This is a genomic window from Lactobacillus apis (assembly GCF_002837055.1).
GTDB classification, from domain to species: domain Bacteria; phylum Bacillota; class Bacilli; order Lactobacillales; family Lactobacillaceae; genus Lactobacillus; species Lactobacillus apis.
The window spans coordinates 749,070-795,185 of record NZ_PDKP01000001.1 but is presented as its reverse complement, the minus strand read 5'-3'; the positions used below and the strand labels follow the sequence as shown (position 1 = coordinate 795,185).

The following is a 46,116-nucleotide window of genomic DNA, read 5'->3' as shown; positions in this document are numbered from 1 at the left end:
GGAGCTTACTGGAGTGTTGTCCGAGTGGCTTAAGGAGCATGATTGGAAATCATGTATATGGGTTAATCCTGTATCGAGAGTTCAAATCTCTCACACTCCGTATTTTAAATTGAAAAAGCTGTTAAACTAACGTTTAGCGGCTTTTTTTGTATTAAAAGTTCGAAAAAAGTTCGAATTAGTTTTTTACACTCCAAAATAGAGCGCACTATAGTGCTCTAAAGCAGATGATAAATTGCTTGTTGGTTTGTACAGAACCTGTAATTAATAGACGAATGAGTTAGTAGCTGGAATAGAGCTGAAATTAAAAACCGTAACTTATAAGTTACGGTTTTTAATTTAGTTTATATGCTGTATAGGGATAATAAGTAATTACAGCACAGGATTGACTAATTTGCACATCAGTTAAAGATATTATCGTTCATAAATTTCCAGGCTTCTGTATTCAACCAGCCTTGTTTGTTATTCTTAAGTTCACAAACAAACACTAAATCTTCAGAAGCAATAACTTTTCGTATTCTATCTAAAATTTCTGCTGGTTTGTAATCACTCTTAATTATCCAAACTGAATTTTCGATTTTTTTGCAGCTAATAGATAAAGATTCAATTATCTGACTAACTTCTTTATACTTAATTTCAAAGTTTCCTGGTTCACTATTGACATTCAATTCTAACGCAACCACGTATGGTAACGACATACTATCACTTCCTTTACTTTATTTATAAAATAACAACATATATACTCAGTGTCAAGGTATTATTAAATTTTTTTCTTTGAAAATTTAGCGCCAAGATACTGGACAACTGCTTTGAATCTATGATATATTACATAGGGTTGTCGATTGACCGGAGGATTAGCTCAGCTGGGAGAGCATCTGCCTTACAAGCAGGAGGTCACAGGTTCGAGCCCTGTATCCTCCATAAAAGAAACAGACTTATAAGAGAGAACGTCGTTAAGGCGTTCTTTTTTTGTTTTCAAAATTTACATTTTAACTTTTGGAATTTATTTTCAAAAATGGTCTCAAATTTGTTCCAATTTGGTACTTTACTCCAAAAGTACTACTATCATTGAAATAGAAAGCGATTACAAGATATAATGACGGTGTCGATTGAGTAATTGATCTTAGCGGCCGAAAGGAAAATTATGATATTAGACAAAATTCTTAAAAGTAGTAAATTGACTAGACAAGAACGGGAAGTTCTAGATTTCATTAGTAATAATCCACAAAGAGTACTTGGAATGACAGTTCATGAGGTTGCAAAAGCAAGCTTTTCGAGTTCATCAACAGTAATTAGGCTTTGCCAAAAAGCAGGCGTTAGCGGTTTTACTGAGTTTAAATATAAATTAGCAACTGAATTGCCCACGATTATTGAATTAGATGATGATCTAAAGAGCAATGGCTTTAATGGCAATGAGGCTTCAAGAGAAGTTTTAGATAGAATTGAAACTGTTCATCGAAACTCTCTGAAATATACCAAAAACATTTTTAATACAGAGTTACTTAATAGAGTAGCTAGTTTACTTAAAACTGCTGATAGAATTGAAATTTATGGTGATGGACTTAATTATCCGCTAGCTCAATTATTTTGTTTAAATTTTCAAGAAGTCGGTGTTGAAGCAGGAGCATATGATTCTTTGAATTTGATGCATGCGAAAGTATACCGAAATAGAAAAGTCAGACCCTTAGCCTTTATTTTGACTCATACTGGGAATAATGAGCATATGTATGGCATTGCTAAAAAACTGAAGACTGAAGACTATAAAATTGTTGTTGTTTGCGATTCCGTTAAGCGCTCAATTTGTCGATTATGCGATGAAACAATGGTTATTAAGACTACTAAAAACACGTTGGAACTTAGTAATATTGTGTATATTTCATCGATTCAATACCTATTTGACGTGTTGATGTCATTGAAAATGCTCAATAATTACTCTGAAGTAAGTGAGACTTCAGATGAGGTTGAGAAGATTAAGGAAAGACAAAATTGATTAATAAAGACTTTTTATGGGGTGGTGCAGTAGCCGCTAACCAATATGAAGGAGCTTGGGACGCAGGAGGTAAAGGAATTAGCGTAACTGATGTTATGACTAAAGGTGATGTAAATACACCTAGGAAAATAACAGCAGGGGTTTTACCAAATGAAGAGTATCCCAATCATTTTGGCATTGATTTTTATCATCATTACAAAGAAGAAATAAAACTTTTTGCAGAAATGGGATTTAAATGTTTCAGACTAAGTATTGCTTGGTCAAGAATCTTCCCACATGGTGACGAGGAAAAGCCAAAGGAAGAATGATTAGCATTTTACGACAATGTTTTTGATGAATGCTTGAAATACGGCATTCAACCTGTTGTTACGCTATCGCATTTTGAAATGCCATATTATTTGGCTGACCATTATGGTGGATGGCGTGATCGTAGGGTAATTGATTTCTTTTTACGATACGCAAAGGTTTGCTTTGAACGCTATCACGAAAAAGTAAAATACTGGATGACTTTCAATGAAATTAATAATCTGATTGATACAGATAATCCATTCAATGCATGGACTGGTGCTGGTGTTTTATATAAGGAAGCTGAGAACTCAGAGCAGACAATGTATCAAATTAGTCATTATCAATTTGTAGCAAGTTCTCTTGCCGTTCAAGAAGCTAAGAAAATTGATTCAAAACTTCAGATAGGCTGTATGCTTCATTTAGGGCCCCTATATCCTGCAAGTTGTAAACCACTTGATCAAATTGCAAGTCTTAAAGCAATGGACAGGCGCTTCTTCTTTAGTGATGTTCAGATCAGGGGTACTTATCCTTCATATACAAAAAAACTGTGGGAACGCAAAAATATTAAATTGGACATCACACAAGAAGATTTGGCTAATTTAAAAAAAGGAACTGTCGATTTTCTAGGCTTTAGTTACTATAAGTCGACTATTGCAGAATATAATGCTCAGGCTGACTTTTTGGAAAAGCCTAATCCTTATGTTTCTAAAAGTGACTGGGGTTGGGCCATTGATCCGGTCGGACTGCGATATATTTTAAATGTTGCTTATGAGAGATATCAGAAACCATTGTTTATCGTCGAAAATGGTTTTGGTGCTTATGACAAGTTAGAAAATGGCTCTGTTAATGATGATTATCGAATAAATTATCTTCAAAGCCATGTTGTTCAAATGTTGAAAGCTATCGAACTTGATGGCGTTGATGTAATTGGCTATACCCCATGGGCAGCAATCGATATTATCAGTGCTTCAACTGGTGAGATAGAAAAGCGCTACGGCTTTATTTATGTCAATTTAGATGAAGTAAAGCAAGGTACTGCAGGTGTCTACCGTAAACAATCATTTGAATGGTACAAAAATATTATAAAAACTAATGGTGAGTGTCTAAAAGATCAAGTGAGGGTAGAGAAATGAAAAAGTTCATTAACGATAAATTAGTACCAATGGTTATGAAATTTACCAATACTAAGATTATTAGCGCACTAAAAGACGGAATGATGTTTGTATTACCATTTCTAATTGTTGGCTCGCTGTTCATGCTCTTAGCAAACATACCAATACCAGCAGTCGCAAATGCGATTACTAAGAGTGGTTGGGCTGATGTTTTTAACCAAATATACCAATCTTCATTTTCATTGATGGCAATTTTTGCCGTAGTAGGTATGGCATATACTTATATTAAAAATGAAAAAGTTGATTCACCTTTTTCAGGTAGTTTAGCTGCACTCGGTGCGTTCATTATGCTATTGCCATCTGAAATTAAGCCTAAAGGTGGAGAACTTATTACAAATATTATTTCAAAAAATTGGACTGCGGGTCAAGGGATGATCTGTGCGATCATCGTCGGTTTACTAAGTGGTTTTATTTATAGTTACTGTGTTAAAAAAGATTGGCGAATCAAACTACCTGCTGGAGTTCCACCAGCTGTAGCAAATTCTTTTATGGCACTAATTCCAACTGCAGCAGTTTTAGTTGTTGCTGAAGCAATTTGTGCAATCTTCAAATTTGTAGCTCAAACTAGTTTTGCGGAAATAATTTACTCAGCAATTCAAACGCCACTTCAAGGAATCACTGATTCTCTTGGTGGAGTGGTAATTATGACAATCGTAATGTCATTACTATGGTGGTGTGGTGTTCACGGTGGAGCAATTTGTGGCGCTATTCTGACACCAATTTTGCAGTCTAACATGTCTGATAACCAATCAATTTTGGATGCAGGGAAAAAACTAACAGTCGCTAATGGTGGACACATTTTTACCCAACAGTTTTGGGATAATTATCTGTGTATGACAGGTGCGGGAATTGTAATGGGCCTTGTCATCTACATGACATTTTTCTCAAAGTCATCTGCTCTAAAAGAACTTGGAAAACTGTCGCTAGTTCCAAACATTTTTAATATTAATGAGCCAGTTATTTTCGGCGTTCCGATTGTAATGAACTTATACTTATTAGTTCCATTTGTGGTTTTTCCAACTTGTGTTGGAATCATTAGTTACTTACTGATGCAATGGGGAATTTTGCCACTGTTTTCTGGCGTGATGGTTCCGTGGACAACGCCACCAATTATTTCAGGATTTTTAATTGGAGGATGGCGAACAGCTTTATGGCAATTTGTTATTATCATTCTCTCAATGATTGTGTACTGGCCATTCATTAAAAAATATGATCAATTTTTGGTAAAGCAGCAAAACGCAACGAAATAAATAAAGAGGATTAGTATCTTGAAGTACTAATCCTTTTTTGGTAAAAATAACAAACGTTGCTGGTCAAAGTAGCTAGTATTGCCTGTAATCAATGCGTTTATTGAGTAAAAGCTATTCTTGTTGCTCTAATAGGCTTTAGCAGGAGTTTTCAAACAAATTTACTTTTTTTGATTTTTTTACTTGCAAATCATTTTTTATCTAGTATACTATTGAATGTACTTTGATTCAGAACCTGACCCGTTGGTCAAGTGGTTAAGACATCGCCCTTTCACGGCGGTAACATGGGTTCAAATCCCGTACGGGTCACTTTGGAGGATTAGCTCAGCTGGGAGAGCATCTGCCTTACAAGCAGGAGGTCACAGGTTCGAGCCCTGTATCCTCCATCGTTCGATGACTACCGAATACACGGTAGTCTTTTTTTTACAAAAAAAGAACGAATATAATTATATTTATCGGTTCAAGTCCTGAGAGGATCCAATATTTGGAGATGCCTTGTAACCGAATAGCTGACGTCTATAGGGGGACTAATATGGAAAAACGTTTATTTACTTCAGAATCTGTTTCTGAAGGGCATCCAGATAAAGTGGCTGATCAAATATCAGACGCAATTCTGGATGCAATTATTGCCAAGGATCCACAAGCTCACGTAGCTTGTGAGACGGTGGTAAATACGGGAATTGTTTATGTCTTTGGTGAAATATCAACTAGTGCATATGTTGATATTCAGAGCATTGTTAGAAAAACAGTTCTACGAATTGGTTATGACCGTCCGGAACTTGGGTTTGATGGCAATAACTGTGCTGTTTTAGTAGGGATTGATGAGCAATCACCTGATATTGCACAGGGAGTTGATCACTCGCTTGAGAAGCGTGAAAACAAGTCTGATGATGACGACCTTGATCAAATTGGGGCTGGAGACCAAGGCTTGATGTTTGGCTTTGCAGTTAATGAAACACCAGAACTCATGCCGTTGCCAATTTCTTTAGCTCATCGCTTAATGCGCCAAGTTGCAAAATTGCGTAAAGACGGCGAATTAACGTGGCTCAGACCTGATGCTAAAGCACAAGTAACAGTTGAATATGATGAAAATCAAAAGCCTAAACGTGTTGATACAGTAGTAATTTCAACTCAAACAGATGATCAAGTATCCAATGAAGAAATTCGCCAGGCGATGATTGAGCTAGTAATTAAAAAAGTAATTCCAGCGGAATTTCTTGATGAAGACACTAAATTTTTAATTAATCCATCTGGCCGTTTTGTAATAGGTGGACCAAAAGGTGATTCAGGTTTAACTGGACGCAAGATTATTGTTGATACTTATGGTGGTTATGCTCGTCATGGAGGCGGTGCCTTTTCAGGAAAGGATCCGACAAAGGTTGACCGTAGTGCCAGCTACGCTGCTCGTTATGTTGCTAAAAATATTGTTGCAGCGGGTTTAGCAGAGCGTTGTGAAGTCCAACTTGCATATGCGATTGGGGTCGCACATCCTGTTTCAGTAATGATTGATACCGCAAATACCGGTAAGGTAAGTGATGAATTGTTGACAAGTGCTGTACGACAAATCTTTGACCTTCGTCCTGCAGGTATCATTCAAATGCTTGATTTAAGACGACCAATCTATGAGCAAACGGCTGCCTATGGTCATTTTGGCCGAACTGACGTTGATTTACCGTGGGAGAGAGCCGATAAAGTTCAAGAATTACTTGACTTTGTTAATAAAAATAAATAGATTTTAGAAAATTTGAAGGAGTTGTAATTGTGAAAAAGACCAATGTACCTGTAGTTACACTTGCGATTTTTATGACAACGTTTATGACAGCGATTGAAGGCACAATCGTTTCCACAGCGATGCCAACCATTGTCTCCGATCTAAATGGGTTAGAAATCATGAATTGGGTTGTTTCAATCTTTCTGTTCATGACGGCTGTTTCAACTCCTTTGTATGGAAAATTAGCTGACAGCATTGGTCGAAAGCCAATTTTTTTATTCGGGATAGCCTTATTTGTAATCGGTTCGGCACTCTGTGGCCAAGCTCATAACATGATTGAGTTGATTCTTTTCCGTGTGATTCAGGGACTTGGCTCTGGAGCTGTTCAACCGGTAGCGATGACCATTATTGCCGATATGTATACTCTAGAAAAAAGAACTAAAATGCTGGGGCTTAACTCTGGTTTTTGGGGTGTAGCTTCTGTTATTGCACCACTTTTAGGTGGATTCATTGTTCAGAATCTTTCATGGCACTGGGTTTTCTACATCAATGTTCCAATAGGTTTGATAGCCTTTTTACTGNTTATTGCCGATATGTATACTCTAGAAAAAAGAACTAAAATGCTGGGGCTTAACTCTGGTTTTTGGGGTGTAGCTTCTGTTATTGCACCACTTTTAGGTGGATTCATTGTTCAGAATCTTTCATGGCACTGGGTTTTCTACATCAATGTTCCAATAGGTTTGATAGCCTTTTTACTGGTTGTGTTCTTCTTAAGTGAACCCAAAGCTAAGCAAAAAGCTAAACTTGATGTTAAAGGCACATTTTGGCTGGTCGTTCTGCTATTGACAGTAATGTTTACTTTGCAAGAACTGAGCTCGCTCAGCGGCTTAATATTAGCTGCTTTGGCAGTTTTAATTATTGTTAGTGCAATTATGTTCTACCGTGAAGAAAAACGCGCAGAGGACCCAATAATGCCATTGACGATGCTTAAAGGTAGAGAGTTCCTTGCAGTCAATATGATTACCTTGTTTGTATCAGGAGTTGTTATTGGCTTTGAATTCTATATTCCGACTTGGATGCAGGGAATTAAGGGCACTACAGCAACTATTGCAGGATTTGCAGTAACGCCAAGTTCAGTTATGTGGGTAATTGGTTCATTTCTAATTGGTGGAATGCTAAGTAAATGGGGTGTCCGTAAAACATTCTTTGGAATGTTAACTCTATTGTTGATAGCTGACGCTATGCTTTTGATTGTTCCAATGCAGACACCATTTTGGCTGTTTTGCATCATTGCAGCGATGAACGGCTTTGGCTTTGGTTCCATTATGACCGCTGCACAAGTTCGCTCACAAGTTTTAGTCGATCAAGACCATGTTGGTGTTGCAACATCGTTTAATACCTTAATGCGCTACTTAGGACAAACTATGATGGTTTCGATTTACGGTATTACTTTCAATACGATTGTGGCAAGTGAACTTGCCAAGCATCCAAATCTAACTCAGGCAATGATGAACAAGATTGTTTCTTCTATCAAAGCTAAAGAGTTGGCAGCTAACTTGGTTCCACAATTGCGTCAAGTACTGTTTAGCGCATTAAAGGGCGTTTATGTGGTTTCCTTGATAGCAATTATTCTTTCAATTGTGTTCAACTGTATTTATAAAAAGCAACAAGAAATAGTTGATTAAAATAAATATCGATTAAAAACCTGCTGATAACTAATCAGCAGGTTTTTTATTTATAAACTTTTCTGTATAGTAAAAAAATTGGTTTCTAAAAGCATAATAAGTGATGATATCAAAAAATTATAGATAGGAAGTATAGAATAAAAGACAAATTACTAATTAACGTTCTTTAGATGGTAGAGAGAAAAAGGCTAGAAATAACCTGCTTTTTCGGCGTGGTCAATTATATAATTTAACTCCATTTCAAAAAGAGTCTGGGAAAATAATTCTCTCAGACTCTTTTGCTTCCAAATTATTCAATTACCCTTTAGTCAACTTTGCCATTTGCTTTGAAAACCAAGGCCATGAAAAATTAAGGATTGTGAGAATGATAATTGAAACCATGAGAACTTTACAGCCGAAAGTAAAATTAAGCTGCGGGTTGTTAAATTTTGTTGCTAGATTTCCATTTGCTACCTGAGTCGAAAGTAGGTAAGTCATTGGTATATATTGCACTATAGTAGTTTGGGCCATTCCACTTCCACCAGAGGTTGATTGCAAAATGAATGGCAAAATTGCTCCACCTAAAAGTATAAATAGTGCTAAGAAAAGGCAGCTTAATTGATTACGCGTGATTTGAGCTAAAAGAAGTAACAGAATCACAATGAAAATACACGTCAAGACGGTTAAAATAAACGCAGGTTTTAGCCAAATAGAAAGAGGTTGATAAGTACTTTTGAAACTACCTGGTAAAGTTATTCCTTGAATTGGATAGAAAAGTGGGCCACTACCAAAGAGCAGACTGCTAAGTCCCCAGATTAAAAGGCTGATAAAAAGAGTTAGTGAAAAAGCAATCAGTAATCCTAAAATGATATCTAGTAATACGCTGTGCTTGCTTGGTAACAATATGGCACGATTTAGATGATCGACATACTTTGATGCGAAAATATTACTTAAAATAAAACAAAGCATGGCGACAATCATTGCAGGCAGAAAACTTTCTGAAAGTTTAAACAGGAATAACCAACCTTGTTTAGGATGTTGTTCATTTTGTTCTGGTAAATTTGCATTTTTTAGAGCATTTAAACGGGCATTTTTCTGTTTGATTTCTTGTCTAAGATCAGCTCCGCCAATTTTGACTTGTGCTGCTTGCTTGTCATTTTGGCGAATCATCAATTCATAAGCATGATCCCAATTTTTATTATCTAAGGCTTTTAATATTTGCCGCTCATTTCTATTTTGATTTTTAACTGTGGGCAAATTAGCTTGAGCCTGTTTCTGCTGACTTAAATCTTGGTTTATTTGGTAACGAATTGTAGTTTGATCGCCTTTAAGGGAATTATAGCCTAGAATAAGTCCTGCACATATTAGCACTATACTTAAAATCAGCCAGGTCAAAGTATTTTTAAATACTTTTTAAATTGTAATTCAAAATAGGCCATAAGCTTTATCCCCGAACTAATTGGTGGTGCTTTAAAGTCAGAGTATCATCAACAATTCCTGCTACTTCATCTTGATAATGAGAAGCCATAATAATAAGTTTGTTTTGTTTTGCTAAATTGGTCAATTCCTGATAAAGAATTTGACGGCTGTCAGAGTCAAGGCCATTGTTAATTTCATCCATTAGTAAGTATTTAGCATCGCTTAACTCATAAAGGGCAACTACCAGTTTTTGTTTCATACCTAATGAATATTTTCTAATTGGAGTTTTGATATAATTACTCATTTCCCAACGGTTTATTATTTCTTGCAAATCCTGGTGTGAATGCCATTCGTTTTTAACAAATTGCATATAATCAAGGCCTGAAAGATTTTTGTCAAACCAGTCAGAAGTTTCCAGGTAAAAAACTTGGCTTTTGACGTTAGCAAAAGGCTTTCCGTCAAACAGGACTTGGCCTGAACTTGGAGCAAGTAAGCTAACTATAGTTCTGAGGACGCTTGTTTTGCCAGTACCGTTAAGTGCATGAAGCATATATATTTTGCCATTTTGAAAGTTAAAATTGGCATTTTTTAGTATAGGTTCACGTAATGTAAGGGTTAAATCCTTAATTTCAATCATTTTGTTTTCCTCCCTTTTTGGGCTTTTTGTGCGATGAGGTAGTTTAAAAGTAAAAGAATAATAATTCCTACGGTTAAAACAAGGATGCCATTGACAAAATTAACCTGTGGGTAAGTGACTAATTTTGTTTCATCTGCAAAGACATATGCATTACTAATACCAAACATACCATCTATCGGTTGTAAAGAGAAAAAGTAACTCATAGGAATAAACTGAGCAAAATTCCGTGCTGCTACTACGTATTGAGGTAGTACCATCCCACCAATTAATATAAAAATTGAAACAAATAATGCCAACAAGCGGTTTTTAAATATTTGTACGAATAGTAAAACCACATTTGCAATGAACATAAAACTAAATAATTCTAAAATCAAAGTAGGGCAAAACAGCTGGTTCATAGGAATGAAAATGTTCTGTTTAGCTACTGCGTCTACACCCATCATCGGATATTTAAAGTTGCCAGTACCAAAAAATATGCTCGGAATAATAAAAATCAACAGGAATGCTGATAAAAAATAGCCAAATCCAATTAATGAACCAGTACCAACTTCAATCAATAAATGGTTTCCTTGTGGTAAGAGATTTTCTAGACGCATTCGATCATAAAAACCAGAGGAGTATAATTTTATTAGAATAAAAATCACGGCTAAAACCGCTAAAGGTGGTAAGACTTCCTGCATCATTTCTAATATAAAAAAGCCACCTTTAACAGAATAATGTTCATTTTCTTCTGGTAAGTTATTTCGAGCCAGATACTGTAATTTTTTAATATTACTTTCAAGTGGCAGCAAATCATCTTTATTGGCATTATTACGTTTTGCATCAGCAAGATTATATTTCTCTTGCTTTATTATGATTTGATAAGCTTTTTGCCACTTATTTGTTTGAATTGATTTAATTAATGTCTTAAATTCTTTGATAGATGACTTGTTTTCTGCCAAATCCAGTTCGATTTTGTGTCTATTCGTTTTTGTTAAATTAGATTTCTTTAACTGTTTTTGATAATATTTGATATTTTTCTTTTCCACCGCAATATTTTCTCGAGCTTCCGTTATGCGCGGATTAATATATCGAGAATTGTAGTTTTTCGTCCAAAAATAAAAACATCCGAGTAAAATGGCTAAAAGACTAATCCAGGTAAATTTACTTTTTAGTACCTGCTTAATTTTTAATTTCATATATGGCATTTTCGTCACCTCTTAGTTTAGGTTTAATAAAAACTGCTAGATTCAATTTATTAATCTAGCAGTTCTTATGACTTTAATATTAAAAAATATGTCACAGCTTTTATCACAATTGCTTTTATGTGTCAATATTTTGTTACTTGATAATATATTATTTTTCCTTTTTTTGCAATAAAAAGTTCATATAATATTTATTATTGGAAATAAATTTAATCAATTAAGCTTAAATTATTTAAGTTCGCAACGTCTACCTAGAAAATTATTAGCTAACTTTTAAGCAAAAATGCAACGCGATGAACATATCAAAAATATAAATTTTAAATCTTATCAAGAGTAAGATGGGAAGGCGATTGCCACAATCTTGAGCTGTTGCAAAAAATCGATTTGTTAAAGAGGTATTCAGAATATAAAGACATTATTAGTTGCTTAGCTCAGGATTGATTTTGAATACAAAAAAAGCCCAAACTACTAAAAGTTTGAACTTTTTTATTTTAAACTAAATTTTTTCCTGTGCTCGCGTTTCCAAATAATAGTGATATAAGAAGGAGTAACCAATTAATAAAAAGGCAATTCCTTCTAAGAAACCACCAACTACGTCTGATGGATAATGAACATGATTGAAAATCCTAGTATAACCAATTAGAAGTGGGAAGCACAGCCAAACGATGCATAGGACGGTTTTAGCGGCTTTATTTTTAATTAGTAAAATAGTTAAGACAATTAGAATGCCAAATAATGTTGCACTACCAACGGAGTGACCTGATGGAAAACTATATCCATGTGCATCAACAAGATGATGCACTGAAGGACGCTGTCTAGCAATTGCATGCTTAATGATCCAATTATAACCGTTAGCCGCAATCATAGTTCCAGCAGTAAAAAATGCATAAGCATATTTTTTGAAAATTCCGAGAATCACTACCAAAATGATTGTTTCAATCATGATAACACTCGTATTACCGAGATTAGTAAAAGTAGTGGCAAATTTGATAATTGCAGGATTGTTATTACAAATTATCCCAATTAAAGCAGTATCAAACTGATGGATGAATTGACTGTCAGCTGAAACTAATATTGCCCATACCGCGTACAACATTAAAAAAATCGTCGCGGGTATGATGGTATCTCTTTTTGAATGAATTGTCGTATCCAAATGACTTTCTCCCCTTGTTTTTTTTAGCATTTGTGGTAAATTATAATCATTATTGAACAAAAAATAAAGGTTAGGAAATAGTAGCGATTTTATTTTTCTATAGAGAAAAGTCGGTTGGTGCAAGACTCGAAAAATATATTGTGAACTGAGCCTAGATGGAATCTTTCGTTGGCTAGCCGCGTTAAGGAGCGTTTGAGTGTCATGCAAAAATGTATGAAACTTAGGTGGTACCGCGATTATTCGTCCTATGAAATTAATTTCATAGGACTTTTTTTATGAGGTAAAATTTATGTACAATCACAAAGTTGTAGAGAAAAAATGGCAAGAATATTGGGCAAAAAACCACACATTTAAAACGGGTAATGATCCTAAAAAGAAAAATTACTACGTTTTAGATATGTTTCCTTTCCCATCTGGTAAGGGCCTCCATGTAGGTCACCCAGAGGGCTATACTGCTACTGATATTGTGGCGCGGATGAAGCGTAGTGAGGGCTACAATGTTCTTCACCCAATGGGCTGGGATGCATTTGGACTGCCAACTGAGCAATATGCACTTCAAACTGGACAAGACCCTGCAGTAGTAACCAAAGAAAATATTGCTAATTTTAAACGGCAACTTAACACATTGGGCTTTTCTTATGATTGGGATCATGAAGTTTCTACCAGTGATCCTAAGTACTACAAGTGGACTCAATGGACTTTTGAGCAAATGTATAAAAATGGTCTTGCTTATGAAGCCGAAGTTCCAGTCAATTGGTCACCAGATTTAGGTACAGTTGTAGCCAATGAGGACATTGTTGATGGTAAAACAGAACGTGGTGGTTACCCAATTTACCGTCGCAACATGAAGCAATGGATGCTTAGAATTACCAAATACGCAGATCGTCTGCTTGCTGGACTTGATAATCTTGACTGGCCAGAAAATGTTAAAGAAATGCAACGCAACTGGATTGGTCGTTCAGTGGGTGCTCAGATTACCTTTAAGATAAAGGGGTCGGATGAAACTTTTGATGTCTTTAGTACGCGTCCTGATACTTTATTTGGTGCTACCTATGCCGTATTAGCTCCTGAAAACAAGTTAGTTCAAAAGATTACGACTGACGGGCATAAAGAAGAAGTTGACGCATACATTAAGCAAATTGAATCCAAGTCAGACTTGGAAAGAACCGATTTAAATAAAACTAAATCAGGTGTCTTTACTGGAGCTTATGCAATTAACCCAGTTAATAATCAAGAAATTCCAATTTGGATTGCTGATTATGTTCTTGGTAGTTACGGAACTGGTGCTGTTATGGCTGTGCCGGCTCACGACACGCGTGATTACGAATTTGCGCAAAAATTTGATTTGCCAATCAAGGCTGTTATCAAGGGTGGCGACATCAGTAAAGAAGCCTTTACAGAAGATGGTCCACATATTGATTCTGACTTTTTGAACGGCTTGAATGTTGAAGAAGCCAAGAAAAAAATTGTTGATTGGCTTGAAGAACATAACGCTGGTAAGAAGAAGGTTAATTACAAACTTCGTGATTGGGAATTTAGTCGTCAACGCTACTGGGGTGAACCAATTCCAGTTATTCATTGGGAAGATGGCGAAACTACTTTAGTTCCTGAAGATGAGTTGCCACTAGTTTTACCTCACGCTACTGACATTAAGCCATCAGGTACTCCAGAAAGTCCACTGGTTAATCTTAAAGATTGGGTTAATGTGGTAGACAAAAATGGTCGTAAAGGAAAGCGTGAGACCAACACAATGCCTAACTGGGCAGGTTCGTCGTGGTACTTCTTACGCTACATTGATCCACATAATGACAATAAGCTTGCAGACTACGAATTGCTTAAGCAATGGATGCCAGTAGACTTGTACATCGGTGGTGCTGAGCATGCAGTTCGTCACTTATTGTATGCAAGATTTTGGAATATGGTTCTTTACGACCTAGGTGTTATACCGAATGAAGAACCATTCCAAAGACTATATAATCAAGGTTTAATTCTCAAAGACCATGACAAGATGTCAAAATCAAAGGGTAATGTTGTTAACCCTGACGATGTTATTGAGGAATATGGTGCCGATAGTCTGAGAATGTATGAAATGTTCATGGGTCCTCTAGATGCTTCAATTGATTGGGATGACAATGGTCCTGCATCTACTAAGAAGTTCTTAGATAGAATTTGGCGTCTTTTTGTAAATGACTTAGATCTGAAGGCAATTCCTCAAGAAAACGTTGTTGAAGAAAATGACGGTACATTGGACAAGGTTTATAACGAAACTGTTAAGAAGGTAACTGAGGACTTTGATGCCTTACACTTTAACACTGCAATTTCTCAATTAATGGTCTTCATTAATGCAGCACAAAAGGCAAAAACAATTCCAAGAGAATATGCAGAAGGCTTCATGACCTTAATCGCACCAATTGCACCACACATGATGGAGGAGATTTGGCAAATTTACGGTCATGATGAGTCAATCACTTTTGCTAAATGGCCAACTTATGATTCAAGTAAACTAGTTGAATCAACAGTTGAAATTATGGTTCAAGTCAACGGTAAATTACGCGGTAACTTTGATGCGCCAAAGGATGCTGACAAGGACGACATAGAGAAACAAGCTTTAGCTTTACCACATGTACAGAAATTTTTAGACGGTAAGGAAGTTAAAAAAGTTATTATTGTTCCGAATAAAATTGTCAATATTGTTGCTAAATAAACTTAATTTTTCCTAAAGTGCAAAGTAGATTTGTTGTTAATTGCCTTTTTTCAGTCAAAATAGGATAGTTAGTAAAATAAATTTAGGGAAAATTAATGAGAGAAAATAATTTGAAAGAACAAAATACGCAAGATACCTTTGTTAAAGGCAGTGCGTGGATGACTTTTGGTTCGATTACTTCACGTTTATTGGGCGCCCTCTACATTATTCCATGGTTTATTTGGATGTCACCGTATGGCAACATTGCCAACGCTTTAACGGCTCGAAGTTACAATATTTACAGTATCTTTATTTTGATTTCGACTGCCGGCATTCCAGGTGCAGTGGCCAAACAAGTGGCAAAATATAATGCATTGAATGAATATGGGGTAGGACGAAAATTATTCCGTAGAGGATTAGTTTTGATGGTTGTTTTGGGCGTAATCTCAGCTGCAATCATGTACTGTGCCTCCCCACTACTTGCCTCAAATGGATCTCGTAGTGATCCACGGCAGGTTGCTGTAATGCGTAGCTTATCGTATGCCATTTTGATTATTCCTGTACTAAGTATTATGCGAGGGTATTTTCAAGGCTATTCTGATATGATGCCTTCAGCCATGTCACAGTTTGTTGAACAACTGGCACGAGTAATCTGGATGTTACTCACCGCATACATCATTATGCAAGTACAACATGGTAATTTTGTTGATGCGGTTGTTCAGTCAAACTTGGCTGCTGCAATTGGGGCAGCTTTTGGGATTTTAGTACTAGCTTGGTTCTTGTTTTCTAGACGTAAGGAATTGAATTATTTAGTTGATAATTCAAATAATGAAATTCAGGTTTCCACTGCTTCACTTTTTCGCGAGATAATTGAACAAGCAATCCCATTTATTATTATCGATGCAGGGATTCAGTTGTTCTACTTGGTCGATCAATACACTTTCCATCCGATGATAGCAAGTGTAGTTAATGCAAGCTATAACACAATTGAAACTTGGTATGCACTTTTTGCTCTTAATGCAAATAAGTTGATTATGATTATTGTGTCATTGGCAAGTGCGATGGCTGTAACGGCGATTCCATTATTGTCTGCGGCACATGCAAAACGTGACTTTAAAGGGATTTCTGACCAAATCAGTAATACATTAGACTTATTTTTGTTTGTGATGATTCCTGCCGCTTTTGGAATGGCAGCTATTGCAACGCCAATTTATACAGTTTTTTATGGATTTGATCAATTAGGATCGAATATCTTATATTTGTCAGCCTTTACTTCGATTACCTTGGGACTATTTACGGTATTAATGGCCATTTTACAAGGACTGTCTGAAAATGGACTAGCAATTAAATATTTAGTTTTAGGCCTAGTCATTAAGATGATAGTTCAGTATCCGATGGTTTACTTGTTTAAAGTATATGGGCCATTAATCGCTACTAATTTAGGGATGCTAGTAATTATCTTTATGTCATTTAAGCATCTTGAGGTGGAGTTTGACTTCAATAAGAGTAGGACAAGTCGCCGCTTTATTGGAATTACATTTTTCTCGATAATCATGTTCTTATTGGTATTAGCAGTTGAACATGGCTTAGAAATCTTCCTAAGTCCGGCTAAACGTGCTTCAGCATTAATAATTGTTTTTGTTGCTGTAATTGTTGGTGGTATCTTCTATGCACTGGTTGCAATCAAATCGCAATTAGCGCAGAAAATACTTGGAGATAAAATTGTTCCAATTTTAGAAAAATTACACATTAAGATATAAAAACGATATTGCTAATTGCAGCAATATCGTTTTTTTGACTTGTTCAAGCTAAAAATAATATATTAGCTTGCTGCCCCTGTCAAGGAACTTCATTTTAGCAATTGCTTGTTAAAGTTGCAATGCTGTCTCATCTAACTAGTAGTAAGTAGGTTAATTGTAAAACTTAGCAAGATTTTATTGCTTAAAGTTTAAAGTATAATCAACACAATCAATAATTTTCTGGACACCTTTATGCAAGTCATCGTTAGTTGCAGACAAAGAAATTCTAAAGTATCTATTTGAGTAATCAAATTCATCTCCAGGTGCTACTAAAACGTGGAAGTGCTCTTCCAAGAGTGTATAAAATAAAGCTGGCTTCTTGATTTCATCGGTCACTTTGACGAATAGATATAGGCCACCATTATAAGTGCAGGAATTAAAGTAGTTACTTGAACGGAATAATTGAGCAACTGATTTACCTTTTTGTTCAATATCCTTTAAATGTTGTTGATACTGGGAAGTGTTATCTAATACGATTTCACCAATATATTGGCTAATGGTTGGCGGGCTGAAGGTAATCCCTTCATTATAAAAAGCATTTTGGTCAATGATTTTCTTAGGCGCGATTACGTAACCTAATCTGATACCAGGCATCGCAAAATTTTTCGAAAAACTGCTTACTAGAACCTGATGAGAAATATCTGTAGATGTTGGTTTGTAGGGATGTGTGCTTGGATAATCACTGTAAACATGGTCATCGATGATAAAAATATTCTTTTCTAGAGCAAGTTCATTTAAAAAATTACGTTCTTGATCTGACAGTCCGACACCAGTTGGGTTATTTGGATAATTAATAATAATTGCTTTAGTTTTTTCACTTACACAGTCCTGAATTTGCTTAATTGGCAATGCAAAATCTGGAGCAATTGATTTGACTACAACTGGTGTTCCGTTAGCTCCCTTAATTAAGTTTATATAGGAAGGAAAATACGGTGCAATAATAATTACTTCATCGTCTTTCGATGTGATAATTGACTTTAAGGCTAAAAATGCGCCGTGCAAACAAGATACAGTAATTTGAATATTTTCCGTACTAATATTTTTAATACCGTAAGTATCTCGATAGTGAGAAATAATTTTTCCTCTAAGAAGGGGGAGGCCAAGACCGGGTGTATAACCGTTACCGTCTGTTTGAACTTTTTTCGTAAGTTCTTCGATAATTGTCGGTTCTACACCAGAGCGAAAATCACCTATGGTGAAATCAATGTAGTCTGGGGGCAAAATGTTAACATCCAAGCTCATGTTTTTAACCTTTCGTTGCATTAAGAATTTATTAAATAATATTCCATAATTGCAAAAGCGTCAAACTGGTTGAGTAATTAAATTCAGATAGTGCGTTCTCTATAGTAGACAATAAAAAAGCTTCAAGTAAGAGATAAGTTCACTCTATTTGAAGCAATTTTAAATTGAATTGTAATTGAAATATTATAGTTTATGGAAATCGCCCTCTGGCGTTTCAGAGTGCTTTGGTTTGTCAGGCATCACGATTGCAGCAGCAATATATGCAATCAAACCAAAGCCAGTGCAACAAATTAGAATTGTTCCACCGATTCTAGTCCAAGCTTTGTCCCAACCAAAATATTCAGCAATTCCACCAAAAACACCTGTTAAAATTTTATCTCTTGATTTAGTTAAATGTTTCTGCATGACAAACTCACCTCACCTAACTAAATTCTAGTACAAAAAGAAGCTAATCAATAATGATTAGCTTCCCAAATTGGTGCCCCGAAAAAGATTCGAACTTTCACTTAGTTACCTAAACAGCGACCTGAACGCTGCGCGTCTGCCAATTCCGCCATCGGGGCCTTATTTAATCCAGTAATAATGATACCAAAAATTTGATAGAATGTAATCATAAAACTAAAAATATCCAAAAAAGATATTGGAAGGTGATTTACATTTTGAAACGAAAAATTTCCCAGCTTTTAGTGGTCCTTGTTACCATAGTCACATTATTATTACCGACGCAGACAATTTCGGCTCAGGCAATACCGGACAATTACAGACAAGAACAATTGAACTTAGATGTAAAATCTGCTCTTGCTATTGATAGTAGTACCGGTCAGCTTTTATACGGTAAAAATATTAACGAGCCACTTCCGATTGCTTCAATGACGAAGCTTATAACAGCCTATCTGACATTGAAGGCAATTGATGATAAAAAAATCACTTGGAATACTGAAGTTCAACCAACTGAACAAATTGTCAAGGTGGCGAATAATAGACTTTTTTCCAATGTGCCATTAAAAATGAATCATTCTTATACAATTAAGCAGTTGTATCAAGCCACTTTAATTGAGTCAGCAAATGGTGCAGCGATGTTATTAGCTCAAACTATTAGTGGTTCACAAAAAGCTTTTGTAAAGCAAATGCGGTTGCAAGTAAAGCAGTGGGGGATAAAAGATGCCCAGCTATATACTGCTTGTGGTTTGCCCAACAAAAGTGTAGGGAGTGACGCTTATCCCGGAGCTGAAAAAAATGCAGAAAATTTAATGTCGGCTAAAGATATGGCAGTAGTTGGTCAGCATTTAATAAATGAATATCCAGAAATAATTAAAACAACTAAAATTGCTCATTTGAATTTCGTAGATCAAGCTACCAAAACACCGATGACAAATTTTAATTGGATGCTTAAGGGGTTATCACAATATAATTCCAACTTAAATGTTGATGGTCTGAAGACGGGTACAACTGATGCAGCGGGTGCGTGTTTTATCGGCACTGCGAAACATCAGGGAGCAAGAATTATCACTGTTGTCATGGGGGCTAAGCACTTAAACAGCGCTGATCCAGCTCGATTTGAACAAACAAGTAAATTATTATCATTTGTTTACCAAAAGTATCAACCAATTAAATTGAATAAGGACCAAGCAATCATTGGTTCAACTAATGTTAATGTGCATAATGGAAAAAGCAAGCAAGTTAATATTAGCATAAAGAATCAAGCAATTATTTGGCGACCTGTTGATGAAACATTTTCGGTTGGTCTAACTAAAAAAACAGTAGAAGCTCCGATCGTTAAAGGTCAAACAGTCAGTTCATATTATTTTAAGTCAGGTAATTCAAAACTATTTTCGCTAGAGCAGCCCAACGGCATCATGCTTCCAGCCCAAGCGCAAACGTCAACTGATAGAGTAAATATCTTTATTCGCTTCTGGCACTGGCTATTTGGAGGATAAAATGACAAAAGTAACAGAAAAGATCTTAACAAAAGTAATTTCGAAGAGAAAAAGCGCTAGTCATAAAGGCGATTATGGTAGGGTTTTGCTAATTGGTGGTAGCGAAAACTATGGTGGAGCGATTATCATGGCTACTGAAGGAGCACTAAAAAGTGGTGCAGGCCTGGTAGCTGTAGCTTGTCACTCGATTAATTTAAATGCACTTCATGCCCGCGATCCAGAAGCAATGTACATCGATTGGCGTAGCAGCGACTTGGCAGAACTAGTTCCAAAAGTAGATGTTATTATTTGTGGACCAGGGATGGGCACTAATGAGTTTGGTAAAAAAGTACTGATGATGTTATGCCAAAAAATTACAAGTAAGCAAACATTGATTTTAGATGCCAGTGCGCTTGATTTAATTGCAACTAATCATGAATTAATTCCGCAAGCTGCTGGCTTAGTGATCCTCACCCCACATCAAATGGAGTGGCAACGCATCAGCCAGCTCAGAATACCTTATCAAACTGATAGTGCCAATCTTTCTACTCTTGTTAATCTTTTTCCTAATAAAAATGGCATTTTGGTTTTGAAATCAAATCACACTCACATTTATGATTCAAACGGAAATATTTATGAAAATACTACTGGTAATCCAGGAATGGCAGTAGGAGGCATGGGAGATACCTTAGCCGGAATAATAGGTGGATTTGTAGCTCAGTTTGGTAGCAACATTGATTCAGTTTTAGCAGCAGTTTACTTGCATTCACTGTCTGGAGATATCATTGCAAAAAGAGATTATGTTGTTCAACCAACTAAAATCAGTGCGCTTTTACCTAAATTAATGAAAGAATTTGAAGATCAATAAGTTTATTTTGCAAAAGATTGTAAAATAGACCTGAGAGCTTCATAAGGAGGTCGGCTGACATGAAAGACAACTTATTAAAACCGCTCGCTACTTTTTTTATACTTTTGATTTGTGCGATTAGTTTGGCACGCGTTTCAATGCCTCAAAAACAAAGTACGGCAAAAAAGACTGCAGCTTCTTATCGTCCTTATAAAGACCCTAAAACTTTAAATGTGCCAATCAATTGGCGTAAACCAAGTCAAAGCATACCGTATCCCAAAGTTAAACGTCTTGAAAATGATTTAACGATTCGTGTCTCCTTAAAAGGGAATCGCGTTTATATTTTACGTGACAATCATGTTGTATACACAATGGTTTCAAGTGCAGGAGAGTATCACAATGGTAAGTCATATACGCCGACTGGTACGTTTAAGATTCAGAATAATCGAGGCTCATCGTTTTACAATCCCAAATTAAATGAAGGTGCGAATTATTGGACAAGCTTTGACACTGACAATGTCTATTTATTTCACTCTGTGCCAGTAAAAAACAATGGCAAGTACAATAAAAAAGAAGCTAAAAAACTGGGTGTTAAGCCTTCGTCACACGGCTGTATTAGATTAAGTGTGCCTGATGCATATTGGATAATGAAGCATGTGCCGGCAAACACCGAAGTTATAATCAAAAACAATTAAAACGGTTGGCTTTAATAGTTTTTCCTGTTATAATCTGTTTTTGTAAGGTGTTAGGAGTAGTAAGTATCTTTTCCATTTTTAGCGAGTTCACGTTGGTGTAAGGTGAACTGGAAAAATAGCCGAAGGCGTGCCTAACGATATAAAAAGATAACAAATTAAATAAGCGGATACTTAGTGTCAATTAGAGTGGTACCGCGGGTAAAAACTCGTCTCTTCCTTTTAAGTAAGGAGGAGACTTTTTGTTTGATTTTGGAGGTAACGATGGACTTTAAAAATAAAGTAGTTGATTTGGTTTCAAGCCAAGTTGATCTACCAAAAGATAAGATTAGTCAGTTAATCGAACGGCCTAAAAATGAAAAGATGGGTGATTATGCTTTTCCGGCTTTCGTCTTAGCAAAAACAATGCATAAAAATCCAGCAGAAATTGCAAAAGAAATCGCAGCTAATTTGACTAGTGTTGACTTTGCAAATATTCAGGCAGTTGGCCCTTATGTCAATTTTGCAATTGACCATGAAAAGCTAATCAGTCAAACTCTTGACGAGGTGCTGAGTGAAAAAGAACACTATGGTGACCAGAAGTTAGGTGAAGGTAATGTTCCTATCGACATGTCGAGCCCTAACATTGCAAAACCAATGTCAATGGGCCATCTGCGTTCAACTGTGATTGGTAATTCAATTGCAGAAACAATGAAAAAGGTTGGTTACACACCAATCAAAATCAATTATCTTGGTGATTATGGTACCCAATTTGGTAAATTGATTTATGCATACAAGCGCTGGGGCAATGAAGAAGACGTCAAAAAAGACCCTATCATGAACTTGTTTAAGTACTATGTTAAATTCCATGAAGAAGCCGAAAAAGATCCTAAATTGGATGATGAAGGACGTGCTTGGTTTAAGAAGCTGGAAGACGGTGATCCTGAAGCAGTCGAATTATGGCAATGGTTCCGTGAGGTTTCTTTAGCTGACTTTAAGCGGATCTATAAAGAATTAGGCGTAGATTTTGATTCTTATAAAGGTGAAGCCTTTTTCAATGACAAAATGCAGCCTGTTATTGATGAATTGAAGGAAAAGGGCTTGTTGCACGAATCTCGCGGAGCACAAGTTGTTGATATGGGTGAAGATGAAAACCCAGCTTTAATTGTTAAATCTGATGGTAGTAGTATTTATTTAACAAGAGATTTGGCAGCTGCAATTTACCGGATGAATACTTATCATTTTGTAAAAATGCTATATGTTGTTGGGAATGAGCAAGCACAGCATTTCGTAGAATTAAAAACTGTTCTTAAGAAAATGGGTTATGACTGGGCAGATCGAATTCACCATGTTCCATTTGGCTTAATTACTCAAAACGGCAAAAAGCTTTCTACTAGAAAGGGTAATGTTGTTTTCCTTGATCAAGTTTTAGGGGATGCAATTGACCTTGCGCGGAAGCAAATTGATCAAAAGAATCCTAACTTGACTAATAAGGAACAAGTTGCGCATGATGTAGGTGTTGGTGCAGTTATTTTCCACGATTTGAAAAATGATCGAATTGAAAATTTTGATTTTGACTTGGATGAAGTTGTTCGTTTTGAAGGTGACACTGGTCCATACGTTCAATACACCAATGCGCGTGCTCAAAGTGTTTTACGCAAAGCTGCGAAGATGGGTCAAGAACCTAGCCTTTCAAATAATAGTCTCAATGATGATTGGTCATTTAGCGTTGCTAAGGCTCTAGCTGATTTTCCTAGAATCATTGCACGTAGTAGTGACAAGTTTGAACCTTCTGTAATTGCTAAATATGCTTTAGATGTTGCGAAAAAGTTTAATAAATACTACGCTAATGTTAAAATTTTGACTGAAGATGAGCAGATTAATAGTCGCTTGGCCTTAGTTGAAGCCACTTCAATTGTTTTAACTGAAGCATTAAGATTATTAGGTGTAAATGCACCAAAAGAAATGTAATTTTTTTGCAAAAATAGCGTTTACATTGATTAAAAGATTGCTCATCACTTCATTATTACGGTACAATGTGACTGTAAGATTAATAGGAGGTAATTATTAATGGCATATTTAGATAATGGTAACCAAATCTTTAAAGATGCGCGTGAAAACCATTATGCAGTAGGTGCTTATAACACTAACAATTTGGAATGGACTCGTGCAATTTTGCAAGCTGCTGAGGAAACTAGAACCCCAGTTTTAATCCAAGTTTCAATGGGTGCTGCTAAGTACATGGGTGGTTACAAGGTTGCTAAGGATATTGTTGAAGACTCAATGGATTCAATGAATATCTCAGTTCCAGTTGTTTTGAACTTGGACCACGGTGATTTTGAAGCTGCTAAGGAATGTATTGCACTTGGCTACTCATCAGTTATGTTTGATGGTCATGCTTTGTCAACTGAAGAAAACTTAGCTAAGACCAAGGAAATCGTTAAGTTAGCTCACGAACGCGGCATTTCAGTTGAAGCTGAAATCGGTAAGATTGGTGAAAATCAAGGTTCCGAAGGTGGAGAACTTGCTTCTGTTGAAGACGCAAAGGCATTTGCTGCTGCCGGTGTTGACAAGCTTGCTTGTGGTATTGGTAACATTCACGGTGTATACCCAGCTGACTGGAAGGGCCTTAACTTTGACCGTCTAAAGGAAATTGCTGATGCTGTTTCAGTTCCACTTGTATTACACGGTGGTTCAGGAATTCCTGAAGAACAAGTTAAGAAGGCTATTTCACTTGGTATTTCAAAGGTTAACATTAACACTGAATTCCAATTAGCATTCCAAGAAGCTACTCGTAAGTACTTCGAAGCTCACAAGGATGAAGACAAGGACAACAAGGGTTACGATCCTCGTAAGCTTCTTCTTCCTGGTACTGAAGCAATCACTGCCTCAATGAAGGAAATGATTACTTGGTTAGGTACTCCATCAATCGACGACAAGATTAAGTCAGTTGCATTTGATAAGAGCTCATTAAACTTAGAATAATTAAGTTAGCTTAATATCTAAAAAAAGTCAGTTTAAAACTGGCTTTTTTTGTACTTCAAAAAGCTAGTTCTCTAATTTTTAAATGAGTGGAAAAATTCTTGACTTAAAGTGGGCTTTAAGAACTATACTCAAGAAAAACATATGGGAGGACAATTATGATTTTTGATGAGACATTTACACTTACTAATGGAGTAGAAATCCCTAAATTAGCTTTGGGAACTTGGGAAATTCCAGACAATGAAGTAGCTTTACCTGTAGCAGCCGCTTTAAAGATGGGATACCGTCATATCGATACCGCACAAGCTTATCATAATGAAAAAGGGGTTGGTCAAGGAATAAGAGACTCTGGCATTCAACGTGACCAAATTTTTGTTAATTCAAAAGTTGAGGCTGAAATCAAAAACTATCAAGAGGCGAAAAAGTCAATTGATGAAACTCTCACACGGATGGAACTTGATTACTTAGATATGATGATCATTCATAATCCGCAACCTTGGCGAGAAGTAAATCAATCTTCTGATCGTCATTTTGAAGGCAACTTAGAAACCTGGCGTGCTTTAGAGGATGCAATGAAAGAGGGTAAATTAAGAGCTATTGGTGTTTCAAGCTTTGAACCAGAGGATTTGCAAAATTTGATTGATAACAGTGATACTAAACCAATGGTAAATCAAATTTTGTGTCATATTGGAGCAACTCCTAAGAAGCTAATCGATTTTTGTCAAAAAAATGATATTGTAGTTGAATCATTTTCTCCGGTTGCACATGGAGAAGCTCTGAATAACTCAACAATTAAAGAAATTGCAGATAAATATGATGTTTCTGTTGCTCAGTTGTGTATTCGTTATGATTGGCAATTAAACACTGTAGTTCTGCCTAAAGCAAAAAATCCAGATCATATGAAGCAGGATGCAGAGCTGAATTTTGAGATAAGTGCTAAAGATATGTCTACTTTAGAGAATATCACTAGCTTTGATTACGGTTCTGCTGGGCATTTTCCAGTATTTGGTGGAAAAATGTAAAGTAAGAACGTAAATTTGCTAAGATGTAAAAAACTTCCTACATTTAATCATCTTAAATGTAGGAAGTTTTTTGTGTTAGGTTATAAAAAGTGCATGTAATTAGCAGCTTGGGTTAAAAAGCTCTTGTAAATAAAAAATATCGTTTTCAAATGTATATTTCAGCACTGAACAGTTTTTGATTCGATCTTTACGCGTAAAGGTGTTGTACTTTTCCCATTGTCGATAGAAGTTTGCAATAGCAGCTCCATGCGAAACGATTAAGATTTGTTCATTGCTAGACTCTGCAGCTATTTTAGTAATGGCTTCATTGATTCTTCTAGTCAGCTGTACTTGGGATTCACCACCAAATTGAACAAAGAAGTCATTATAAGGAAGAGGAGGATTTAAATGTTCACCCTCGCCCTCGTAAGTACCAAAGTTCCATTCACGTAAAGCTTTATGAGTTGAAAAAGGCAAATCAGTGATTAACTTTAGAGTATCAACTGCTCGTTCTGAAGTAGAACAATGTGCTTCCTCTAAAGTAATCTGGTTGTGTTCAAAATATTCTTTTTTGGTAGTCAAAGCTTGCTTAATACCTAATTCGGTCAATGGTGAATCACAAAAGCCCTGAATTTTATGTTGAACATTAAACAAAGTTTGCCCATGACGTACCAAGTAAATTGTTTTCATAAATAAGTTACCTTTCTATTTTTCATTAATGCGTAACACTCAGAGTTTATTATAATACTTTTGTTTTTAAAGATTATCGTAGCTTTTATACTGTACTCTAAATTAGTATAAAAACTAGTAAGTTAAGATTTTACTCGTAAAAGTTCTTTTCAGTATTTTGCTAACTTCGTTAATTTCTTCTGCCAGCTGAATATTTGATGTATCAGTAGAAACCGCAAAATTGACATTAATCTCATTAACCGGCAACACAATATAATTGATATTGCTAAATCTATCATTTTTAACCATTTCAATACTAGTTGTCATGTTTCCCAATCCCTTGCTCGCTAGCTTAAGGGCAGTGAGCGAATCTCGAACGTGAATTTGTGGGTAAAAATGAAGGCCAATTTTATTAAAATAGTTATTAATAATTTCTTGATAATGGCGTTCACCATCAACAATAATAAAGTTTTCCTGGATGAGCTCATGAAGTTTGTTAAGAGAAAAAGGGATTTCTTTTTGGCAAGGCTGGTATAACTTTGAATTTCTACCTAAAACTAAAACTTGAGTATCTTTGTGCAGGCTTTGGCTCTTAATACCGGGAAGTTGAATAACGTTACCAACAAACAAGTCTAGTTGTTCATCTTTAAACGCTTTTTCTGCATCAGCTGTACTAAGTTCTAGCGTAGAAGTTCTTAAGTTAGGAAACTTCTCTAATAAAATAGGTAATATGGTTAGATTAAAATTCTCTCCAAGTGGGGGAGTAATTCCCATTCGTAATGTGGGAAAAGAACTTTGCTCATATTTTCTCATTTTATTAGTTAATTCGTTTTGTAATTGTAAATCTTTGCGCAAATAAGTGATTAAAAGATGCCCTGCAGGGGTTAATTGTACCGGGTGAGAATTACGACTAATTAGAATAACATTGTATTGTTTTTCATATTTTTTGATTACGCGACTGACGTAAGGCTGTGATAAATAAAGCTTTTGTGCTGCTTCGGAAAAAGACGTGCTGCTTTCAAGTGCTTCCAAAAAAGTTAATAGCCGACTATCCATTTTATTCACCTATTCCTATTTTGTAATAGTGATTTCAATAATTAAGTATTTCACATACTTTAAATTATAGTGTTAAATAAAAGAGTAAACAACAGTTTATATAGGAGAATTAAAATGGTTAATAACGAAAAATTTCAATGGGATGCAGTATATGATGTAGCCGTTTTGGGCTTTGGTGGAGCTGGTGCAACTGCTGCTAGATTTGCTGCTGATAACGGTGCAAAAGTTCTTTTAGTAGATAGTGCTCCTGAGGGCCATGAAGGTGGTAATACAAGATATTCAGGTCAAATGGTTGGTGCGGGTACTGACTATGAAGCACTAAAGAACTATCATGAACATATGGCGGCACCGCTTAAGCCAGATAATGAAGCTTTTGCAAACTTGATTGAAGGTATGGCTAACATGGGAAGCTATTTTAGAAAGTACTTAGATGTTGAGCCAGTAAGTATGAAAAAAATGCTCGCAGGAACGCCTTCAACAGCATACGTAACTGAATACCCTGAATTACCTGATGCAGATTCATATGACGATTATTTAGTTCACGAAGGCGTTGATGACGCAGCTTTGTGGAAGATTTTGAGACAAAAGGTCATTGATCGCTCAGATAAAATTGATATTTGGTATTCTTCTCCAGCTAAGCATTTAATTCAAGACAGTGTCTCAAAAACAGTTATTGGTGTTCAAATTGAACGTGATCATGTTTTAAGAAATATCAAAGTCAAGAATGGTGTGATTTTGGCTGTAGGTGGTTTCGAAAATAATAAAGAAATGATTCAAACGTTTTTGCAATCGCCTTATTTGTCACCAATTGGTTCCCTATATAATAAAGGTGACGGCATTAAAATGCTGCAAGAAGTAAATGCTCAATTGTGGAATATGCGATCATTTGAATCATTGGGACAATTCCACGGTTTATCATTGCGTCAAAAAGAGGGTGTTCGCTCAACTTACGCTTTGAATGTCTTTTGGCAAGAGAGTTCAACTGGTAGTGTCGTTGTAGTTGGTGATGATGGTACACGTTACTTTAACGAAGCCGAAATGAACCGTCATGGTCATATTTATAACCACGGCGATTGGGTTGTTCCAATAAATCAAGAGCGCCCATACATGATCTTTGATCAACAAAAATATGATGAACTAAAGAATGAACCTGATGATGGTCTAAAAGTTCCTGGTTACCTTGAAAAAGCTATTAAAGCAGAAACAATCGAAGAATTAGCAGAGAAAATTAATAAGAGTGCTACTAATTTGACTGAAACAATTGAAGAATTTAACTTTATGGCTGAACAAGGCAAGGATTATGCCTTTCATCGAGATCCAAAAACTTTGCGTAAATTTAGCGTAAATGGACCTTATTATGCAATTGCTTTAAGACAAAATATGCTTAATACGCAAGGTGGAGGAAGAAGAGACGGACACTGCCAAGTTCTTGATCCTAATAACCAACCAATTCCACACCTGTATGAAGCTGGAGAATTAGGTTCACCATTTGTTAACAAATATACTACTGGTGGTAATGTAGCGGATTGCTTGATTTCTGGTAAAATTGCTGGAGAAAACGCGGCAATGCTTAAGCAGGATTTACCAGTTTCTGGTGGTATTGACCTTAACGAAGCAGCTGTAAATAGTAATTTTGATGCAACCAGTGATGAGGACAAAGGGCAATATTCTGTTGGTGAGAACCAATATTTAGGTTATAGCAACCAAGGAATGGGTGACGGTGTCGTTGTCCGGACTACAGTTGGTGATAATGGCCAGATTAAAAATGTTGAGATATTGAAACAAACTGAGAGTGACGACTATGGTCTAAAGGCAGTGAAAGAATTGCCACAAAAAATGGTCGAAGAAAACACGTATGATGTTGATGCAGTTTCTGGTGCTTCACAAACTAGCCGCGCAATTAAGGAAGCAGTTAAGGACTCATTAGATAAAGTCAAATAAACTAGATGATTATCTATAATAAAAAGGCACTGCAATTTGCAGTGCCTTTTTAGTTTTTTTATTTTACTTTTGTAAATTCAGTTGATTCTTTAAGTGCAGGATCAGATTGAAGTGCAATTTTATCTTTACCTAATGTAATTGGAATTAGGCCATGTTGATATAATCTTTCTTCGATGAACATTTTACCGTCTGCATTTTCAATTACTGGATAATTCCATTTGCCAATAGTAGCTTTTAGTTCACCGTTTTCATCGCAGAGGGTAACCAAACCGTAACCTGGATTTTGATAATCACCGAGTAATTCAACTGTTGCTTTTACTGCTTTTGGAGATGGTCCTTTAAGCTTAGCAATGTTATCTTCACGAGCACGATTTTTATCTGCCATGATTTTACTTACTTTGTCTGCCCAATCTGTATCATGAATTCCTAAAGTTTCATCAATTGTTTGATAGCCAAGAGCAAAAATTGAATCTGTTGAATCCATATTGGTAGTAAAGACAAAGGCAAGGTCAAGGTCAGGAACAAAACCAAGGAATGAGCAGTAGCCGATGTATGAACCGCTATGATAGAAGTATTTATGACCGCGATAGTCTTCCATCATCATTCCCAAACCATAAGCACCAAAGTTTGCCCCACCATATGGACGATTAGGTAGCATAATTGATTGTGGTAAATAACGTTGTGCCGTTACTTCATCCTTAGTTGATTTTTGGGTTTTTAGTTGAAATTCTGCCCAAGTTAGCAAGTCAGAAATTGTAGCTAGCATACTGCTGGCACCACCAACTTTACCAGGGGCAATAAATGGTACTTCTTCTGTTACATCATTGTCTCTAATATATGGTTTAGGAATGCGGTCACGAGGAGCCTCATTATGGTTGATGTATGTGTCATTCATGTGTAGTGGCTTTAAAAGGTGTTCACGCTCATATGAACCGTAATCTTGACCGATTGCTTGTTCCATTACGTAGGTAGCCACAGCATAAACCAAGTTGCTGTATTGCATTTTTACACGCAATTCGTGATTGGGCTGTAAATAACCGACATGCTCTGCTTTTTCTTTTAATGAAAGATCATGTTTATTCATATTAGTAAAACGCATTAAATCATGTGCTGGTAAGCCACTTTGATGACTTAATGCATCCCTGAATGTTAAGTGATCTTCAACATATTTGTCGACCATTTTAAAGTCAGGCCAATATTTCTTTAATGGATCATCTAAGCTAATTTTGCCTTCATCAGCCAATTGACAAATTGCTGTAGCTAAGAATGACTTAGAAATAGAAGCCAATGGATACAGACTATCTTCATTTGCATCACCGTAGACGTGGCTGTAGCTTTCATTTTTGTGATATACACCAAAGCCTAGACTAGGTAAATTAAATTTATCCATTACTTTTTCAGCGAAATCAGTTATTTTTTGCTTTTCCATTACTACTCCTTTAAAAATTACCGGTACATTGGTATAAAAGTATCGGTAAAAAACAGACTTTTATCATCATTTTACTCCTTTCTTTACTAAAATTAAATGTTGTTTTTATAATTATGATGTAATAATTTTATTTGTATGATATATTTATTAATATTAATAAATATAATTTATAAAGAAATGAGAAATAAGATGAAAAAAGCTAAACTATTTTCTTCAATTGGTATTTTGAGTTTGTCTGCATTTGCTTTAACCGCATGTGGTAAAGGTAATGACAACAACAATGCTAATAATGATGACACCAAATCAGTAGCCAAGTTTCCAATGGAAACACCTAAAAAGGCAGTTAAAAAGGGTGGCACAGTCAAAATTGCCGTTGAAACAGATACTCCATTTTCAGGTATCTTTTCTCAAGAATTGTCTTCTGAAGATGTAGATTCTACAGTTGCTTCACCTGGTCAGGAAACCCTGTTTGATAGTGACGATAATTATCGCGTTACGGACAAGGGTGCTGCTACACGTAAATTAGATCCAAAAAACAATACAATCACCATTAATATTAAAAAAGGTGTTAAATGGTCAGATGGTAAGCAAGTCGTTGCCAAGGACTATGAATATGCATATGAAATCCTAGCTAACAAGGATACAGCTTGCCAAAGATATAGTAGCCAATTTGAACTCTTAAAGGGCCTCAAAGAATACCATGAAGGTAAGGCTAAGACTATTTCTGGAATTGAAATGCCAGATGGAGAAAATGGCCGTAAGTTGATTCTTCACTTCACTGAATTAAGCCCAAGTATGTACAATGCGGGAAGTCGTTCACTTTGGGAAGGGGTTGAACCATACCACTACCTTAAAGACGTTCCATTTGCTAAATTAAAGTCATCTGACAAGATCAGAAAGAACCCATTATTCTTTGGTCCATATAAGATGGAGAAACTTGTTCGTGGTCAATCAGCTACTTGGGTACCTAACGAATACTACTGGCGTGGTAAGCCTAACTTAGATAAGATTGTTGTTTCAGTTATTTCACCAAACTCTGCTTCACAAGCAATCAAGAGTCATAAGTTTGATGTAATCCCTGTAATCAACACGCAATGGCCACAAGTTAAGGAAACTAAGGATGTTAACTTCATTGCTCAAATTCCAATTGCATATCATTACTTAGGTTTTAAGGTTGGTAAATGGGATAGTAAGCTCAGCAAGAACGTTGAAAATCCAAAGGCTAAAATGAACAACAAGTATTTACGTCAGGCAATTGGATACGCAATGAACGTTGATGCAGTTAATAAACGTTATACTTATTCATTAACTTTCAGAGTAAAAACACTGGTTCCACAACAATTTGGTGACTTTTACGATAAGAGCGAAAAAGGTTTTGATTATAACTTAAAGAAAGCTAATGAAATTTTAGATAAGGCTGGTTATAAGAAGAAGGGTAAATGGCGTGTACAACCTAATGGCAAGCCTTTAACTATTAATGTTGCTGCTATGAGTGGGGATGCAACTAAGGAACCAATCATCCAAAACTACATCCAACAATGGCATAAAGTAGGTTTGAATGTTCAATTAGCTACTGGCCGTTTGATCGAACACAACTCGTTCTACGATAAGTTGCAACACGATGACAAGGGCATTGACATGTACATTGGTGGTTGGTCAACCCCTACGGAACCATCGCCAAACCCATATTACAGTGAAACTGCACCGTTTAATATGACTCGTTTTGTAACTGAAAAGAACAACAAGCTCTTGGAAGAAATGAACTCGCAAAAGGCTTTGAACCATAAATATCGTGTTCAAAAATTCCATGAATGGCAAAAATACATGAATGACGAAGCTTATGTAATTCCAATCGATAATTCATACCAAATTTCAGCAATTAACGATAAGATTACTGGTTATTCATTGAAGCCATCTGATGGTAATAATGGTCACCCATTATGGTACAAAGTTGGTTACGCAAAATAAGATAGAAATAGGCTAGAAAGGGACTAGACTAACTAATGAGAACAGGTTCAAAAATTATCACTTTAGATAACGGCTATCACTTATGGACAAGTACCCAAGGTGAAGGCGATATCCATTTATTGGCATTACATGGGGGTCCAGGCGGCAATCATGAATATTGGGAAGACGCCGCAGATCAATTGGCTAAACAAGGACTTAACGTCCAAGTAACAATGTATGATCAATTAGGTTCACTTTATTCAGATCAACCCGACTATGATGATCCTGAGATTGCAGCTAAATACCTAACTTATGAATACTTCCTTGACGAAGTGGACGAGGTTCGGGACAAGCTCGGCCTTGATAATTGCTACTTGATTGGACAAAGCTGGGGCGGCTTGCTGGCGCAAGAATATGCGGTTAAATATGGTCAACACTTAAAAGGAACAATTATTTCTTCTATGGTTGATGATACTGATGACTATATTGAATCAATCAATCGTCGTAGACAAGAAATTTTCCCACAATCAGAAATTGACTTTATGCGTGAATGTGAAGAAAACAATGACTATGACAATAAACGCTACCAAGAGGACGTTCAAATATTGAACATTAACTTTCTTGATCGTCGTCAGCCATGTAAGCTATATCATATTAAGCGGATTGGCGGTTTGCCTGTATACCACGCCTTTCAGGGTGATAATGAATTTGTGGTGACTGGTAAATTGAAAGATTGGCACTTTAGAAAGTATTTAAAAGAAATCAAAATGCCAACATTATTGACCTTTGGTGAAGAGGATACGATGCCTTTGGAAACAGCAAGAATTATGCAAAAAGAAATTCCTAATTCTCGCTTAGTTACTACACCGAATGCAGGACATCACCATATGGTTGATAATCCAGATGTTTATTACAAGCATGTAGCTGATTTTATCCGTGAAGTTGAAGCCGGCACTTTTAAGGGAGAATAGCCACTTATATAAGTGCTTGAGCTAAATAAAACAAAAGAAACCGTGAGTCGATCGACTCACGGTTTCTTTTGCTTTTTGCTTAACTTGTATCTATTCTTTTGACTCGACTTTACTTACCAATTATGCCGAATCCACCTAAAATAATTCCGGCAATCAAAACGGTAATGATCAGTTTAGTTGAAGTCATTTTCTTCTTGCCTAGGAGCCAGTAGCAGACTGCAACCAATAGCACTGGAACAAGTGAAGGCATGATTTGGTCTAATATTGATTGTGCTTTTAGAACAACTTTACCTGTTTTAAAGACTAATGGTACATTTGCATTAACAACTGTTGGAATCAATGCTCCTACAACTGTTACTCCGAGTAAAATTGCTGCATCAGTTAGTCTGTTTAATTTATTTCCTGCTGCATAAATTAATTTCTCACCTTGCGAATATCCCATCGGAAGTAGGGCAAAACGTAAGAACAGAACAACAAAGTTTGCTATCAGCCAAATGATTGCACCAATTGGATTTCCTTTTAGTCCCATATATGAAGCAATTGAACCGAAAATTGTTGGTAGAATAACACCAAAAATTGTATCACCGACACCAGCAAATGAGCCCATCAGACCAGCTTTTAAACCGGCAATTGCTTCTTCAGCTTTCCGTCCTTCTTTTTCTTCAATGGCCATATCCATTCCGACAATAAACCCACCGACGTATGCGTTCGTGTTGAAGAACTGGTTGTGAAGTTTCATCATTGCAACACGATCTTCTTTTTCAGGATAGAGTTTTTGAATTGTTGGTAACATTGTGTAAAGATATCCAGTCGACATCATTCGCTCATAGTTCCAACAGATTTGGCTGCTCCACAACCAACGCCAGTTTGCGCGGAATAAATCTTTCTTAGTTATTTTTTGGGAATTAGTCTTCATATTCGCCGAGTTCATTTTCATGTCCTCCTTCAGTTTGAGTAGTTGTTGCTTCCTTAGTTTCACTTTGTTTGTAATAGATAATTGCCATTGCAGCACCAATAATTGCTACACCAAGCATTGGTACTTTGATATATGCAGCTAAAAAGAAACCAATTAATAGGTAAGCAATAAAACGTTTAGTAGGTAAAAATCTAAGTAAAATTGCAATTCCGACAACTGGTAAAATTCCACCGGCTGCGGATAAACCATTAGTTAGCCATTGAGGCATAGAGTTAACTACAACCTGAATTGTGTTTTTACCAACTAATAACATCAAAAGTACCGGTAGTGCACGTGATAATCCCCAAGGAAACATCCCGTAAATAATATTATGGGCAACGCCTTTTTCATTATCTTCTTCAATCATCTTATCTACCCGATGTAAAAAGAAGGTATTAGTAAAACGAGCCAGAACATCTAGTTGAACCATTAAAAGTCCGACAGGAACTGCTAAACCAATTGCAAAGCTAACCCCTTTGTTACTCATAACTGCATAGGCAGTGCCAACGATAGCCCCAGTCATGAAGTCTGGCATGCTGGCGCCGCCATAAGTACCAACACCTAGTACCATTAATTGAAGCGTTGCGCCCACAACTAAACCTGTTTTTATATCACCCATAATAAGTCCAGCTACAAGACCAATTAAAAGCGGATAATTACACAATATTGCAACTGTCAGTTGGTCAATAATCATCCAAAAAGCAAGTGCTGTTAATAGTAAAATTTGCCACCATGTGATTGCCATTTTAGTTCTCCTTCTTATTTAACATTGAAATAAATGGCTCTTGTTTATCGTTGGGAACCATTTGATGATAAAATTCAATTCCTTTTTCTGCCATCTGATTAAAGATAGCAGTGTCCTCGTCAGTAACGGCAACACTTTTAGCAACTTGACGCGCTCCCTGAGACATTGACATGTTACCAACATTTACTGCCGGAAGCTTAACACCAGCAGATACTAACTGTGCCAAGATTTGCGGCTTTTTAACGAGTAAAAGAACTCTTTGACCATTGTATTGCCCATTATTGATTCGTTTTGCAGCTCCCTTAGCCGTAAGAATACTTAAGTGAATCCCAGCTGGAACAGCTGTTTTTAAGGTTGCCTTTTGTACCTTACTGGTAACGATTTGATCGTCAACGACCATGATTCTCGTCGTATTAAGGCTTCTAGTCCACATGGTAGCAACTTGACCATGAATTAAGCGCGAATCAATTCTTACATTGACTAGAGGGTTACCAGTATTTATAGGAGCAGTTTCTTTATTGGGTGCTGCGGACTGCTTTTTAGGTTTCTTTTTGATGTTTCCCTCCATTAATTCAATTGTTTGACTGATTGCTTCTTCAGCAGGAGTTCCTGTTGCCAGTGATAGGGTCAACATAAGGGAAAGTCCGGAATATAGTTTGACGTCAGGATGTTCTGCAATAAAAGTATTTGCTGCGTTTGCTGGTGTACCGTTTGGAATATCAGCAATAATTGCGACCTCCTCAGCAGTATCTTGCCTGTTCTGATAAATATCTTCATAGCATTTGACGACATCATCAATGCCCATCGGATCTTTAAAAGAAACTGTGGCGAAATTAGTTAATTCGCCTGTAATCATTTCACAGCTCTTAAGCGTTTGTTTTGCATAGTCACCATGACTTGCTAAGATATACATATAAAAATCACTCTCCTTCAACTTAATGTGTTAATTTTGTTACAAGATAAATATTAATTCTAAATGAAAGCAATTGCAATAGCTTAATAACAATATTTTATCAAAGGAAGCTATGGACTTTTATATTTCTTAGTGTTTAACTTAATGTGTTAAATATTGAAATGGATTGGGAGGAATAAACATGGTAGAAGCTTTGACTAGAATTAAGCAATATGAAGACTTGGGGTTAGGCTTATTTATTCATTGGGGCTTATATTCGCAATTAGAAGTCGGAGAGTGGACAGAATATATCCATCATCGAGATAAAGCAGAGTATGAGCACTTAATTAACAATTTTTCTGCTAAAGATTTTGATGCTGAGCAAATTGTTCTGTCTGCTAAAAAAATGGGTGCTAAGTATATTGTTTTAACAACCAAGCACCACGAAGGCTTTTTCCTGTATGATACCCAAGGACTATCTGAGTTTGATGCAATGCACAGTCCTGCCCATAGAGACTTGATTCGAGAATTTATTGATGCCTGCCATAAATATAATGTTCAGCCTTTTTTATACATGGCGACATATGATTGGCATAATGAACTGTATGAAACTGACTTCAATAAGTATTTAGATTATCTATTAAAATCCGTTGAAATTTTGTGCAAGAATTATGGCTCAATTGGAGGATTTTGGTTTGATGGTGATTGGAATAAAAAAGAGGCTGATTGGAAATTAGATCGTTTATATGGAACAATCAGAAAATATCAGCCTAACGCAATAATTGTTAACAATACAGGTTTAAAAAACAGAGGAAAGATAAGTAATCCTGAAATTGATGTTGTGACATATGAGCGAAAAACGCCAGATCAAGTTAATCATGGTTTCCAAGATAAATATGTTGCTGGGGAAGCCTCAGTAACAATGAATAAACATTGGGGCTATGCAAGAGATGACTTAAACTTCAAATCTACAAAAGAGCTAATTGAAAATATTGTTCATGCTCGTGGCATTGGAGCTAACATTTTACTTAACATTGGCTTAACTGGAACTGGACAAATTCCGTTAATGAATCAAGCCGTTATGGAACAAATCGGCAAATGGACAAAGATGGCGGGGCAAAGTATCTATACCTCACGACCTTCTTCTGCAATCAAGGCGAGCGGAAACGATAAAGATATTGCTCTGATAGATAAAAATACTCTATATTTGTTTTTACATGATTTAGAAATTGTTGGCGATGATAATGTAGTTTTAGGCGGAGAAGGTATCAATTTACGTTCATTTAGTGGTATATTCAAACAGATAGAAAAAATAACTTGGCTAGATGATCAAAAAGAACTTCCTTTTATGCAAGATGTTGATAGAGGAACGCTTACGGTGGACATAGGTGGTTACACTTATGGGACAGATTGGTGTGTAAGAATAGCCAAGGTTTCCTTTAAATAAAGCCGGTGAAATTGATGTCAAAATATCAAGATATTGTTTTAAAATTGGTTGAAAAGTTAGATAATGGATGGCTGAATCCTGGTGATCGTTTCTATAGTGAAGCAGAAATCAGTCGAATTTATCATGTTAGCTCTACGACCGCAGTAAAAGTTCTAAATACCTTAGAACAACAAAATAAGGTAACTCGAGTTCAAGGAAGTGGGACTTTTGTAGCAAAAGAAGCACATAAGCAGGTTGCAATGCTCACGGATTTGAACTTGGCTGAGGGGCAAACTGAAAGTGTTAAAGTACTTTTAGTAAGAATGGGCGATGATCAAGATGTGCTGCAAAAACTTCATTCCGATGAGATTAACAATTATCTTGAAGTAAGACGTTTACGCTATATTGGTAAAAAAGTAAGTCAATATTCAATTAGTTATCTAAATCCAAATTATTTAAATACTGATGAATTGGATAACTTACCATTGTTCAGTTCGGTTTACCAAAAGGTTAGGGATGACTCTAAAATTGATCCTTTTGAATTGCCATTTAAGCAGAAAAACTGGGCAAAAACTGTTTCGGATAAAGAAATATTGCAGTACTTCACACAAGAAGCAAGGCAGCTTTTTATTTATCAGGAACGTGAAACTTATTTACCACTAGTTTCTGGTGAATTGCTTGAATATGCGATCAGCTATAAACTGCCTGAATACTGGGGCTATGAGGCAGCAGCGACAGCTTATCGCCAGTAACTTGACAACAAAATTAATAGAAAACAAAAAACTAAATCAAGAATGATTTAGTTTTTTGCATTTTTAAGTAAAGATACTTTTTCGTCAGGTAATTTAACCTTCAGTTTGTCTAATGTGAAAGGTACTTGTAAAGAAATCTGATATGCGGTTAAGTGGAGAAACTCGTCTTTTTTAGTATTTCGGTTATAGAGTGGATCACCTATAATTGGACACCCAATTGCGGCAAGATGGACGCGAATTTGGTGTGTGCGTCCAGTTTCCAGTGTTAATTTAACTAAAGCTGTATTGTTGTCATAGCGCTTCAAAACTTGATAGTGTGTGATTGATTTCAGTCCGTCACTAACGACTTTGCGCTTACGTTGATCAAATGGATCATGTCCAATGGGTAAATCAATTGTTCCATTGTCATCAATTGATTTTTCTAGATTAATAACTGCTAAATATTCACGGTGAAAGGCCTTGGTAACTAATTCACGGTTTAGAATAGGCACAACTGCTGGATTTTTGGCAACGAGGAGCAGCCCACTCGTCAACATGTCTAAACGATGTACAATAAAGGGAGAAAAGCCCAGATAGGTGGCGCAATCATTTAGGGCAGTGTTAGTTTCAAACAAGTTAGGATGAGTTTTTTGACCAGCTGGTTTGTTAATTATTATGAAATTTTGGTCTTCGTAGATTATTTCCGGTATTTTACCACTAGGTGCATATTCATTTTGCGCTGTTTCAACGTGGTCTAACCAAAGTTCGACTTTATCGTTAGGATAGACCGCTTGATTGAAATACCGATAAGCACCATTAATTATTATCTTTTGTTCGGTACGCAAAAAATGACGCCATTTGCGTGGAATTAGTAATTGACGTAACAAGTCGTTTACTGAACAGGGTTCATGATTTGTTGGAATGTTAAATGTAAAGTAATAGCTCATAAATATTTGTTAAATCTTCTTGAAAATAAAGGGAAGCCTTGTTAATATGATAAAATTTTAGTTGTTTCTAAAGGAGCAGATAAAATGGAAAATAATGAACCAAAGAAAAGTGGCTTAGCGGCCTTATGGTATCGCATTGATCACCGCTTTTATATCGGGCGCTGGATTATCTTAATCTTGCTCAGCATGACGCTTTTGGTTTGTACTTATTATACCGTCAAAGTTAAAACATCAAACATTTCAAATTTGAAGGCTTCATTGTCTACGACGACTGCTATTTATGATTATAAAGGTCAAAAAGCAGGAGCACTATATTCGCAAAAGGGAACTTTCGTAGAATATAACAAAATTTCGCCAAACGTAAAAAATGCTGTGATATCGACTGAAGACCGTACTTTCTGGAAAAATCCTGGCTTTAGTATCAAGGGAATGGGACGTGCGGCCTTAGGACTGGTCATTCACCATGGTCAAATTGCAGGTGGTGGTTCGACCTTAACGCAGCAGCTGGCCAAAAACGCTTTACTGACTCAGAGGCAGACTTTGTCGCGAAAAATCGAGGAGCTATTTTTTGCGGTTGAAATAACTCATGTATACTCCAAAAAAGATATTTTAACAATGTATCTTAATAATGCCTATTTTGGTAATGGGGTTTGGGGAGTCCAAGATGCTAGTAGAAAGTACTTTGGTAAAAACGCAAATGAGTTAACGGTCGGAGAAGGTGCAACCTTAGCAGGAATTTTACGTAATCCAAGTAATTATAACCCAATTGACCATATGAATTATTCTTTATCAAGACGGAACTTAGTCTTGGATTTAATGGTTGCAAACAACAAGTTGACATCTTCCCAAGCTAAGGTTGCAAAAAGCCAAAGCTTGGTTCTGCGTGATACTTATCACAACCAGGATGGCTATCGCTACCCGTACTTTTTTGATGCAGTTGTCGATGAGGCGATCAAACGCTATGGCTTAAAAGAAGAAGATGTTATGAATAAGGGGCTGCGTATCTACACGACGCTGAACCAAAATTATCAGGGACAACTCCAAGAAAAATTTAGCCAAGACTGGTTGTTCCCTCAAGGTTCAACTGATGGAACAAAGACGCAAGGCGCTAGTGTGGTAATGGATCCAGGTACTGGAGCAGTCAGGGCGGTCATTGGCGGACGTGGCAAGCATGTCTTTCGTGGCTATAACCGAGCTACCCAAATGAAGCGTCAGCCTGGCTCTTCAATTAAACCGATTGTGAGCTACGCACCTGCATTACAACAAGGCTATCATTATGACTCTCAGCTTTCTAATAAGTTGCAGCGTTTTGGTAAAAATGGTTATGAGCCGCATAACGTTGATAATGGCTATTCAGATAAAATTCCAATGTATGTTGCTTTAGCTCAAAGTAAAAACGTACCGGCAGTTTGGTTACTAGACCGGATTGGTGTGTCCAAAGGGGTACAATCAGCAAATAATTTTGGCATTAAAGTTCCAAAAGAAGATCAAAACCTAGCTTTAGCCCTAGGTGGTTTATCAACCGGTGTATCTCCACTACAGATGGCACGAGCATATTCTGCTTTTGCCAATAAAGGTAATTTGCCGAATAATTCATATTTCATTACTAAAATTACTGATGCAAGTGGTAACGTAATTGCCGAAAATCATGATACTGGCAGACACCGAATTATTTCTGAAAGTACAGCACGTGAAATGACAACAATGTTATTAGGTGTGTTTACCAATGGTACAGGAGCATCTGCTCAACCAGCTGGTTTTCGAGTTGCCGGGAAAACTGGTTCAACTGAGGTTCCAAATTCATACGGCTTTGGAACCAAGGATCAGTGGATTGTTGGTTATACGCCTGACGTAGTTGTTGCAACTTGGGTTGGTTACGATCGCACTAATAAGCAACATTTCATGCACGGTGTTTCAGAAACTGAAATCACTAGACTATACAAGGCAGAGATGGAAGGAATACTTCCTTATACTGCCCAGAACCAATTTACCGAACAAGCTCCTAAGCAAATTATCCAAAATAATGGTACTGGATCGGATTGGACAAACGGGTTGAATGATAAAATTCAAAAAGGTATAGGGTCAGCGGGAGAAAAGCTAAATGAATGGTATAATAACCTAAAGGGTCTTTTTGACCGATGATTAGGAGGACTAAAAAATGGTGAATATTTTCGATACGACCAATCAATTAGCATCCGAACTGCAAGAAATTGATGAATTTAGTGGTTTGAAAGAAGCAATTGAAGGTGTTAAGAATAACGCAGAAAGTAATGCACTTTTCAAGGAAATGGACAAGGTACAAAATGCGATTGTAATTGCCCAATCCAAAGGTGAAGACTTATCGCAAGAGCTTCAAGATGAATATAAAAACTTAAATGAAAAAGTACAACAAGATCCACAAATTTTGAACTTATTACAAGCAGAACAAGGTCTATATGGTACGATTGAAGAAGTACAGAAGATAATTACTCAGCCGATTAATGATCTGTATAAAGGTCTTAGAAATTAGTTAGACCAATGAAATTTATCCACTTAGCGGATGCGCATCTAGATAGTCCTTTTTTGGGGCTATCTTTTTTGCCATCTAAGAGCTCTTTACAAATACATCAGGCACCCAATAAATCGTTCACCAAGATTGTTGACTTGGCTTTAAAAGAAGACGTTGACCTAGTATTGATTGCGGGTGATACATTCGATAGTGCGCGTCCTAACCCAAGTACGCAGATTTTTTTCGCTGAGCAAATTGAACGGCTAACTAAGGCACAAATTCAAGTAGTCATGATTTTTGGTAATCATGATCACATGGCAGAAGCTGATTTGCTCGTTCCCGAAAGCCAGTATTTCAAGTTGCTTGGCGACGAAGAGAAAATCGAGTCTATTACTTGTCAGACCAAGACGGGCTTTACTTATGATGTAACGGGTTTTTCTTATTTAAATAATCACATCACGGAAGATAAGGCGAGCCAATTTCCTAGTAAAGCAGCGCATTACACCTTCGGACTAATGCATGCACAAGAAAAGACGAATCAAAGTGCCCAGGATGTTTATGCGCCTTTCAGCTTAACTGCTTTAAAAGACCTGAATTATGACTATTTTGCTTTAGGTCATATTCATCTTAGACAGGTTTTAGCTAAAGATCCGTGGATTGTATACTCTGGAAATATTCAAGGGCGCCACATTAACGAAACAGATAAAAAAGGCTGCTACTTGGGTGAAATTAATGAACAGACAAAGGAAACAACCATTCAGTTTGTTCAAACAGGTCCAATTGTGTGGCAGCAGCAAGTAATTAAGTTGAATTCTGAAGTTTCACAAACCGAATTGCAGAATCTAATTATCGATTCATTAAATCCAAATGAAACAACTTACTTTTGTCTGCAAATAAGCGGAGCGGAGTATTTAAATGATAAAGAGCGTGAGCTGATTCAGGAAAATGATTTTTGGCGCATGATTTCCAATCAATTAGATTATGATTCTCAATTAGTAGACGTTCGTCTTTCGGCGAATAGTCAGCTAAAAATCGCTGAAAGTGATCTTGCCTTTTTTAATCGAGCAGAAAAAGAGCTTTTTGCTACAGATGAATTTACTGAATTAAGTAAAGACTGGGCCAAAAAAGATGAACTCTCAAATCAACTGGAAAATGCTCCAGATTTTCTACAGGAAGTGAAGGAACTGGCCGAGGTTAAACTGAATAGCAAGCTGAAAGGAATTAGCGATGAAGTTAAAGAAAATTAAAATTGTCAATTTTGGGCAGTTTTCTAATGTTACCTTTGACCTGTCCAGTCCTAAACTCAACGTTTTCTATGGTACGAACGAAGCTGGTAAAAGTACGGTAGTTGCCTTTATTAAGCAGATTATGTTTGGCTTTCATTTAAAAAAACAGAGTTCAACTTTTTTTGAAGATTACACACCTTTAGCGCGGGTCAGTCCGATGGGGGGCTCTTTATTTTTTGAAAACAATCAAGGAGATCTCTTTGAACTTGAGCGCTTATATGCTGGCGGTAAAGGACTTAAAGGCGGCACATTAACGGTAAAACTAAACGAGCAGATTGTTCCAGAAAGCGTCTTTTTCGAAGAAATCAAAAATATTGATGGCGACTTTTATGCGGATAGTTTTATTTTTAATCAAGACATGCTTGCTAAAGTCGAGAAAATTCAACAAACTGACCTCTTGGAAAGAATCTATTATTTGGGAGCCTCAAACAGTGACCAGTTAATCGATTTAAGAGATGACTTTGCTAAAAAAGCTTCCGAAATCTTCAAAAAGATGGGGAGTAACCCGCCACTTAATGTTCTTTTTAACAAATTAAAGGATCAGCGAATTAAGGTTGATGAAGCTGAAAACGAGTTTAATGATTATCGTACTTTGAGTGAGCAAGAAAAAACACAAGCAAGTGCACTAAGAGATCAGGAGCAAGCTCTTCAAAAACTTCAGAGTGAGCAAGAGCAATTACGTCAACTGCAAAACCAGGTTCCTAACTACCGCAAGCTAATCGAACTAGAGCAGGAAGTGGAACAAGTTGAATTTGATCCAGAAAAATATCAAGCTGCGCAAAGACTCGATTTAGAAGCTAAAAATCTTCAAAAAGAGCAAAGTGAGCTAGAACAGCAACTCGCCAACTTTTCGTCTAATGATGAAAATCAGATTCCTTTGAAGTTGTTGGTACAAAAAAAGCCTGAAATATTGCAATGGCGCGCAGAAGACCGTGATTGCCAGCAGGACTTTCAGCAAGTTAGTCAGCAGCAGGAGCAATTACTCACTTTAAATCCAGACTTGCATCAAATCACCAATTTAACTCAAGTAGATATTATTCAATTACAAAATGATTTTGAAAAATTGCCAGCTTCTGAAGACAATACCTCTAGTTCTGAAAATGCTGTTGGTAAATACGCTACGATTGGTTCAGGCTTAATCTTTGTTATCGGCATAATTCTGTTAGTTGCATCATCACCTCTAATCGGTGGTTTTGTCATGTTAATTGGCCTAGTCGGAGCTTGTTGGGGCATTGGCAAACAAAAGCAAGAAAAGCGTGTGCTCATCCAACAGGCTAAACAGGCGAAGCTGATTAAGGAACAAAGAATTACATTTTCACATAAGTATGGTCTTAATCCTGATCAGCTTGATCTTCATAGTTTGGTCAATGAATGGCGTCAATACCAAATGCTTGAGCAAAAAAAGCAGAATGATTTGCAGCATGAACGCGAGCTTAACGAGCAACTTGCAAAAATTGCAATGAAAATCAGTGCCACACTCGATCGCTCAATTGAACCTAGTTTTGAGGCCGTTATAGCTTCATTAGATGAACTTGAGAATCGGTTAGCGAACTCGCGGCACATAGCAGATCAAAGAATTGATCTGCAAAAGCGGCTGGCAAAAACTCAAGCTAAGTTGCATGATCTGAATTTACGGTTAAAGACGGCATTTGCTCAGGCACAGGTTCAAGATATGGCTGAATACCAGGTTTTGCAGGCTAAGAGTACTCGACAAGCGGAACTTAAAACTAAGATTTCTCTTTTGAAAGATAATCTTGGCGAAAATCTAGCTGAGATTAAGCAGCTTCAAGAAAGTAATCAAGTTGCCAAAAAGCTAGAAACAGTCCAAATTAAAATTGACCAAAAGCAAGAAGTAATCAAGGATTTGCAAACCAAAGATGCCGAAACAAAGGTGAAAATGACCAATTTGGCGAATTCAAATGCCGTTTTCGCAGCCAAACAAGAATTAGCTAATACAGAAACTGAATTTAGAAACTTAAGTATTGAGTATCTAGCTAATTTAGCTGCTTCAAAGTGGATTTCACGTGCCTTGGACCTCGCTTCAAATGAACGGTTCCCTAAAATGTTAAAGACAGCAAAAGAATATTTGCGACTATTAACAAATAATCGGTATAATAGTCTTAATATTGATAAGAAATTAACAGTTACTAGATTCGATGGTAAAAAGATTAAAGTACAATATTTGTCACGCGGCACATCTGAGCAGCTTTATTTTGCACTCAAGCTGGCTTTTGTTGAACAAATTAAAGATCAGATTAACTTGCCAATTTTAATTGACGACTCTTTTGTAAACTTTGATGATCAAAGAGTAAATCAAATTAAGCAGTTGTTAGGCCAGGTATCCGAGAATAATCAAGTACTTATTTTTACCGCACAAGCTGGATTAGTTGAAAAGTTACAGCTTAAGCCGCTAACTTTTACGAAAGGAACCGAGTAATGTATAAACACTTACTGGACTACAATGATGGCGAAGAATTAGAGGCGATTGTCTTAATTAAGAATTCCCAGTTAAGACATACTCAGAAGGGTAAATTATATTTGGCATTGTCTTTTGGTGATGCTTCTGGTGAAATTCGTGGAAATTATTGGGATGCAACTAATCAAGATGCTGCAACCTATAGTAGTGGCACAATCGTTGAATTGGACGGTAAGCGCGAAGAATATCAGGGACAGCCACAAATTAAGATTTATGGTTTGCGTGTGGTAGGACCTGAAGAGGGCTATGATCTAAATCAATTTGTTAAATCGGCGCCAGAAGAAATTTCTTCAATGAAAGATGAAATTAATCAGTATGTGTTTGAAATCCTAAATCCAACTTGGAATAGAATTGTGCGCTATTTATTGAAAAAATGGGACAAGCGCTTTTTTGATTATCCAGCAGGCAAGAGCAATCACCATGCGGTACGTGGCGGTCTGGCATATCATACACTGTCAATGTTAAGAGATGCTAAAGCAATTGCCGATAACTATTCGCAAGTTGACCGTTCGCTCTTATACGCTGGCTGCATTTTACATGATATGGGTAAAGTT

The 46,116-nt window shown here is 36.5% G+C and carries 35 protein-coding genes, 5 tRNA genes, 3 pseudogenes, 1 riboswitch and 1 other annotated feature (1 of these 45 cut by a window edge); of the genes and pseudogenes, 28 read left to right on the top strand and 15 right to left on the bottom strand.

The annotated features are described in order from the left end of the window. Nucleotides 1-10 precede the first annotated feature (10 nt). Nucleotides 11-100: transfer RNA gene (locus tag CRG87_RS03820), tRNA-Ser, on the top strand. A gap of 298 nt (nt 101-398) precedes the next feature. Here CRG87_RS03820 and CRG87_RS03815 read toward each other — a convergent pair. After that, nucleotides 399-695: a hypothetical protein gene (locus CRG87_RS03815; protein ID WP_074424990.1), complete on the bottom strand. Its 297-nt coding sequence runs from the start codon at nt 693-695 to the stop codon at nt 399-401. A 150-nt stretch (nt 696-845) separates the two neighbouring features. Between CRG87_RS03815 and CRG87_RS03810 the strand changes: the two genes are divergently transcribed. The 9 genes and pseudogenes from CRG87_RS03810 to CRG87_RS03775 all read left to right on the top strand — a co-directional run. Continuing rightward, nucleotides 846-918, top strand: a tRNA-Val gene (locus tag CRG87_RS03810). 223 nt (nt 919-1,141) lie between these two features. After that, a complete protein-coding gene (locus CRG87_RS03805) occupies nt 1,142-1,987 on the top strand; it encodes a MurR/RpiR family transcriptional regulator (RefSeq protein ID WP_074424991.1) in 846 nt (281 codons plus the stop codon). Next, nucleotides 1,984-3,408, top strand: a pseudogene (locus CRG87_RS03800) (6-phospho-beta-glucosidase). The gene CRG87_RS03805 and the pseudogene CRG87_RS03800 overlap by 4 nt, the downstream one beginning before the upstream one ends. Beyond that, entirely contained in the window at nt 3,405-4,697 is a 1,293-nt protein-coding gene (locus CRG87_RS03795; protein ID WP_074424992.1) for a PTS sugar transporter subunit IIC, read from the top strand. The pseudogene CRG87_RS03800 and the gene CRG87_RS03795 overlap by 4 nt, the downstream one beginning before the upstream one ends. A gap of 234 nt (nt 4,698-4,931) precedes the next feature. Then, nucleotides 4,932-5,003: transfer RNA gene (locus tag CRG87_RS03790), tRNA-Glu, on the top strand. Between the two features lie 4 nt (nt 5,004-5,007). Then, a tRNA-Val gene (locus CRG87_RS03785) sits at nt 5,008-5,080 on the top strand. 67 nt (nt 5,081-5,147) lie between these two features. Continuing rightward, nucleotides 5,148-5,229: riboswitch (SMK box riboswitch) on the top strand. Next, on the top strand, nt 5,227-6,426 hold the full coding sequence (metK, locus tag CRG87_RS03780; RefSeq protein ID WP_074424993.1) for a methionine adenosyltransferase: 1,200 nt from the start codon (nt 5,227-5,229) through the stop codon (nt 6,424-6,426). (Overlaps the previous riboswitch by 3 nt.) Nucleotides 6,427-6,455: 29 nt before the next feature. Further along, nucleotides 6,456-6,983, top strand: a pseudogene (locus tag CRG87_RS08325) (MFS transporter); the annotation flags it as partial. Nucleotides 6,984-6,989: 6 nt separating this feature from the next. Beyond that, nucleotides 6,990-8,090, top strand: a pseudogene (locus tag CRG87_RS03775) (MFS transporter); the annotation flags it as partial. Nucleotides 8,091-8,387: 297 nt separating this feature from the next. On the opposite strand, the gene CRG87_RS03770 reads toward CRG87_RS03775, so the two are convergent. The 4 genes from CRG87_RS03770 to CRG87_RS03755 form a co-directional block, all read right to left on the bottom strand. Further along, on the bottom strand, nt 8,388-9,464 hold the full coding sequence (locus CRG87_RS03770; protein WP_074424995.1) for a hypothetical protein: 1,077 nt from the start codon (nt 9,462-9,464) through the stop codon (nt 8,388-8,390). A 49-nt stretch (nt 9,465-9,513) separates the two neighbouring features. Further along, nucleotides 9,514-10,125: an ATP-binding cassette domain-containing protein gene (locus tag CRG87_RS03765; protein WP_074424996.1), complete on the bottom strand. Its 612-nt coding sequence runs from the start codon at nt 10,123-10,125 to the stop codon at nt 9,514-9,516. Further along, nucleotides 10,122-11,312 (bottom strand): hypothetical protein, encoded by a 1,191-nt coding sequence (locus CRG87_RS03760; protein WP_074424997.1) that lies wholly within the window; start codon nt 11,310-11,312, stop codon nt 10,122-10,124. Before CRG87_RS03760 ends, CRG87_RS03765 begins: the two co-directional genes overlap by 4 nt. Nucleotides 11,313-11,805: 493 nt before the next feature. Then, the gene (locus CRG87_RS03755; protein WP_074425712.1) at nt 11,806-12,492 is read right to left on the bottom strand and encodes a phosphatase PAP2 family protein; all 687 of its coding nucleotides are present in this window, start codon (nt 12,490-12,492) and stop codon (nt 11,806-11,808) included. A 28-nt stretch (nt 12,493-12,520) separates the two neighbouring features. Further along, nucleotides 12,521-12,713, top strand: a binding site (T-box leader). 38 nt (nt 12,714-12,751) lie between these two features. Between CRG87_RS03755 and leuS the strand changes: the two genes are divergently transcribed. Both leuS and CRG87_RS03745 read left to right on the top strand, forming a co-directional pair. Further along, the gene (gene leuS / locus CRG87_RS03750; protein WP_074424998.1) at nt 12,752-15,166 is read left to right on the top strand and encodes a leucine--tRNA ligase; all 2,415 of its coding nucleotides are present in this window, start codon (nt 12,752-12,754) and stop codon (nt 15,164-15,166) included. Nucleotides 15,167-15,261: 95 nt separating this feature from the next. After that, entirely contained in the window at nt 15,262-16,905 is a 1,644-nt protein-coding gene (locus CRG87_RS03745) for a putative polysaccharide biosynthesis protein (protein WP_074424999.1), read from the top strand. 174 nt (nt 16,906-17,079) lie between these two features. Here the strand turns inward: CRG87_RS03745 and CRG87_RS03740 are convergent, their stop codons facing one another. The 3 genes from CRG87_RS03740 to CRG87_RS03730 all read right to left on the bottom strand — a co-directional run bounded on the left by CRG87_RS03740 (nt 17,080) and on the right by CRG87_RS03730 (nt 18,749). Continuing rightward, nucleotides 17,080-18,207, bottom strand: coding sequence for a pyridoxal phosphate-dependent aminotransferase (locus CRG87_RS03740; RefSeq protein WP_083213180.1), 1,128 nt, complete (start codon nt 18,205-18,207; stop codon nt 17,080-17,082). 162 nt (nt 18,208-18,369) lie between these two features. After that, nucleotides 18,370-18,591: a PspC domain-containing protein gene (locus tag CRG87_RS03735; protein ID WP_074425001.1), complete on the bottom strand. Its 222-nt coding sequence runs from the start codon at nt 18,589-18,591 to the stop codon at nt 18,370-18,372. A gap of 71 nt (nt 18,592-18,662) precedes the next feature. Further along, a tRNA-Leu gene (locus CRG87_RS03730) sits at nt 18,663-18,749 on the bottom strand. 93 nt (nt 18,750-18,842) lie between these two features. Between CRG87_RS03730 and CRG87_RS03725 the strand changes: the two genes are divergently transcribed. The 6 genes from CRG87_RS03725 to CRG87_RS03700 all read left to right on the top strand — a co-directional run bounded on the left by CRG87_RS03725 (nt 18,843) and on the right by CRG87_RS03700 (nt 25,624). Beyond that, complete coding sequence (locus tag CRG87_RS03725; RefSeq protein WP_074425713.1) at nt 18,843-20,123, top strand: serine hydrolase; 1,281 nt, start codon at nt 18,843-18,845, stop codon at nt 20,121-20,123. A gap of 1 nt (nt 20,124) precedes the next feature. After that, on the top strand, nt 20,125-20,970 hold the full coding sequence (locus tag CRG87_RS03720) for an NAD(P)H-hydrate dehydratase (RefSeq protein WP_074425002.1): 846 nt from the start codon (nt 20,125-20,127) through the stop codon (nt 20,968-20,970). 59 nt (nt 20,971-21,029) lie between these two features. After that, the gene (locus CRG87_RS03715) at nt 21,030-21,644 is read left to right on the top strand and encodes a L,D-transpeptidase (RefSeq protein WP_074425003.1); all 615 of its coding nucleotides are present in this window, start codon (nt 21,030-21,032) and stop codon (nt 21,642-21,644) included. Between the two features lie 261 nt (nt 21,645-21,905). Further along, complete coding sequence (argS, locus tag CRG87_RS03710; RefSeq protein ID WP_074425004.1) at nt 21,906-23,591, top strand: arginine--tRNA ligase; 1,686 nt, start codon at nt 21,906-21,908, stop codon at nt 23,589-23,591. 99 nt (nt 23,592-23,690) lie between these two features. Further along, the gene (fba, locus tag CRG87_RS03705; protein WP_046307337.1) at nt 23,691-24,605 is read left to right on the top strand and encodes a class II fructose-1,6-bisphosphate aldolase; all 915 of its coding nucleotides are present in this window, start codon (nt 23,691-23,693) and stop codon (nt 24,603-24,605) included. A 155-nt stretch (nt 24,606-24,760) separates the two neighbouring features. Beyond that, a complete protein-coding gene (locus CRG87_RS03700; protein WP_232354536.1) occupies nt 24,761-25,624 on the top strand; it encodes an aldo/keto reductase in 864 nt (287 codons plus the stop codon). 99 nt (nt 25,625-25,723) lie between these two features. Here the strand turns inward: CRG87_RS03700 and CRG87_RS03695 are convergent, their stop codons facing one another. Next, complete coding sequence (locus CRG87_RS03695) at nt 25,724-26,293, bottom strand: histidine phosphatase family protein (protein WP_074425006.1); 570 nt, start codon at nt 26,291-26,293, stop codon at nt 25,724-25,726. Nucleotides 26,294-26,407: 114 nt separating this feature from the next. Continuing rightward, the gene (locus tag CRG87_RS03690) at nt 26,408-27,328 is read right to left on the bottom strand and encodes a LysR family transcriptional regulator (protein WP_074425007.1); all 921 of its coding nucleotides are present in this window, start codon (nt 27,326-27,328) and stop codon (nt 26,408-26,410) included. Nucleotides 27,329-27,442: 114 nt separating this feature from the next. On the opposite strand from CRG87_RS03690, the gene CRG87_RS03685 reads away from it, so the two are divergent. Continuing rightward, nucleotides 27,443-29,269: an FAD-binding protein gene (locus CRG87_RS03685; RefSeq protein WP_074425008.1), complete on the top strand. Its 1,827-nt coding sequence runs from the start codon at nt 27,443-27,445 to the stop codon at nt 29,267-29,269. 58 nt (nt 29,270-29,327) lie between these two features. Here the strand turns inward: CRG87_RS03685 and CRG87_RS03680 are convergent, their stop codons facing one another. Next, on the bottom strand, nt 29,328-30,698 hold the full coding sequence (locus CRG87_RS03680) for a serine hydrolase domain-containing protein (RefSeq protein WP_074425009.1): 1,371 nt from the start codon (nt 30,696-30,698) through the stop codon (nt 29,328-29,330). A 189-nt stretch (nt 30,699-30,887) separates the two neighbouring features. Between CRG87_RS03680 and CRG87_RS03675 the strand changes: the two genes are divergently transcribed. After that, the gene (locus tag CRG87_RS03675) at nt 30,888-32,666 is read left to right on the top strand and encodes an oligopeptide ABC transporter substrate-binding protein (protein WP_074425010.1); all 1,779 of its coding nucleotides are present in this window, start codon (nt 30,888-30,890) and stop codon (nt 32,664-32,666) included. Between the two features lie 35 nt (nt 32,667-32,701). Continuing rightward, a complete protein-coding gene (locus tag CRG87_RS03670; RefSeq protein ID WP_074425011.1) occupies nt 32,702-33,616 on the top strand; it encodes a proline-specific peptidase family protein in 915 nt (304 codons plus the stop codon). 109 nt (nt 33,617-33,725) lie between these two features. On the opposite strand, the gene CRG87_RS03665 is transcribed toward CRG87_RS03670, so the two are convergent. From CRG87_RS03665 to CRG87_RS03655, 3 genes are read right to left on the bottom strand one after another with little or no spacing between them, the layout of a single operon-like run. Then, entirely contained in the window at nt 33,726-34,547 is an 822-nt protein-coding gene (locus CRG87_RS03665) for a PTS system mannose/fructose/sorbose family transporter subunit IID (RefSeq protein WP_082089553.1), read from the bottom strand. Continuing rightward, on the bottom strand, nt 34,522-35,316 hold the full coding sequence (locus CRG87_RS03660; RefSeq protein ID WP_074425012.1) for a PTS mannose/fructose/sorbose/N-acetylgalactosamine transporter subunit IIC: 795 nt from the start codon (nt 35,314-35,316) through the stop codon (nt 34,522-34,524). Before CRG87_RS03660 ends, CRG87_RS03665 begins: the two co-directional genes overlap by 26 nt. A gap of 1 nt (nt 35,317) precedes the next feature. After that, the gene (locus CRG87_RS03655; protein WP_074425013.1) at nt 35,318-36,229 is read right to left on the bottom strand and encodes a PTS mannose/fructose/sorbose transporter subunit IIAB; all 912 of its coding nucleotides are present in this window, start codon (nt 36,227-36,229) and stop codon (nt 35,318-35,320) included. Between the two features lie 181 nt (nt 36,230-36,410). Between CRG87_RS03655 and CRG87_RS03650 the strand changes: the two genes are divergently transcribed. Both CRG87_RS03650 and CRG87_RS03645 read left to right on the top strand, forming a co-directional pair. Continuing rightward, entirely contained in the window at nt 36,411-37,655 is a 1,245-nt protein-coding gene (locus CRG87_RS03650) for an alpha-L-fucosidase (RefSeq protein ID WP_074425014.1), read from the top strand. Between the two features lie 14 nt (nt 37,656-37,669). Beyond that, nucleotides 37,670-38,386: a GntR family transcriptional regulator gene (locus tag CRG87_RS03645; RefSeq protein WP_074425017.1), complete on the top strand. Its 717-nt coding sequence runs from the start codon at nt 37,670-37,672 to the stop codon at nt 38,384-38,386. Nucleotides 38,387-38,433: 47 nt separating this feature from the next. Here CRG87_RS03645 and CRG87_RS03640 read toward each other — a convergent pair whose 3' ends face one another. Continuing rightward, a complete protein-coding gene (locus CRG87_RS03640) occupies nt 38,434-39,312 on the bottom strand; it encodes an RluA family pseudouridine synthase (RefSeq protein ID WP_074425019.1) in 879 nt (292 codons plus the stop codon). An 84-nt stretch (nt 39,313-39,396) separates the two neighbouring features. Between CRG87_RS03640 and CRG87_RS03635 the strand changes: the two genes are divergently transcribed. The 5 genes in view from CRG87_RS03635 to CRG87_RS03615 are tightly spaced (at most 16 nt apart) and all read left to right on the top strand, a layout consistent with a single transcriptional unit that may run on beyond the window. Further along, nucleotides 39,397-41,454, top strand: a complete 2,058-nt coding sequence (locus CRG87_RS03635) for a PBP1A family penicillin-binding protein (protein ID WP_074425021.1) — start codon at nt 39,397-39,399, stop codon at nt 41,452-41,454. Nucleotides 41,455-41,470: 16 nt separating this feature from the next. Then, on the top strand, nt 41,471-41,821 hold the full coding sequence (locus tag CRG87_RS03630) for a YlbF family regulator (RefSeq protein WP_046307319.1): 351 nt from the start codon (nt 41,471-41,473) through the stop codon (nt 41,819-41,821). 8 nt (nt 41,822-41,829) lie between these two features. Next, on the top strand, nt 41,830-43,047 hold the full coding sequence (locus CRG87_RS03625) for a metallophosphoesterase family protein (protein ID WP_074425023.1): 1,218 nt from the start codon (nt 41,830-41,832) through the stop codon (nt 43,045-43,047). Continuing rightward, nucleotides 43,028-45,523 (top strand): ATP-binding protein, encoded by a 2,496-nt coding sequence (locus CRG87_RS03620; protein WP_074425025.1) that lies wholly within the window; start codon nt 43,028-43,030, stop codon nt 45,521-45,523. Before CRG87_RS03625 ends, CRG87_RS03620 begins: the two co-directional genes overlap by 20 nt. Then, nucleotides 45,523-46,116 carry the 5' portion of a 3'-5' exoribonuclease YhaM family protein gene (locus tag CRG87_RS03615; RefSeq protein WP_046307314.1) on the top strand. It continues 384 nt past the right edge of the window, so the window shows 594 of its 978 coding nt (coding positions 1-594); it begins with the start codon at nt 45,523-45,525; the stop codon falls past the right edge of the window. Before CRG87_RS03620 ends, CRG87_RS03615 begins: the two co-directional genes overlap by 1 nt.

What these genes read in the sequence shown, in the direction of transcription:
- CRG87_RS03815 (WP_074424990.1), bottom strand. Translation starts at nt 695, where the DNA reads ATGTCGTTACCATACGTGGTTGCGTTAGAATTGAATGTCAATAGTGAA.
- CRG87_RS03805 (WP_074424991.1), top strand. Translation starts at nt 1,142, where the DNA reads ATGATATTAGACAAAATTCTTAAAAGTAGTAAATTGACTAGACAAGAA.
- CRG87_RS03795 (WP_074424992.1), top strand. Translation starts at nt 3,405, where the DNA reads ATGAAAAAGTTCATTAACGATAAATTAGTACCAATGGTTATGAAATTT.
- metK (WP_074424993.1), top strand. Translation starts at nt 5,227, where the DNA reads ATGGAAAAACGTTTATTTACTTCAGAATCTGTTTCTGAAGGGCATCCA.
- CRG87_RS03765 (WP_074424996.1), bottom strand. Translation starts at nt 10,125, where the DNA reads ATGATTGAAATTAAGGATTTAACCCTTACATTACGTGAACCTATACTA.
- CRG87_RS03760 (WP_074424997.1), bottom strand. Translation starts at nt 11,312, where the DNA reads ATGCCATATATGAAATTAAAAATTAAGCAGGTACTAAAAAGTAAATTT.
- CRG87_RS03755 (WP_074425712.1), bottom strand. Translation starts at nt 12,492, where the DNA reads ATGCTAAAAAAAACAAGGGGAGAAAGTCATTTGGATACGACAATTCAT.
- leuS (WP_074424998.1), top strand. Translation starts at nt 12,752, where the DNA reads ATGTACAATCACAAAGTTGTAGAGAAAAAATGGCAAGAATATTGGGCA.
- CRG87_RS03745 (WP_074424999.1), top strand. Translation starts at nt 15,262, where the DNA reads ATGAGAGAAAATAATTTGAAAGAACAAAATACGCAAGATACCTTTGTT.
- CRG87_RS03740 (WP_083213180.1), bottom strand. Translation starts at nt 18,207, where the DNA reads ATGCAACGAAAGGTTAAAAACATGAGCTTGGATGTTAACATTTTGCCC.
- CRG87_RS03735 (WP_074425001.1), bottom strand. Translation starts at nt 18,591, where the DNA reads ATGCAGAAACATTTAACTAAATCAAGAGATAAAATTTTAACAGGTGTT.
- CRG87_RS03720 (WP_074425002.1), top strand. Translation starts at nt 20,125, where the DNA reads ATGACAAAAGTAACAGAAAAGATCTTAACAAAAGTAATTTCGAAGAGA.
- CRG87_RS03715 (WP_074425003.1), top strand. Translation starts at nt 21,030, where the DNA reads ATGAAAGACAACTTATTAAAACCGCTCGCTACTTTTTTTATACTTTTG.
- argS (WP_074425004.1), top strand. Translation starts at nt 21,906, where the DNA reads ATGGACTTTAAAAATAAAGTAGTTGATTTGGTTTCAAGCCAAGTTGAT.
- fba (WP_046307337.1), top strand. Translation starts at nt 23,691, where the DNA reads ATGGCATATTTAGATAATGGTAACCAAATCTTTAAAGATGCGCGTGAA.
- CRG87_RS03700 (WP_232354536.1), top strand. Translation starts at nt 24,761, where the DNA reads ATGATTTTTGATGAGACATTTACACTTACTAATGGAGTAGAAATCCCT.
- CRG87_RS03695 (WP_074425006.1), bottom strand. Translation starts at nt 26,293, where the DNA reads ATGAAAACAATTTACTTGGTACGTCATGGGCAAACTTTGTTTAATGTT.
- CRG87_RS03690 (WP_074425007.1), bottom strand. Translation starts at nt 27,328, where the DNA reads ATGGATAGTCGGCTATTAACTTTTTTGGAAGCACTTGAAAGCAGCACG.
- CRG87_RS03685 (WP_074425008.1), top strand. Translation starts at nt 27,443, where the DNA reads ATGGTTAATAACGAAAAATTTCAATGGGATGCAGTATATGATGTAGCC.
- CRG87_RS03680 (WP_074425009.1), bottom strand. Translation starts at nt 30,698, where the DNA reads ATGGAAAAGCAAAAAATAACTGATTTCGCTGAAAAAGTAATGGATAAA.
- CRG87_RS03675 (WP_074425010.1), top strand. Translation starts at nt 30,888, where the DNA reads ATGAAAAAAGCTAAACTATTTTCTTCAATTGGTATTTTGAGTTTGTCT.
- CRG87_RS03670 (WP_074425011.1), top strand. Translation starts at nt 32,702, where the DNA reads ATGAGAACAGGTTCAAAAATTATCACTTTAGATAACGGCTATCACTTA.
- CRG87_RS03665 (WP_082089553.1), bottom strand. Translation starts at nt 34,547, where the DNA reads ATGAACTCGGCGAATATGAAGACTAATTCCCAAAAAATAACTAAGAAA.
- CRG87_RS03660 (WP_074425012.1), bottom strand. Translation starts at nt 35,316, where the DNA reads ATGGCAATCACATGGTGGCAAATTTTACTATTAACAGCACTTGCTTTT.
- CRG87_RS03655 (WP_074425013.1), bottom strand. Translation starts at nt 36,229, where the DNA reads ATGTATATCTTAGCAAGTCATGGTGACTATGCAAAACAAACGCTTAAG.
- CRG87_RS03650 (WP_074425014.1), top strand. Translation starts at nt 36,411, where the DNA reads ATGGTAGAAGCTTTGACTAGAATTAAGCAATATGAAGACTTGGGGTTA.
- CRG87_RS03645 (WP_074425017.1), top strand. Translation starts at nt 37,670, where the DNA reads ATGTCAAAATATCAAGATATTGTTTTAAAATTGGTTGAAAAGTTAGAT.
- CRG87_RS03640 (WP_074425019.1), bottom strand. Translation starts at nt 39,312, where the DNA reads ATGAGCTATTACTTTACATTTAACATTCCAACAAATCATGAACCCTGT.
- CRG87_RS03635 (WP_074425021.1), top strand. Translation starts at nt 39,397, where the DNA reads ATGGAAAATAATGAACCAAAGAAAAGTGGCTTAGCGGCCTTATGGTAT.
- CRG87_RS03630 (WP_046307319.1), top strand. Translation starts at nt 41,471, where the DNA reads ATGGTGAATATTTTCGATACGACCAATCAATTAGCATCCGAACTGCAA.
- CRG87_RS03625 (WP_074425023.1), top strand. Translation starts at nt 41,830, where the DNA reads ATGAAATTTATCCACTTAGCGGATGCGCATCTAGATAGTCCTTTTTTG.
- CRG87_RS03620 (WP_074425025.1), top strand. Translation starts at nt 43,028, where the DNA reads ATGAAGTTAAAGAAAATTAAAATTGTCAATTTTGGGCAGTTTTCTAAT.